Origin of the sequence: Sporolactobacillus spathodeae, from assembly GCF_016908935.1 — a bacterium.
Classification (GTDB): domain Bacteria; phylum Bacillota; class Bacilli; order Bacillales; family Sporolactobacillaceae; genus Sporolactobacillus; species Sporolactobacillus spathodeae.
Genome location: NZ_JAFBEV010000001.1, coordinates 173,015 through 230,685, shown reverse-complemented (window position 1 = coordinate 230,685; position 57,671 = coordinate 173,015). Strand labels below are relative to the sequence as shown.

At 43.6% G+C, this 57,671-nt stretch carries 51 protein-coding genes (2 of these 51 running past the window's edge); 12 read left to right on the top strand and 39 right to left on the bottom strand.

Going from position 1 to position 57,671, the window contains the following annotated elements:
- The 3 genes from pyc to JOC27_RS00995 all read right to left on the bottom strand — a co-directional run.
- Positions 1-3,431: the 5' portion of a pyruvate carboxylase gene (pyc, locus tag JOC27_RS01005; RefSeq protein ID WP_205005115.1), read on the bottom strand. Its footprint begins 13 nt before the window's first position; the window shows 3,431 of its 3,444 coding nt (coding positions 1-3,431); the start codon lies at positions 3,429-3,431; the stop codon falls past the left edge of the window.
- Complete coding sequence (locus tag JOC27_RS01000; RefSeq protein WP_205005114.1) at positions 3,412-4,575, bottom strand: FtsW/RodA/SpoVE family cell cycle protein; 1,164 nt, start codon at positions 4,573-4,575, stop codon at positions 3,412-3,414. Before JOC27_RS01000 ends, pyc begins: the two co-directional genes overlap by 20 nt.
- 185 nt (positions 4,576-4,760) lie before the next feature.
- Positions 4,761-5,030 carry an Fpa/YlaN family protein gene (locus JOC27_RS00995; RefSeq protein WP_415641005.1) on the bottom strand — a complete coding sequence of 90 codons (270 nt, stop codon included), beginning with the start codon at positions 5,028-5,030 and terminating at the stop codon, positions 4,761-4,763.
- A 369-nt stretch (positions 5,031-5,399) separates the two neighbouring features.
- On the opposite strand from JOC27_RS00995, the gene JOC27_RS00990 reads away from it, so the two are divergent.
- Positions 5,400-5,606, top strand: coding sequence for a YlaI family protein (locus tag JOC27_RS00990; RefSeq protein WP_205005112.1), 207 nt, complete (start codon positions 5,400-5,402; stop codon positions 5,604-5,606).
- A gap of 289 nt (positions 5,607-5,895) precedes the next feature.
- On the opposite strand, the gene typA is transcribed toward JOC27_RS00990, so the two are convergent.
- Positions 5,896-7,749 carry a translational GTPase TypA gene (gene typA, locus JOC27_RS00985; protein WP_205005111.1) on the bottom strand — a complete coding sequence of 618 codons (1,854 nt, stop codon included), beginning with the start codon at positions 7,747-7,749 and terminating at the stop codon, positions 5,896-5,898.
- A 210-nt stretch (positions 7,750-7,959) separates the two neighbouring features.
- Between typA and JOC27_RS00980 the strand changes: the two genes are divergently transcribed.
- Positions 7,960-8,193 (top strand): hypothetical protein, encoded by a 234-nt coding sequence (locus JOC27_RS00980; RefSeq protein ID WP_338062749.1) that lies wholly within the window; start codon positions 7,960-7,962, stop codon positions 8,191-8,193.
- 19 nt (positions 8,194-8,212) lie between these two features.
- Here JOC27_RS00980 and JOC27_RS00975 read toward each other — a convergent pair whose 3' ends face one another.
- Both JOC27_RS00975 and JOC27_RS00970 read right to left on the bottom strand, forming a co-directional pair.
- Positions 8,213-9,061, bottom strand: coding sequence for an inositol monophosphatase family protein (locus tag JOC27_RS00975; protein WP_205005110.1), 849 nt, complete (start codon positions 9,059-9,061; stop codon positions 8,213-8,215).
- Between the two features lie 130 nt (positions 9,062-9,191).
- Positions 9,192-9,380 (bottom strand): hypothetical protein, encoded by a 189-nt coding sequence (locus JOC27_RS00970; RefSeq protein ID WP_205005109.1) that lies wholly within the window; start codon positions 9,378-9,380, stop codon positions 9,192-9,194.
- Between the two features lie 228 nt (positions 9,381-9,608).
- On the opposite strand from JOC27_RS00970, the gene JOC27_RS00965 reads away from it, so the two are divergent.
- On the top strand, positions 9,609-10,259 hold the full coding sequence (locus tag JOC27_RS00965; RefSeq protein WP_205005108.1) for a DUF1054 domain-containing protein: 651 nt from the start codon (positions 9,609-9,611) through the stop codon (positions 10,257-10,259).
- A gap of 127 nt (positions 10,260-10,386) precedes the next feature.
- Here JOC27_RS00965 and lpdA read toward each other — a convergent pair whose 3' ends face one another.
- The 5 genes from lpdA to JOC27_RS00940 all read right to left on the bottom strand — a co-directional run bounded on the left by lpdA (position 10,387) and on the right by JOC27_RS00940 (position 16,694).
- On the bottom strand, positions 10,387-11,796 hold the full coding sequence (gene lpdA / locus JOC27_RS00960; RefSeq protein WP_205005107.1) for a dihydrolipoyl dehydrogenase: 1,410 nt from the start codon (positions 11,794-11,796) through the stop codon (positions 10,387-10,389).
- A gap of 2 nt (positions 11,797-11,798) precedes the next feature.
- The gene (locus JOC27_RS00955; protein WP_205005106.1) at positions 11,799-13,061 is read right to left on the bottom strand and encodes a dihydrolipoamide acetyltransferase family protein; all 1,263 of its coding nucleotides are present in this window, start codon (positions 13,059-13,061) and stop codon (positions 11,799-11,801) included.
- Positions 13,062-13,297: 236 nt separating this feature from the next.
- Positions 13,298-14,275: an alpha-ketoacid dehydrogenase subunit beta gene (locus JOC27_RS00950; RefSeq protein ID WP_205005105.1), complete on the bottom strand. Its 978-nt coding sequence runs from the start codon at positions 14,273-14,275 to the stop codon at positions 13,298-13,300.
- Entirely contained in the window at positions 14,272-15,363 is a 1,092-nt protein-coding gene (pdhA, locus tag JOC27_RS00945) for a pyruvate dehydrogenase (acetyl-transferring) E1 component subunit alpha (protein WP_205005104.1), read from the bottom strand. Before pdhA ends, JOC27_RS00950 begins: the two co-directional genes overlap by 4 nt.
- A 530-nt stretch (positions 15,364-15,893) precedes the next feature.
- Positions 15,894-16,694, bottom strand: coding sequence for a Cof-type HAD-IIB family hydrolase (locus JOC27_RS00940; RefSeq protein ID WP_338062748.1), 801 nt, complete (start codon positions 16,692-16,694; stop codon positions 15,894-15,896).
- Between the two features lie 325 nt (positions 16,695-17,019).
- On the opposite strand from JOC27_RS00940, the gene JOC27_RS00935 reads away from it, so the two are divergent.
- Together JOC27_RS00935 and rnjA are read left to right on the top strand one after the other, a co-directional pair.
- On the top strand, positions 17,020-17,229 hold the full coding sequence (locus JOC27_RS00935) for a DNA-dependent RNA polymerase subunit epsilon (protein ID WP_205005102.1): 210 nt from the start codon (positions 17,020-17,022) through the stop codon (positions 17,227-17,229).
- 4 nt (positions 17,230-17,233) lie between these two features.
- A complete protein-coding gene (rnjA, locus tag JOC27_RS00930) occupies positions 17,234-18,940 on the top strand; it encodes a ribonuclease J1 (protein WP_205005101.1) in 1,707 nt (568 codons plus the stop codon).
- 99 nt (positions 18,941-19,039) lie between these two features.
- Here rnjA and JOC27_RS00925 read toward each other — a convergent pair whose 3' ends face one another.
- From JOC27_RS00925 to dapD, 4 genes are all read right to left on the bottom strand, one after another.
- The gene (locus JOC27_RS00925) at positions 19,040-20,059 is read right to left on the bottom strand and encodes a cytochrome d ubiquinol oxidase subunit II (protein ID WP_205005100.1); all 1,020 of its coding nucleotides are present in this window, start codon (positions 20,057-20,059) and stop codon (positions 19,040-19,042) included.
- Positions 20,060-20,365: 306 nt separating this feature from the next.
- The gene (locus JOC27_RS00920) at positions 20,366-20,914 is read right to left on the bottom strand and encodes a peroxiredoxin (RefSeq protein WP_205005099.1); all 549 of its coding nucleotides are present in this window, start codon (positions 20,912-20,914) and stop codon (positions 20,366-20,368) included.
- A gap of 569 nt (positions 20,915-21,483) precedes the next feature.
- Complete coding sequence (locus JOC27_RS00915; protein ID WP_205005140.1) at positions 21,484-22,593, bottom strand: N-acetyldiaminopimelate deacetylase; 1,110 nt, start codon at positions 22,591-22,593, stop codon at positions 21,484-21,486.
- A gap of 36 nt (positions 22,594-22,629) precedes the next feature.
- Positions 22,630-23,340 (bottom strand): 2,3,4,5-tetrahydropyridine-2,6-dicarboxylate N-acetyltransferase, encoded by a 711-nt coding sequence (gene dapD / locus JOC27_RS00910; RefSeq protein WP_205005098.1) that lies wholly within the window; start codon positions 23,338-23,340, stop codon positions 22,630-22,632.
- A gap of 361 nt (positions 23,341-23,701) precedes the next feature.
- On the opposite strand from dapD, the gene JOC27_RS00905 reads away from it, so the two are divergent.
- Positions 23,702-23,890, top strand: a complete 189-nt coding sequence (locus JOC27_RS00905) for an aspartyl-phosphate phosphatase Spo0E family protein (protein ID WP_205005097.1) — start codon at positions 23,702-23,704, stop codon at positions 23,888-23,890.
- 214 nt (positions 23,891-24,104) lie between these two features.
- Here JOC27_RS00905 and JOC27_RS00900 read toward each other — a convergent pair whose 3' ends face one another.
- The 7 genes from JOC27_RS00900 to JOC27_RS00870 all read right to left on the bottom strand — a co-directional run bounded on the left by JOC27_RS00900 (position 24,105) and on the right by JOC27_RS00870 (position 29,442).
- Positions 24,105-25,112, bottom strand: coding sequence for an inorganic phosphate transporter (locus tag JOC27_RS00900; protein WP_205005096.1), 1,008 nt, complete (start codon positions 25,110-25,112; stop codon positions 24,105-24,107).
- Between the two features lie 67 nt (positions 25,113-25,179).
- Positions 25,180-25,764, bottom strand: a complete 585-nt coding sequence (locus JOC27_RS00895; RefSeq protein ID WP_239529267.1) for a DUF47 domain-containing protein — start codon at positions 25,762-25,764, stop codon at positions 25,180-25,182.
- A 292-nt stretch (positions 25,765-26,056) separates the two neighbouring features.
- Positions 26,057-26,197 (bottom strand): hypothetical protein, encoded by a 141-nt coding sequence (locus JOC27_RS00890; RefSeq protein ID WP_205005094.1) that lies wholly within the window; start codon positions 26,195-26,197, stop codon positions 26,057-26,059.
- A gap of 16 nt (positions 26,198-26,213) precedes the next feature.
- Positions 26,214-26,954, bottom strand: coding sequence for a GDSL-type esterase/lipase family protein (locus JOC27_RS00885; RefSeq protein WP_205005093.1), 741 nt, complete (start codon positions 26,952-26,954; stop codon positions 26,214-26,216).
- 287 nt (positions 26,955-27,241) lie between these two features.
- Positions 27,242-27,508, bottom strand: coding sequence for a hypothetical protein (locus JOC27_RS00880; RefSeq protein ID WP_205005092.1), 267 nt, complete (start codon positions 27,506-27,508; stop codon positions 27,242-27,244).
- 450 nt (positions 27,509-27,958) lie between these two features.
- Positions 27,959-28,021, bottom strand: coding sequence for a YjcZ family sporulation protein (locus tag JOC27_RS13625; RefSeq protein WP_205005139.1), 63 nt, complete (start codon positions 28,019-28,021; stop codon positions 27,959-27,961).
- Between the two features lie 194 nt (positions 28,022-28,215).
- Positions 28,216-29,442 carry a C40 family peptidase gene (locus tag JOC27_RS00870; protein WP_205005091.1) on the bottom strand — a complete coding sequence of 409 codons (1,227 nt, stop codon included), beginning with the start codon at positions 29,440-29,442 and terminating at the stop codon, positions 28,216-28,218.
- A gap of 323 nt (positions 29,443-29,765) precedes the next feature.
- Here JOC27_RS00870 and JOC27_RS00865 point away from each other — a divergent pair, with 323 nt between their 5' ends.
- Positions 29,766-30,269 carry a hypothetical protein gene (locus tag JOC27_RS00865; RefSeq protein WP_205005090.1) on the top strand — a complete coding sequence of 168 codons (504 nt, stop codon included), beginning with the start codon at positions 29,766-29,768 and terminating at the stop codon, positions 30,267-30,269.
- 396 nt (positions 30,270-30,665) lie between these two features.
- Complete coding sequence (locus tag JOC27_RS00860) at positions 30,666-32,660, top strand: LTA synthase family protein (RefSeq protein WP_205005089.1); 1,995 nt, start codon at positions 30,666-30,668, stop codon at positions 32,658-32,660.
- Between the two features lie 148 nt (positions 32,661-32,808).
- On the opposite strand, the gene fumC is transcribed toward JOC27_RS00860, so the two are convergent.
- The gene (gene fumC / locus JOC27_RS00855) at positions 32,809-34,197 is read right to left on the bottom strand and encodes a class II fumarate hydratase (RefSeq protein ID WP_205005138.1); all 1,389 of its coding nucleotides are present in this window, start codon (positions 34,195-34,197) and stop codon (positions 32,809-32,811) included.
- A gap of 213 nt (positions 34,198-34,410) precedes the next feature.
- Here fumC and JOC27_RS00850 point away from each other — a divergent pair, with 213 nt between their 5' ends.
- The gene (locus tag JOC27_RS00850) at positions 34,411-35,100 is read left to right on the top strand and encodes a metallophosphoesterase (RefSeq protein ID WP_205005088.1); all 690 of its coding nucleotides are present in this window, start codon (positions 34,411-34,413) and stop codon (positions 35,098-35,100) included.
- Positions 35,101-35,201: 101 nt separating this feature from the next.
- On the opposite strand, the gene JOC27_RS00845 is transcribed toward JOC27_RS00850, so the two are convergent.
- The gene (locus JOC27_RS00845; RefSeq protein ID WP_205005087.1) at positions 35,202-35,459 is read right to left on the bottom strand and encodes a YtxH domain-containing protein; all 258 of its coding nucleotides are present in this window, start codon (positions 35,457-35,459) and stop codon (positions 35,202-35,204) included.
- 225 nt (positions 35,460-35,684) lie between these two features.
- The gene (tyrS, locus tag JOC27_RS00840) at positions 35,685-36,941 is read right to left on the bottom strand and encodes a tyrosine--tRNA ligase (protein ID WP_205005086.1); all 1,257 of its coding nucleotides are present in this window, start codon (positions 36,939-36,941) and stop codon (positions 35,685-35,687) included.
- 553 nt (positions 36,942-37,494) lie between these two features.
- Between tyrS and def the strand changes: the two genes are divergently transcribed.
- Positions 37,495-38,052 carry a peptide deformylase gene (gene def / locus JOC27_RS00835; protein ID WP_205005085.1) on the top strand — a complete coding sequence of 186 codons (558 nt, stop codon included), beginning with the start codon at positions 37,495-37,497 and terminating at the stop codon, positions 38,050-38,052.
- Positions 38,053-38,135: 83 nt separating this feature from the next.
- On the opposite strand, the gene JOC27_RS00830 is transcribed toward def, so the two are convergent.
- The 11 genes from JOC27_RS00830 to JOC27_RS00780 form a co-directional block, all read right to left on the bottom strand.
- A complete protein-coding gene (locus JOC27_RS00830; protein ID WP_205005084.1) occupies positions 38,136-40,340 on the bottom strand; it encodes an ATP-dependent Clp protease ATP-binding subunit in 2,205 nt (734 codons plus the stop codon).
- A gap of 531 nt (positions 40,341-40,871) precedes the next feature.
- Positions 40,872-41,309: a universal stress protein gene (locus JOC27_RS00825; protein WP_205005137.1), complete on the bottom strand. Its 438-nt coding sequence runs from the start codon at positions 41,307-41,309 to the stop codon at positions 40,872-40,874.
- Between the two features lie 123 nt (positions 41,310-41,432).
- Positions 41,433-43,712: a CDP-glycerol glycerophosphotransferase family protein gene (locus tag JOC27_RS00820; RefSeq protein ID WP_205005083.1), complete on the bottom strand. Its 2,280-nt coding sequence runs from the start codon at positions 43,710-43,712 to the stop codon at positions 41,433-41,435.
- A gap of 107 nt (positions 43,713-43,819) precedes the next feature.
- Complete coding sequence (locus JOC27_RS00815) at positions 43,820-44,926, bottom strand: CDP-glycerol glycerophosphotransferase family protein (protein ID WP_205005082.1); 1,107 nt, start codon at positions 44,924-44,926, stop codon at positions 43,820-43,822.
- A 41-nt stretch (positions 44,927-44,967) separates the two neighbouring features.
- Entirely contained in the window at positions 44,968-45,363 is a 396-nt protein-coding gene (tagD, locus tag JOC27_RS00810) for a glycerol-3-phosphate cytidylyltransferase (protein WP_205005081.1), read from the bottom strand.
- Between the two features lie 228 nt (positions 45,364-45,591).
- Entirely contained in the window at positions 45,592-46,014 is a 423-nt protein-coding gene (locus JOC27_RS00805) for a GtrA family protein (protein WP_205005080.1), read from the bottom strand.
- A 134-nt stretch (positions 46,015-46,148) separates the two neighbouring features.
- Positions 46,149-47,021, bottom strand: coding sequence for a UTP--glucose-1-phosphate uridylyltransferase GalU (gene galU / locus JOC27_RS00800; RefSeq protein WP_205005079.1), 873 nt, complete (start codon positions 47,019-47,021; stop codon positions 46,149-46,151).
- Between the two features lie 488 nt (positions 47,022-47,509).
- Positions 47,510-47,947 (bottom strand): MarR family winged helix-turn-helix transcriptional regulator, encoded by a 438-nt coding sequence (locus tag JOC27_RS00795; RefSeq protein WP_205005078.1) that lies wholly within the window; start codon positions 47,945-47,947, stop codon positions 47,510-47,512.
- A 69-nt stretch (positions 47,948-48,016) separates the two neighbouring features.
- Positions 48,017-49,831, bottom strand: a complete 1,815-nt coding sequence (locus JOC27_RS00790) for a DHA2 family efflux MFS transporter permease subunit (protein ID WP_205005077.1) — start codon at positions 49,829-49,831, stop codon at positions 48,017-48,019.
- A 23-nt stretch (positions 49,832-49,854) separates the two neighbouring features.
- Complete coding sequence (locus JOC27_RS00785) at positions 49,855-50,511, bottom strand: HlyD family secretion protein (protein ID WP_205005076.1); 657 nt, start codon at positions 50,509-50,511, stop codon at positions 49,855-49,857.
- A gap of 260 nt (positions 50,512-50,771) precedes the next feature.
- Positions 50,772-51,416 (bottom strand): hypothetical protein, encoded by a 645-nt coding sequence (locus JOC27_RS00780; RefSeq protein WP_205005075.1) that lies wholly within the window; start codon positions 51,414-51,416, stop codon positions 50,772-50,774.
- 205 nt (positions 51,417-51,621) lie between these two features.
- Between JOC27_RS00780 and JOC27_RS00775 the strand changes: the two genes are divergently transcribed.
- Together JOC27_RS00775 and JOC27_RS00770 are read left to right on the top strand one after the other, a co-directional pair.
- On the top strand, positions 51,622-51,801 hold the full coding sequence (locus JOC27_RS00775) for a YjcZ family sporulation protein (protein WP_205005074.1): 180 nt from the start codon (positions 51,622-51,624) through the stop codon (positions 51,799-51,801).
- Positions 51,802-52,248: 447 nt separating this feature from the next.
- Entirely contained in the window at positions 52,249-53,559 is a 1,311-nt protein-coding gene (locus JOC27_RS00770; RefSeq protein WP_205005073.1) for a hemolysin family protein, read from the top strand.
- A 155-nt stretch (positions 53,560-53,714) separates the two neighbouring features.
- Here the strand turns inward: JOC27_RS00770 and cydC are convergent, their stop codons facing one another.
- From cydC to cydB, 3 genes are all read right to left on the bottom strand, one after another.
- Positions 53,715-55,460 (bottom strand): thiol reductant ABC exporter subunit CydC, encoded by a 1,746-nt coding sequence (gene cydC / locus JOC27_RS00765; RefSeq protein ID WP_205005072.1) that lies wholly within the window; start codon positions 55,458-55,460, stop codon positions 53,715-53,717.
- A complete protein-coding gene (cydD, locus tag JOC27_RS00760; RefSeq protein WP_205005136.1) occupies positions 55,460-57,187 on the bottom strand; it encodes a thiol reductant ABC exporter subunit CydD in 1,728 nt (575 codons plus the stop codon). Before cydD ends, cydC begins: the two co-directional genes overlap by 1 nt.
- A gap of 86 nt (positions 57,188-57,273) precedes the next feature.
- Positions 57,274-57,671, bottom strand: the 3' end of a protein-coding gene (cydB, locus tag JOC27_RS00755; protein WP_205005135.1) for a cytochrome d ubiquinol oxidase subunit II. The gene runs 619 nt beyond the window's last position; only the last 398 of its 1,017 coding nucleotides appear in the window; its start codon lies off the right edge, out of view; it ends in the stop codon at positions 57,274-57,276.

Sequence of the window (57,671 nt, the reverse complement as noted above, 5' to 3'; positions counted from 1 at the left end):
ATCATCAAATCTCCGGTTTCAATCACATCATTTTCACTGACATAGATCTTCTTTACGACACCGTCACTTGCAGCTTGGACAGTTGTTTCCATCTTCATAGCTTCAGTGACCATCAAATGGTCGCCTTTTTTAACTCGTTCACCTGAGGTAACGAGTATTTTAATCACTGTACCCGGCATTGATGCGCCGATATGGTGTGGATTATCTTTATCAGCCTTAGCATGCAACGTCTCCGAGGACTGGACACTCACATCCTTGATCATCACTTCGCGAGGCTGACCATTTAGTTCAAAGTACGCTGTGCGCATGCCGTCTTTACCCGCATGGCCGATCGAAATCAGTTTAACAACAAGGGTTTTACCTTCTTCAATATTGACAGCTACCTCTTCCCCAAGACGCAGACCGTAGAAGAAAGTCGGTGTGCCGAGGACACTGATATTCCCATACTGTTCGCAGAAATGCAAATAATCCGTGTAAACCTTCGGATAGAGTGCATAAGAGATGACTTCATCGTCAGCGAATTTGCGATCAAATTTTTCTTCAAGCATCGAACGAATTTCTACGAAATTAACTGGCTCCAGATGTTTGCCCGGACGATCCGTCAGTGGCTTTTTACCTTTCAGAATAATGCTCTGCAATTCTTTCGGAAAACCTTGGTAGGGCTGGCCGAGTTCTCCCATAAAGAAGTTAATGACCGAATCCGGAAAATCAAGAGATGCGCCTTTTTCGTAAATGTCGTCTTCGCTTAAATCATTTTGTACCATATAAAGCGTCATATCGCCGACAACTTTTGATGACGGGGTTACCTTAACAATATCGCCGAACATCAAATTGACACGACGGTACATACTTTTAACTTCTTCAAAACGATCACCGAGTCCGACAGCAATGGCTTGCTGACGCAGATTGCTATATTGACCACCAGGCATTTCCAGTTTATAAATTTCTGCGTTCGACGTCTTCATGCCGCTTTCAAATGGGAAATAGAATTTCCGCACTTTTTCCCAATAGTGGCTGAGCGATTCCAACCCGTCGATAGAAATATCCGGCTGCCGTTTATTCGCACCCAATGCGTAATACAACGAATTAGCACTTGGTTGTGATGTCATCCCAGCAAGCGCTTCAACTGCAACGTCAACAATATCCACGCCTGCATCGATTGCTTTTAAATAGGTGTAAATACCATTGCCACTCGTGTCATGTGTGTGCAAATGAACAGGAATAGAAACTGTGTCTTTCAATTCGGAAACAAGTTGATAGGCGGCTTCCGGTTTCAAGAGCCCGGCCATATCCTTAATACCAAGAATATGTGCACCGGCGTTTTCTAGATCCTTGGCTAACTTTTTATAATAATCAAGATTGTATTTTGTCCGCTGACCATCCAGAATATCGCCGGTATAGCACATCGTTCCTTCCGCAATCTTTCCGCTTTCAATGACCGCATCCAGGGAAACACGCATGCCCTCTAGCCAATTCAAGCTGTCAAAAACTCGAAAGACATCGACGCCTTCCTTCGCGGCTTGCTGAACAAAAGCCCGAATTAGATTATCCGGATAGTTCTTATAGCCGACTGCGTTGGAACCACGGAGCAACATCTGCAACAAAATATTCGGCATACGTTTGCGGATCCGGCGTAGTCTTGCCCATGGATCTTCGCGAAGGAAACGGTAGGCTGTATCAAATGTGGCACCGCCCCACGCTTCTTCAGAAAAAAGATTAGGAAGTAGATGTGCTGTCTGTTCAGCAATTTCAACGAGATTCTTCGTTCGCATCCGTGTTGCCAAAAGGCTTTGATGCGCATCACGGAATGTCGTATCTGTGAGCAGAACTTTGGGTTGCGCTTTAACCCAATCAGCGACGCCTTTTGCTCCCTTTTCATCAAGTAGCTGCTTCGTTCCACGTGGGAAAGGCTCGGACAATTTCAGATCAGGAACCGGTGGCGTATCAAAGATAGGCTTCTTCATCTTCTCGATGCCCGGGTAGCCGTTTATCGTAATATTGCCGATATAAGTCAGCATTTTTGTTCCACGGTCGAGGCTCTTTTCAAATGAAAAAAGTTCCGGTGTCGTATCGATAAAGGTCGTGGACACATTACCTTCAAGAAATTCCGGATGCTGCACGACATTGACAAGAAAAGGAATATTGGTTTTAATCCCGCGGATTCGGAATTCCTTAAGATTTCGCAGCATTTTTGCGGAAGCACCCTTAAAGGTCTGCGCGTATGTCGATAATTTAACGAGCAACGAATCATAGTATGGGGTAATGACAGAACCTGTATAAGCACTGCCAGCATCAAGGCGCACTCCGAAACCGCCGCCGCTTCGATAAGCAACAATTTTCCCTGTATCCGGCATAAAATTATTGCTTGGATCTTCAGTCGTCACCCGGCACTGAATTGCATAGCCATTTGTGTGAATCGCCTTCTGTTCCGGAATCAATACCGGATCCTCGTGCAGACCATAGCCTTCAGCAATCAAAATCTGCGACTGAACAATATCCACACCAGTCACCAATTCTGTAATCGTGTGCTCCACTTGGACACGAGGATTAACTTCAATAAAATAAAATTGCCCGGATGGCACAACGAGGAATTCAACCGTTCCAGCATTCAAATAATGAACGCTTTCCATCAATTTAACAGCGGCATCGCAAATCTCGTGGCGCAGTTTTTCGCCAAGTCTACGACTAGGTGCGACTTCGACAACTTTCTGATGGCGCCGCTGTACGGAGCAATCGCGCTCATAGAGATGAACAGTTTCACCGGATTGATCGGCGATAATTTGCACTTCAATATGTCGCGGATGATCTAAATATTTTTCAACATAAACATCTTCCTGGCCAAATGTCTGTTTGGCTTCTGAGCGGGCGCGCGCAAAAGCCTCATCCAGGCTTTTCTCGCTACGGACAATGCGCATCCCACGACCGCCGCCGCCAAGCACCGCCTTGATAATAATTGGATAGCCATGTGTCCTGCCAAATTCACGAACTTCATCAATCGACGAAACGGCGTCTCCTGAACCCGGAATTACAGGAATTCCAGCGGCAACAGCAGCAGCTCTTGCCGCTGATTTATCGCCGAACGTTTCCAGATGTTCGGCACGCGGACCAACAAAGGTAAGCCCCTCCTCAGCACAGCGGCGGGCAAATTCAGCGTTTTCTGAGAGAAAACCGTAACCTGGATGAATGGCGTCCACTTGATGCTCTTTGGCGATTTCAATAATTCCTTCAATATCAAGATAGGCTTCAATCGGTTTCTTGTCCCGTCCAACGAGATAGGATTCGTCCGCCTTATAACGATGATATGAATTGATATCTTCTTTTGAAAAGATGGCAACCGTTCGGATGCCCAGTTCATTACATGCGCGGCAGATTCGAATGGCTATCTCGCCTCGGTTTGCTACCAGTAGTTTCTTAATGGAATGTTTCAACATTCTCTCTATTCCCCTCCTGTTTGCTGCTCGATCGCTTCATATTAACCATTGAAGAAATATTCAAGAGTACACCAATTGAAAAAACGAGAACGATTAAAGAAGATCCCCCATAACTGATGAAGGGAAGAGTCACACCGGTGACAGGAATCAATCCAGTCGCTGCGCCGAGGTTGACGAATGTTTGAATGGCAATCATGCTCGAGATGCCAATGGCGAGTAAGCTGCCAAATGCATCTTTACAGCGGATTGCAGTGACATATCCCCTGAAAATAAGATATGCCAAGCATAAGATGATAAATAATATACCGATTAAACCAAGTTCCTCGCCAACGATCGCGATAATAAAATCAGTCTGCGGTTCCGGAAGAAAACCAGTCTTCTCAATACTATGACCGAGTCCTTTGCCAAATAGTCCTCCGGAAGCGATCGCGATATAGGAATTTATCAGTTGTCGCCCTGTTGATTGGGCGACAGCGAATGGATCATAGGCGGCCGTAAACCGTCCGGACTGAACATGACTGATTGCCATTGCAAAATAGCCAAGAACACCCGTCAAACCTCCTCCAAATAATAGTAACAGATGTTTCAACGTTAGTCCTGAACAAAGCACCATAATCCCGGAAATTGCAATCAAAATCATTGCGGTGCCAAGATCCGGCTGTTTCGCAACAAGTATAAAAATCAAGAAAATAATGGCAAGCGGCGGAAAAACTGTTTTGACCTTTTCCATGCGATTCTGTTTATGAGCAAAAGCAGAAGCAAGGTAAAAAATCAGGGAAACTTTCACCAATTCCGCCGGCTGCAAGTTGAAACCGCCAAACGACAGCCATGACTGCGCGTTATTTCGAACGCTGCCTGCGAAAAAAAGTACAGCCAGCAGGAGTATCGAACCGATTACCATCGGTTTCACAACTTTATGATACATTTTATAAGGTACAATCATACCGAAGATACCGAATGGAAGTGCCAAAGCAAACCAAAACAGCTGTTTGATAAAGAAATAATAAGTCGGATGAGGTGGCCGCATCACCATACTCGCCCATACTGAACCTGCACTGTAAACCATAATCAGGCCAGTCCCAATCAAAAGCAACGTTGTAACAAGCAAGGAATAATCGTAATAACGAAACATTTTTTTAATCATAGTTGACCGGCCCTTCAAAAAAAAACAGCACTATTCGCTTGGCAGAAACAAATTATATAGAATCCACCATTCTTCTGTTTACTTATTCAAACATATCTCCTGTTAACGCCCTGCTTTTTGCTTTTCAAAAGCGCAAAAAAGCCCAAACCGCACCCTAACAAAGACGCGTCTTGAGCGTATGATCCTTATTTTTTTATCGATGCTTCATGAAGGGCGGATACTTGCCTTTCCAAAGAGCTAAGTAGTTCCTTGCCTTCATCCGCACGAACAAGACCTAACCGGACAGCAAAGTCAATCTCGCGGGAAAGGCCGAACATTTGTGTATCCAGAACCTCTTCATATAGCGGGCACTGAGGCATCGTCAAATTTTCCATCTGCACCCCAATCAGTTTCACAATTTTCTGTGCATCGGCCTGCAGCAGTTCATAAGCTTTCTCGCCGCTACCAACCGTCATTTCAACGGACAATTTGCTCCCCCCTGTCACTTCGTGTACACCTATTTTTTATCTTACCTTGTGTCATTCTAAAAAGCAAGCCTCTACAAAACGGAAAGCTCGTGTTGAACAGCCCTGAAGGTATTCTTATTGCTATACGGAGAAGTATTCGCCGTAACAGGTGAAAATTGGTATACTGTTAATAAAAGCACTGACGATTATTCGAAAGTCCAACGCAGGTTTGACAAAAAAAGCCTGCGAGAATTTTGGTTGACCGAATCTCTCTGTCTCAATTTTAAACAACTTTAAAACCAATGGAGCTCCATCTTTCATCGATGAGCCGGATATCCGATTATGCAAGCAACGCCATTTTGAAAGGAGTTATGCCTTTTGCGTGTTCCATGTATTTTATGCGGCAAGATCTGCACGCTTGACGATCAGTCGCTGGTTTCCAAACGACTTAGAAACCGTCCGATTCACACATTTATGTGCGATGATTGCCACAAACGCATTAGTGAACGAACTCGAGCTAGGTGGGCAACAGGAAAGTTCACCCTGCATCTCCCACCTTCTGGGAAAAAGGTTAACCGCTATTGAACCGATTCTGACCAGCTTTATTTTCTGGACAAAACGAAACAAGGCCGATGCACCGTCTATTATCGACGGTACACCGGCCTTGTTTTCAACTCGTTTTACGTAGCTTATGATTATCCTTCAGTCGTTGTGAACCACGCCGGCATTCAAATTGCCGGGCTTCTGGTGACGTTGCTTATGACGGAAGAGAACTCGGCGTAAAACGCCGAGTTCTCTTCGCTCGCCCTTTATAAAAACAAATAACATACACAATAGTTAAAAGTTTTGCGAACTAAAGGGGATCAGATTCTTATTAACCGTTATATTTTGGGATCTTGCTGCCGCGACGCTCAAAACGTTCGCGATCACCCTTATTCAGGATTTTCTTACGCATACGTACACTTTTTGGTGTGATTTCGCAATATTCATCATCATTCAAATAGGACAATGAATCTTCAAGTGACATTTTACGCGCTTCCTTAAGTGTCACGGTTTGGTCTTTGTTCGAAGAACGAACGTTTGAAGCATGTTTTGCACGTGTCACATTGACCGTTAAATCATTTTCACGGTTATGTTCGCCGACAATCATCCCTTCATAAACACTAACGCCTGGTCCAACAAACATTTCACCACGATCTTCAAGTGCGGCCAATGAGTAAGCCGTTGTCTGTCCCTGATCCATCGAAATTAGCACCCCTGAGCGGCGGCCGCCGATTTCTTCACGGATAAACGGTGCAAAGTGGTCAAAGGTATGGTTCATAATGCCATAGCCGCGCGTATCAGTCATGAACTGGCGCTGATAGCCGATCAACCCACGTGACGGAATCATGAATGTCAGACGAGTTTGTCCCGGCTGTTCCTGGCGCATATCTTTCAGTTCAGCCTTCCGCTTGCCCATCGATTCAATTACCGAACCGACATATTCTTCCGGCACATCAATTTGTACCGATTCATACGGTTCGCAAAGTTTTCCATCGATTTCTTTAGTAATTACACTCGGCTTCGAAACAGAGAGTTCATAACCTTCGCGGCGCATCGTCTCAATTAAAATCGACAAATGAAGTTCGCCGCGTCCGGAAACAACCCAAGAATCATGTGAATCAGATGCTGATTCAACCTTCAAGCTTACATCGCGTTCCATTTCAGCCATCAGACGATCTTCTATTTTACGGCTCGTGACATATTCGCCTTCCTGTCCAGCAAACGGGCTTGTATTCGGAAGGAAAGTCATCTTCAGCGTTGGTTCATCAATATGCAATGGCGGTAGCGGATCGATTTGGTCAACAGTGTTAATCGTATCGCCGATGTCAATATCGGAAACACCGGTAATCGCGATAATATCACCTGCAGCAGCTTCCTGAATCTCCATCCGCTTCAACGCATGATAACCGAACAGCTTCGTGATCCGGAATTTCTCAACGCTTTGGCCGCCGTTCTTAACAAGTGCGGCTTCATCGCCAACCTTAATCTTGCCACGATAAATACGACCAATGCCGATACGGCCAACATAGTCATTATAATCGAGCATTGTAACTTGGAACTGAAGGCCTTCTTCACGATTATCTTCCGGAGCTGGAATGTTTTCAAGAATCATATCCAGAACAACGTGCATATCCTGATCCACATGTTCAGGATCCGTTCCAGCCACACCATTCACTGCCGATGTGTAAACAACTGGGAATTCCAATTGACTCTCATCTGCGCCAAGATCAATGAACAAGTCGATAACTTCATCGACCACTTCTTCCGGACGTGCCATTGGCTTGTCAATTTTATTGACAACTACAATCGGCTTCAGATGAGCAGCCAAGGCATGCTTCAGCACAAAACGTGTCTGCGGCATGCAGCCTTCATAGGCATCGACGAGCAAAAGCACACCGTCAACCATTTTCATGATTCGTTCAACTTCGCCCCCGAAATCAGCGTGTCCCGGGGTATCTACAATATTTATTGTATGATCCTTGTAGGTCAAGCTCGTATTCTTGGCAAGGATGGTAATTCCACGTTCACGTTCAATCGCGTTGGAATCCATAGCCCTTGTTTGAATATGCTGATTGTCGCGAAAAGTTCCTGACTGCATCAGCAATTTATCGACCAGCGTTGTTTTCCCATGGTCGACGTGAGCAATAATCGCAATATTTCTTAATTCTTCCCTGCGTTTTGTCATTTCTGCTTTACTCTCCTCATAATTTCCGATAACTTCCATGACCGAAATCTGCACATGCAAATTATTTTCTCATATATTAAGCATTTTTGTCAATTACTTTAAAATCTAACAAAAATCTATTTCGTTTGCGTGACTAAAAATTCGTTTATCTTTTATACGATTTGGCTTGCACTTTACCATTTCCCGTGCTCGCTTCAGGTGCCATTCGTTGTGAATTTTCGACAATACGATTATGATAAAAAAGGGGTGCATTCTGTCATGCGTATTCTTTATTGGTTATTGTCCGTGCTAGTTATCGCCGGTCTTGTCGGCGTTGCTGCCGGCATCGCTTATGGAAGTATTGTCATTACAGGTTCCAGTATTGTCGGAATTACTGTTTTTATGTGGCTCGGTTTTTTCATCAAAGCGCGGCAACAGCGAATGGAAAGCAAAGAAAATAGTTAACCCATTGAGTCGGCATTCGTCATGAGACGGAATCCGGCTCGTTCACATTTTTCCCTTCATTAATTTTGACGCGAATATGATTGGTAATTTCACCATGCAACGTCGGTCCGGCAACAAGCAATGATGTCTGCTTCGTCAAAAGGTCTATTGGCCGTCCATCTACCCGTGTAGCAATGCCGCCAACCTCATGAATTAGAATCAAACCAGCCGCGTAATCCCATGGTGATAATCGCATCGTGAAATAAGCATTGAGGAAGCCAGCAGCAACGTACGCAAGTTCAATCGATGCTGCTCCATACGATCGCGTCCCGCTGCACGTTTGAATCACATCTGTAAGTACATTCTCGTCTATCCGTTTATTCGGTTTCAGCCAAGACATACTTAAATCGAGCATTGCGTCTTTTAACACGCAATTTTTAATTGGCTTTAATTTCTCTGAATTCAGATAGGCACCTTGCCCCGCGAGACAGTGAAAGAATTCATCCGCCATCACATCATATATAAAGGCTGCCTTACCCTTCCCATTTTCATAAACAGCGATTGATATTGCAAAAAAGCGCTGTTGCTTTACAAAATTTAATGTCCCATCTATCGGATCGACGAACCACAGGATACCATTTACTGTATCCGGTTTGTCGCCAAATCCTTCTTCAGAAATGATTGATTGGCCGGGATAGTTCGTTCTGATCTTCTCAACCAAATACTGTTCAATGGACCGATCCATATTCGTCACCAAATCATTATAGGCACTTTTGCTGCTGACTTCGAGAGGGGTAGGTGCAGCAAAAGACTTTTTGATTTTCTCGCCAGCTTCCCGAACCCATATGGAAACTTTGTTCTCTAATATCGTCCAGTTAACTGTCTGCATTCCGTTCACACTCCTGATTTATTGCTTCACTCATCTTAACGCATTTTGACGAAAAAATAAAAAACACTGCATAAGCAGTGTTCCCAAACCATTCCCTTGATAAAATTTACGTCGTTGATCCGTGTGGCGCTCAGATCTCGAGCAGAATCATCTCACGTCGCAGAATTTCCAGTTTTTCTTTACAGAGATTAATAGCCCCCGGATCTTGGCGAATCATTGCTTGGTGCAAGGCGGCCAATTCTGCATCAATTTCTTTTCTCAGAATCGGAATTCTTCTTTCCGCATCTTTCCGACTAAGTGTTTGATTGATTGGCTTCATCGGACCAACACATCCCTTCCATTTTAAATGGCTATAGCGGCATTGCAAAAGGGACAGAATTTTATTCTCCATGAGAAACTGCCTGTGGTTGTTTCTTTATTTTATGCGGCGCAACCTGTCATATTGCAAGGAAAAAAACAGTTTTCCCCAAGCATCGTACCCATTTTTATTTGGATTATGATAGACTGGCTTTAATCCCTGAAGTTCGCGGAAGGAACGTGAAGCAGTATGACTCTTTATCATTTCTCAACAAATGATTTTCAAGCAATGCAAACGGATGGACTAGACATGAGAATGGAACATATCCGTGAAACGGTTCAACCAAAGTTTCTTTCGTTTGCGGAGCAGCTGACCCCGTTTCTTGCTAAAGAAACCGGTCGGCCTTTTTACGCGCATCTTGCCAAACACGCGCGACGCACGGTTAATCCTCCGGAAAGTACTTGGATCGCCTTTTCATGCGATCGACGCAGTTATAAAAAATATCCGCATTTTCAGCTTGGTATATGGGAAACGCATGTTTTTTTCTGGCTCGCTATTATTGATGACTATCCCGCCAAACCAGCGTTCGCCGATTTTCTTCTGAGTCATGAGCAGGAAATCATGCAGCAAATTCCAACAGATTTCATGTGGAGTCCTGATCACACGCAGCCGAAGACGTTCAAACAAGGAACGCTAACGCCCAATGAACGGCACCACTTGTTTCAACGGTTGCACGACATAAAGAAAGCAGAATTACTCTGTGGACTGACGCTGACGCCTAAGGCAATCCAAACGATCACCGGTGAACAACTGTTGAAAGAAATCCAGCAAGCGGCGCATCAATTGATGCCGCTATACCGGACGGCGCTTACTACGATGCATGAGAATAACTTGGTATAACCAAGTCCGCTTGACAATGGCAAAGCCTTAATTTCTCTTATACTTCGTTTGGACGAAAATCTGATACATGCTTATCGCTTAAAAAAAGGACCTGAACGGAATCTCCGCTTAGGCCCTTATTACTGTATTATTTGGCAATATGAATGGGTTTGCCGAGCGCGACTTCTGCCGCCTCCATCGCCATTTCTCCAAGTGTAGGATGCGCATGAACTGTCAAAGCGATATCTTCGATTGTCATGCCGGACTCGATTGCCAGACCAAATTCAGCAATCATATCACTCGCATTTGTGCCAACAATTTGCGCACCGAGCACGAGCCCATCTGATTCACGGGAAACAATTTTAAGGAAACCGTCCGTGGCGCCCAAAGACAACGCGCGACCATTTGCCGCAAATGGAAATTGGCCGGTCTTTACCTCGTAACCCGCTTTGACTGCCTCTTCCTCTGATAAGCCGACAGTCGCAATCTCCGGATCAGAGAAGACAACGGCTGGCATCGCCCGATAATCAACTTCAGATGCCTCACCTGCAATCGCCTCTGCAGCAACCTTTCCTTCGTAGGAAGCTTTATGAGCCAGTGCCATACCCGGTACTATATCACCAATTGCATAAATATTATCAGCAGTTGTTTTTCCTTGCTTATCAACTTTGATCAAGCCGCGTTCCGTCACCTCTACACCCGCCAGATCAAGTCCCAAGTCGCGGGTGTTCGGACGTCGCCCGACCGTGACCATTACATAATCCGCTGCAAAGGTCTTCACTTCACCTTTGATTTCCGCGGTAACAGAGACACCCTCAGCTGTCTCTGTCACACCCTTTGCCAGTGCCTGAGTATAGACCGTAACACCTTTTTCCTTTAACTTCTTCTTCACGGGTGCGATGAGACGTTTTTCAAAATTAGGTAGAATGGATGGTGAACCTTCGAGAATGACAACTTCCGTTCCGAATCCGGCATACGCAGCGCTGAGTTCGATACCAATATAGCCGCCTCCGATGACGACCATTTTTTTAGGGACTTCTTTCAGAGCTAACGCACCCGTAGAGGAGAGCACGCGATCACTCCATTTGAAGCCAGGAATTTCAATCGGACTCGAACCGGTCGCAATAATGCAATGGTTGAATTTATAACGGGACGATTCGTAGCCATGGTTCACGCGCACAACATCCGGCTCAACAAACAAGGCTTCACCTTCGACAAGCTCAATATCATGAGCTTTTAATAGCCCACGCACGCCACCTGTCAGACGCTCTACCACCTGATTTTTAAACGCTTGAACTTTGAGAAAATCAATGGTGATGTTTTCTGCTTTAATGCCAAATGCATCGCTATGCGCCATCTGTTCATATCGGTGACTTGCAGATATCAACGCTTTAGACGGAATACAGCCAACGTTCAAACATACACCGCCGACGTGTTCTTTCTCGACGACAATCACTTTCTGACCCAACTGCGAGGCGCGAATTGCCGCGACGTAGCCGCCTGGTCCTGCTCCGAGAACAATTGTGTCCACTTCCGTTGTAAATTCCCCAACAACCATTTTTACCCCTCCAAAATAAGGCGCTGTGGATCTGTTAACAGCCTTTTTATTTTGTTCATTGCCTTCTGAGCCGTTGCACCGTCAATCAGACGATGGTCGAAGCTCATTGACAGAGCAAGCATAGGTGCAGCAACAATTTCTCCATCGCGAATAATCGGTTTCTCAGCAATTCGTCCAATGCCGAGGATTGCCGATTCCGGCTGATTAATTACCGGCGTAAACCATTGTCCGCCTTCAGAACCAATATTGGAGATTGTGCATGTTCCGCCTTTCATATCGGCGGCAGTCAACCGACCTTCTTTTGCTTGACTGGCCAGGCGGCTAATTTCCGAAGCCAACTCGTATAAAGATTTGGATTCCGCATGCTGAATAACCGGAACAAATAATCCATGCGGTGTATCCGCTGCAATTCCAATATTGTAATAGTGTTTATAAATAATTTCCTCATTCGCTTCATCTAGTGACGCATTAAGAATCGGGAATGCTTTAAGCGCAGCGACAAGCGCTTTGACGACATAAGCAAGATAGGTCAGGCGTACACCTTGCTCCGCTGCCTCAGCCTTGAACGTTTTTCGATGGTCGACGAGTTTACTCACATCAGCCTCATCCATAAGTGTCACGTGCGGCGCTGTCAGCATAGAATGAGCCGTTGCACGGGCAATCGCTCGGCGAATTCCTCTGAATTTCTCCCTAGTTTCCAGCGTAGATTGGGAATTTGCTTTATCTGCCTCATTTTCCACATGATCCAGTTCAGCTTCCGCTACTGGTTGCGTCGATGACTGGGACGTTTCTTCTGGCTGATTCAAATAATTGTCGACATCCTCTTTAAGAATCCGACCATTGCGTCCGGATCCATTTAGTGTTACGATTGCCACCCCATGATCACGAGCGTATTTACGCACGGATGGCATCGCTATCACTTCGGTCGTTTTACTGCTCTTCACTGATTCCTCTGACACTGGCGACTGTGCTGGTGTTATCTGCTCTTCGTTCTCCGCAGACGCTTCTGTCTCTTCCTCATTCGATACATCTGATTCTAAAGTAATCACAACTGTACCGACTTCGACAGTCTCTCCTTCGTTCACATCAAGGCTTAGCACTTTGCCGTCAACTGGCGATGGAATTTCAACAACGGCTTTATCATTTTGCACTTCAGCCAGCGTATCGTCTTCTTTAACTTCGTCGCCTGGTTTCACAAACCATTTGACGATTTCTCCTTCATGAATACCTTCGCCGATATCCGGTAATTTAAATTGATAGGCCAATGGCGCCACTCCCTCAGTTTCCAACTTATTTCCAGATTTCCTTATTTTACGTTCTCCTTAAAGCTGCTGTTGTTTTAAGACGTTTATTGCTATGTGTTCGCTTGCCGCGAGCGCTACCTGCGAGCCTCCTCATACATGCTAGAATCTGCGAGGCCCGTCTGCACGCTGTTCCTGCAGGCGTCTCACACATTGCCTTTTGGTCAAAAAAGCAACATTCAATTGAAACATCGCCTCTATTAAAAACGAATCGTTTCCTGGACTTTTTCAATGATATCTTTGGCTTTAGGCAACCATTGCTCTTCGGCAGCGGCAAATGGAAAGACGGTGTCCGGTGCGTAGACTCTGCCGACAGGCGCATCCAAGTGAAGAAGCACGCGATCATTGATTTCAGCGATAACTTGAGCACCGATACCCGCCTGTTTTTGCGCTTCCTGAACGACAACAGCACGTCCGGTTTTCTGAATGGACTGAATAATGGTTGCTGTATCAAGCGGATTAATCGTACGCAAGTCAATGATTTCAGCATCTATTTTTTCTTTCGCTAGGCTTTCAGCAGCTTTCATTGCTTCGCGAACCATCGCGCCGTACGTAATAATCGTAATGTCCGATCCGCTCCGGGTGACTCGTGCTTTCCCTATTTCCACAGTATAGGATTCTTCCGGAACCTCTTCGCGAAATGAACGGTAGAGTTTCATGTGTTCCAAGAAAATTACCGGATCATTATCACGGATGGCAGCAATCAAAAGTCCTTTGGCATCATACGGATTAGACGGAATAATCACTTTCAATCCCGGGCATTGATAAAACAAGCCTTCGAGATTATCTGAATGCAGTTCCGGTGTTTTGACACCGCCGCCAAACGGCGATCGGATGGTTACCGGTGCATGATAAGCGCCGCCGGATCGATAGCGAAGCCGCGCCATTTGGCTGACAATGCTGTCCATCGCTTCGAAAACAAAACCGAAAAATTGGATTTCCATGACTGGTCTGAATTGCTGCATGGCGAGGCCAAGAGCCAGCCCGCCAATGCCTGACTCCGCAAGCGGTGTATCGAAAACGCGGTCCTCACCGAAAGCGTCATAAAGACCCTCGGTTGCTCGGAAAACACCGCCGTTCTTCGCAACATCTTCACCAAAAAGAAGCACATTCGGATCATCGTGCATCTCTAACCGAAGCGCCTGGTTTATAGCCTGAATCATCGTCATCTGTGTCATTTCTTCTCCCCCTCTTTTCCCTTATAGATGGCTAATTGTTCTTCAATAGCGGGGGTTGGTTTTTCATACATAATCGACAGCAAATCACTGACTTTTTGTTTCGGCATCTGATCAGCTTTTTTCAGTGCATTTGCCACATCGCTCTTCGCTTCCGCTTCTACCATCTCGTGATCTTCTGAGGTCCAGAGACCTTGGCTTTCCAGATACTTTCTAAAGCGGACAAGCGGATCTTTTTTCTCCCATTCATTGGTCAGCTCTTTTGTCCGATACCGTGTCGGATCGTCGCCAGCCATTGTATGCGGACCGTATCGATAGGTCAATGTTTCGACAAACGTTGCACCTTCGCCGGCAACGGCACGCATGCGCGCGTCACTTACAGCCGCATAAACAGCAAGCGGATCCATACCGTCAACCTGAATGCCACGAATCCCCGCTGCTGTTGCCTTTTGTGCGAGTGTTTTCGCGGCTGTCTGTTTTTCTACAGGTACAGAAATAGCAAAGCGATTATTTTGACTGATAAAAATCGTCGGTGTCTTAAAAACACCCGCAAAATTAAGCGCCTCATAAAAATCGCCTTGAGACGTCGCGCCATCGCCAAAGTAAGTCAGAGCGACATTTTTCTTTCCACGTTTCTTCAAACCGAGGCCAATTCCTGTTGCCTGCGTGCATTGTGCGGCAATGATAATCTGCGGCATAAGTACATGGACGCCATCAGGAATCTGTCCGCCCAAGAAATGACCGCGCGAATAGAGAAAAGCCTGATAAAGCGGCAGTCCATGCCAAACCATTTGTGGAATATCCCGGTATGACGGAAGCAGCCAGTCCTCTTTATCCAAAGCAAACTCACTCGCTAGCATCGATGCTTCCTGACCGGCAACTGGCGCATAGAAGCCAAGCCGTCCTTGGCGGTTTAGTGACAGTGCTCTTTGATCCCATATTCTTGTATACACCATGCGACGCATCAGTTCCCGCAGTTGTTCGCTGCTGAGTTCCGGCATCGCCTCTTTATTGATAATTTCGCCTTGCTCATTGAGAATCTGCAAGGTTTGGAAGGAATGATCAGAAACTTCCAAATTTTTTGCAGTCATCTTGTTCACCTCTTCCTCCAGAATACTCATAAAAACCGCTTAGATACAAGCGCTTTCAACGCTTGAAAAACGCAATTTATTTGCGTCCCTGCCACTCAAGCGTTATCAAAGGATTTTTTTTCACATGTTTCGCGTGATTTATCTCATTGATCCTAATCTCAGTTTATAATATCGGCTTCGTATTAGTCAAACAAGAGGATTCGTTTAGGTAATCGCTTACATTTGAGAGTATTAAATGCGGCTATGTCCGTGAGAATGCTATGGGCAAATCTTTTTTACAATACTTGCACTCCGGTCACTCGCTTGCCGCGGGGACCACTTGGACGTCTTTCCACAGGTGTAGCGCCCCCCCACTCTATTTTTCTACGCAAAAACCACACACTTTTATCAAAAAGATGCCTGAAAGTCAATTTCTTGACCTTCAGACATCCTCAATGGGATATATATTTCAATGTTCATGAACGATTCATTCGTCTGTAATAGCTCACGCAAACCTCAGGTGGGCTCAGCCGATTTACGAAAAATAGTGATTATATCAGTCCAATTTTCTTCAATCCATAGTAAATTCCATCTTGATCAACAGGTCGAGTCACTTCATCAGCAGCTTTTTTCGCTGCAGCAACAGCGTTACCCATGGCTACGCCCGTTCCAACAAAACGCAACATCTCCACATCATTGTATCCATCGCCGAAAGCTGCTGTTTCTTCTCGAGACAATTGAAGAATCTGCAACATTTGGCTGATGCCGAAGGCTTTTGAGCCATTTTTCGGAATCACATCTACAGCGTATGGATGCCAGCGAACATAGTCAAAAGAATCAAGCGGTGCTTCATTCAAATAAGCGTGATCGTCCTGCTCCCCATAAAAAAGCAGACTCTGATAGACGTCCTCTTTACAATAAAAATCCGGTTCTATTTCAGGGAGGGGATACGGCAGCTTTAGACTGTTGATACCTTCTTTGACTTTGGCATTAATTTCTCCATCACTTCGCATCGTACGTTCGTTGAGAAAAACAAGACGTTGATCGCGCGCGCGCGCTTCTTGTTCCAAACGTTCCAACACATCTTTTGGCAAATGCTTTTTATAAATGGGTTCCTTCTTATAGACAACATAAGAACCATTGAAGCTGACATATGAATCAATACCGAGCTTCTCGCGCAATTCTTGGAACATAAACGGCGAACGCCCTGTTGCAATTGCAGTGGCGATCCCTTTTTCTTTCAAGGCTTGAAGCGCCTCAACTGTCGATTCCGGGACTTTTTTGTTTGGATCATAAAGCGTATTATCGATATCAAAAAAAACTATTTTTACCTGCGGCACAGATTTTTCCACCCTTTCATCTCCCCATCGTTCCTGATGCAAATTGGGCATCCTACTTATAAGCCAAGCCATGCAGAGAAATATTTTTTAGACATTGTTCCAAAAAAATAATTTCAGCGATTTCATTATAACAGGAAATTCCAGTAAGAAAAGTGATCAAACATTGACATGTCCGTTGTTATACAGTTCTGGTGACTGAGACCATTATATAACAGATTATCTATGGTTCTAGAGTTACTCGATAGAACGAATGAAAAGTCAAATCACCAAAACAATGAAATATGTGCCAATTTCATATATAATGGATTTTAGAATCAATTTTGAGGGGAGTATTCAAATGATTTACAAAGTGCTTTATCAACAATCAAGAAAAGAAATGCCCGTGCGGGAAAATACGGAAACCCTTTACCTTGAAGCAACTGACGTTCGCGACGTCAGAAAAAAACTTGCAGACAAACCTTACAATGTGGAATTCATACAGCCGCTAAGTGGAAAATTCCTCGACTATGAGAAGCAGTCTGCGAAATTCAAACTGGAGAAGTTATAATTTTATGAAATTTGTCAAGAACCATCAGACAGCTGTTTTCTCGCTTGGCGGTCTGGGCGAGATCGGGAAAAATACGTATGCGATTCAATTTCAGGATGAAATCATTGTCATTGATGCCGGCATCAAATTTCCTGAAGATGAGTTGCTCGGTATTGATTATGTTATCCCAGATTACAGCTACCTGGTGAAGAATGCGGATAAAGTGAAGGGCTTATTCATTACCCATGGTCATGAAGATCATATCGGCGGCGTCCCTTACCTGCTCCGTGCGTTAAATGTGCCGATTTATGCCGGGAAACTTGCGGCAGGGCTGATTCGCAATAAACTGGACGAACATAATCTGCTTCGGCGGACCGTGATTCATGAAATTACCGAAGATGATGTCATCAAGTTCCAAAAAACATCGGTCAGTTTTTTCAGGACCACACACAGCATTCCAGATTCCTATGGGATCGTTGTCAAAACGCCTCAAGGTAATATTGTCGAGACCGGTGACTTTAAATTTGATTTTACGCCTGTTGGCGGTCAAATTGCCAATCTGACGCGAATGGCGGAAATCGGAAAAGAAGGCGTGCTCTGCTTGATGTCAGACAGTACAAACGCCGAAGTGCCCGGTTTTACGATGACTGAACGCGAAGTTGGCGAAAATATTAAAGATATTTTTCGAAAAGTGGACGGACGCATCATTTTTGCAACGTTTGCATCCAATATCCACAGACTTCAGCAAGTTGTTGATGCTGCTGTCGAAACCGGTCGTAAAATTGCCGTTTTTGGTCGTAGTATGGAAGCTTCGTTGACAATCGGTGAAGAGCTTGGCTATGTTCAAGCACCTAAAGATACCTTCATCGACCACCAGCAAATTAACCACCTGCCTGATAATCAGGTGACGATACTCTGTACAGGTAGCCAGGGCGAACCGATGGCCGCCTTATCACGTATTGCAAACGGTACACATCGCCAGATTCAGGTGCAGCCTGGCGATACTGTGATTTTCTCATCCTCCCCGATTCCTGGGAACAAGGTAAGTATCAACAGGACAATTAATTTGCTGTATCGTGCCGGTGCAGAAGTCATACACGGTAAACTCAGCAATGTGCATACGTCCGGACATGGGGGACAAGAAGAAGAGAAATTGATGCTACGGCTGCTCAAGCCGAAATTCTTTATGCCAATTCACGGCGAATACCGGATGTTGAAAAAACACGTTGAGACAGCGCAAGCTTGCGGCATTCCATTTGAGCGTTCGTTTATCATGAACATCGGTGACGTCTTGGCACTCGACCAAAATCACGCAGCTGTGACCGGTAGAATTCCTTCAGGTTCCGTGTATATTGATGGAAGTGGAATCGGCGATATCGGGAATATCGTTCTGCGTGATCGGCGGATTCTTTCCGAAGAGGGACTTGTGATTGTCGTGGTCAGTGTGGATATTGAAGCCCATAAAATACTTGCCGGACCAGACATTATCTCGCGCGGCTTTGTCTATATGCGCGAGTCAGGTGATTTGATTAGTGAGGCTCAGGAACTGCTGACCCAACACCTCCAGGGAATGATTCAGCGTGAAAATTTGCAGTGGTCGGAAATCAAAAGTGGTTTGACCGAAATCTTGGCGCCGTATCTCTATGACAAAACGCGCCGCAAGCCAATGATTTTGCCGATTATTATGCAAGTAGATGAAAAAAGCAGCAAGACCGTTGATAATAGCAATTAAATCGGTCCAACAAATAGAGGCAGCGGATAAATATTATCCGCTGCCTCTATATTTTTGTGTTATTCTTTTCTAATTTCGTCTTGCTCATTCCATCAATCTTTAGTTGAGCGATTGTTTAAACTGCATTTTCTTACGAATGATTCTGTCCTTCAATAGAATAACAAAAATTGGCACGCTGAGCGACAGAATAAAAATCAACGTCAAATACCAACCGGTATGAAGCTTGGCTGATGTTCCAACTGGCATTTTAATATCTGGAAAGATGATGTAAGGCGCGTGGCTTTGCGTATAGCCCATCAGTGCAAAATAATATTGCATCATTACCACGAAAAAAGAGAGACGATAAGCATGCTTGATAAAGACCAGAGTCACCGCAAGCAACAGACAAAGAAGCGACAGTAAAAACATCCAAGAATGATCCAATGTCTTCATAAAATGATCAGGGTTTTGGTTTTCCAGCCCAAGGAAAGTTAATCCGCTTGCAAGAACTGTCGGCATGCTCCAGAAAAGTGCAAAATTTCTCATCCCGGAACTGAGTTCATCTTTGCCATTTGAATGAGAAAACGAGACAAAATACATGGCGCTTATGTATAAAATGCTGACGACCGCGATAATCATTACTGTCCAAAAATAAAAATCAGTCAGCAATTGTTTCCCTAAAGCAAACCAATTTCCTCGACCGGCATTAAAACCGCCTTCACTAATCACCATTGCGATACTGAGGGCTGGTAAAATCAACATCCCAGCAATTCCATTCACAGCGACACATAGCTGATTCAGTGGTGACTTCCTTTGTGTTAGTTCAGCCATCGCAAAAAATGTCCCTTTAATCAAAATCAAAATAATCGCTAAAACGCCTGGAACGGCCAGCGTCGATTGATACATGAGTGCAATGTCTGGTGATAATCCGCAAATAACTGCAAACAACAAAATAAAACCAATGTTAATCAGTTCTGACAACGGGGAAAGGTAGTCGTGTATCGGCGTAAATAGTGAATCCTTTTTCAAAAAAACTTGTCCGTAAAAGAGATAGAAACCTGCTCCGAAATCAATCGAAGCCAGCATCATATAAGTATAAACGAGAATCCAGAGAAGCATGAAAATCAAAGAATCGTTCATCTTGTGCTCCCTTCAAAGCAATCAACCCAAATGCTGTCAGTTCGACGAATCGCAAAAAAATACCTTTTTTTATTATATAACAAAAAACCGTCGCCACACACGATTCAGCCAACTAATTCTAACGATCAGCGGTTTCCAGCGGGCTATGCAACAAAGCAAATGAATCATTTATCGATTTATAAATCCGCTGACAGCTGTTTCTTTTTCAAGAAGTTAGCTAAACTTATACATTCTTAAGCGTCAAAAAAGACGAGGCTCTAAGCAGAGCTCCGTCTTTTTCTCAAACGCGCTTATCAACCGATCTAATCAGACGTGCAGCGTTTCATCACCAGGATGCCAGTTTGCCGGGCACAAGCCGCCGGATTGCAATGCCTGAAGGACACGTAATGTTTCATCAACGTCACGGCCAATATTATTGTCATTCACAACAGAGTAACGCAGATCGCCTTCTGGACTGATAATAAACAGACCGCGAAGTGCCACGCCTTCTTCAGGAATCAGCACGCCGTATTTTTCAGCAACTTCATGTGTGTGGTCTGCCGCAAGACGGAAATTAATCTTGCCAATGCCGCCTTCTTTGCGGGAGGTCTTCATCCATGCCTGATGCGTATAAATCGTATCACAGGAACAGCCAATGATATCTGCATTCAAGTCTGTGAATTCGTTGTAGCGATCACTGAACGCAGTAATTTCAGTTGGGCATACAAAAGTGAAATCCATTGGATAGAAAAAGAAAACGGTCCACTTACCTGCTTTAATATTTTCTTCCAAATTTGCTTTTCCAAAGGATCCGTCAGCATGGACACAATCCAAATCAAACAATGGTGCTTTAGCACTTACAAGACGTTCTACCATTTATAATACCCTCCTATGGATGCTTTTAAGCGTTATCTTTCTTTCAACAGTCATTATTATAAGTAATAATCACTTGCTAGTCAATATTATATGATAATAATTATTATTTTTTTGATGCTATTTATTGAATAATCACTGTTTCAATAACACCCTTCAAATAAATAATTATCAATTAATAGGTTGGAAATCCAATAAACAAAGAAAAATGGATAAGTTCCTCACAAATTTTACTATAGCATTATTGACACAAATAAGCGAAAAAGATGCTTCTGAATGAAAAAAATCCTACACATTAAGCATAAAAATAGTTGCGTCACCAAGTCTTTTTTTGCAAAAATTGTGCTCCGGCTGCTTGCTTGCCGCGGGCGCCGCGCGTCTCCTCGAATAGGCTAGAATCTGCGGGGGCTCACTTGGCTCGCTTTTCCCGTAAGGCGCCAGCGCACCTCGCTGCATTTTTGTACGAAAAACTTTATACGCTTAAAAAAAGGAAACCCGTATGAGGGTTCCCTTTTTTGACTTGTGTTATCAACTTAACGATTGCTTCTAATTATGCTTTCAAGTGATTATTTTTATTGCCCATTGATTAAATAATCACTAATCACTTTTACCCCTTGTTCAAGGGCCGTTTCATCTGGCATGAAGTCTGCCGAATGAAGGCCACTTGTTTTGCCAACGCCGAGCCAGAACATGAAACCTGGCAATTCTTTCAGAAAATAGCCAAAGTCTTCCCCCGTCATCGATTCACCGCAGATCACATGCGGATATTTTCTCGATAAAAGGAAATTGAGGAATGGTTTGACATCTTCAGCACGATTAAAGACCTGATAATAGTTGGCACCATAATCAATACGGCTTGTACAATGATAGGCGATCTCAACCGCTTTTACCTGGCGTTCGATATCATCTTTAATCAATGCCATCGTTTCCTGATCAAGCGTGCGAATTGTCCCCTCAACGCGCGCATGTTCAGCAATAATATTCTGTTTCGTTCCAGCAGTCATTTTGCCGATGGTCACTACCGCTGAATGAAGCGGGTTCACCCGTCGCGCAACGATTGTCTGGAGACTGACGATAAAATGACTCGCTGCCACGATCATATCGTGTGTCAGGTGCGGCGATGCGGCATGGCCGCCTTTACCGTGGAAATCGATAAACAATTCAGAGGTATTCGCAAAAAGGATACCTTCCCGCGTTGCAATGGTGCCTGCTGGAAAATCAGGAGAAACATGCAGCGCGAGGATGAAATCAGGTTTCCATTTCTTGAACTCGCGGCTTGCGAGCATCGGCAAGGCGCCGCCAGGGCCTTCCTCTGCCGGCTGGAAGATAAACAGCATATCATCCTTGATTGGCTGTCTCGCAACTTTTTCAAGAACACCGAGCGCAATAGTCATATGAAAGTCATGGCCACAAGCATGCATCTTACCTTCGTGGCGCGAGGCGAATGAATAACCGGTCTTTTCAGGAACCGGCAATCCATCAATATCCGTCCGATAACCGATAAGCCGCGAAGGATTGCGTCCGGCAACATGAACGAACAAACCGGTCTTCCATATTTTAATCTGAAGACGCTCTTGCGGCAGTTTGCGAATTTGTTCCAATAAGAAAGCCTGTGTTTCTTTTTCTTCGAATCCAATTTCGGGTATTTGATGTAGCGCCCGCCTAATCGCTTTATAATCCATCATCCATAGCCCCTTCAGCCATTGTTCCGATTCATCTTAGAGTTGACGCAATTCCTGCATAATTTCTGTCTTCGCACGCGTTTGATCATCAATCGTCTTGATCACACGCGCCGGTGCGCCGACAACCACGGTATTGGCTGGCACATCCTTGGTCACAATTGCCCCGGCAGCGACTACAGCACCTTCGCCAACACGCACACCTTCCAGAACAACTGCGTTGGCTCCAATCAGCACATTATCTTCAACGATGACCGGCTGGGCAGATGGTGGTTCGACGACACCCGCGAGAACTGTGCCAGCACCAATATGGCAGTTTTTTCCAACCGTTGCGCGGCCGCCGAGCACAGCGTTCATATCGATCATTGTTCCTTCCCCGATAACGGCACCGATATTGATCACTGCGCCCATCATAATCACCGCATTTTTCCCAATTTCCACCATTTCACGGATCAGTGCCCCTGGTTCAATCCGCGCTTCAATGCCTTTCAAATCAAGGAGCGGTACCGCGGAGTTGCGGCAGTCATTCTCAACCACATAATCTGCAATTTTCTCCTTATTTTCTTCGAGGATTAGCTTTATCTCATTCCAGTCGCCGAAAAGCGTACCGGATGTTCCACTGAGAAACGTTTGGATAGTTGACCCGAAGTTGATTGCCTCAAGATCGCCTTTTATGTATACCTTCACAGGCGTTTTCTTTTTACTGTGCTGCAAAAATGAAATAATTTCATTCGCATTCATTTGTTCCATTCTTATTCCTCCATATCCTGTTGTAGTTGACGTTGCCAACTCTCTATTATCATATTTTAACATTAAAACGGAATTTATAAAGGATAACTCTAGGGCATCGTCAAAGTTACTTGTCATCTCCCCCAGTCATTTTTTCTGGATAAAAATGCAGGTTTAAATAACAGCTTAATCAGCAACAAACTTACGTAATAAAAATAGTCTATCAATAAATTATATAGGATCAGCTTACAATGATCGATCTCGGACATTGGAAGAACGAATCGAATACCTATTTTTTACATAGACAAAAAAAACAAGGGTGCTATAATATAGAGCGACAGAATATTATAATTAGTTATTTTGAGGGAGGCTTTTGGTTTTAATGAACAACGGAGTAGCTTTGGATCAACTGTTTACTACCCCCGATTATGACTCTCAAATCGAAGCAAAACGATTCGAATTGTTTCGGATCGCAAAAAGGTTTGGCATGTATTCTGATGAAACACTCCTCTGCAGTCAAGAACTTGATTTATTGATAGCATGTGAACAGGAGAATTGCTTTCCGTTTTAATCTTCACTTGTATCTCCTATTTTGGAATTCCCCATTGTATAATCCCATTAATGTAAACGCTTACCTTCTCATCTCTTTTTGATCAATTTCATTACTTAAATTCTTATGTATAGAAGCGCATAAAAAAAACCAGTTATGAACCCGAGCCGCATGGGCAGCTTATCAGTTCAAAACCAGTTTACAAACGAATCATCTTTCTATCCACTATAATTACTTACAGCATCAAATTCAAAAGTTTAAAGATAACAAAAGCACTTGCGGCTGTCAACGGCAATGTAATGATCCAAGTAATCACAATATTAATGGCAACCCCCCAGTTAACGCCACGCACACGCTCAGCAGAACCGACACCCAAAATTGATGAGGTAATAACATGCGTTGTGCTGACTGGGAAATGAACGAGCGTAAACCCAAAGATAATACATGCCGATGAAATATCCGCTGCCGCTCCGTTGATTGGTTCGATTTTCATTATTTTACTTCCGACCGTGTGAATAATCCGCCAGCCACCGATTGAGGTCCCTAATGCCATCGCTAAGCCCGCAGCAACCCGTACCCAGATTGGAATTTCCACCTTATCCAAATATTTCGAAGCCACCAGCGCCATTGTTATAATACCCATTGTTTTCTGAGCGTCATTCGTCCCATGAGCAAAGGATTGAAGGGCTGCTGTAAATACCTGAAGTACGCGAAAGCGTCTGTTCGTATTTACCAATGAAAAATTATGAAAGAAATATGTAAATGACTTCATAATAATAAAGCCCAATGTAATGGCTGCGATTGGCGAGAAAATCAGTGCTTCAAATATGCTAAGAAATCCCTGGTAATTCAAAGCGCCGAACCCCATTGCAGATATGCCTGCGCCGGCAAGCGAACCGATAATTGCATGCGAGGAACTGCTGGGAATGCCAAGTAACCAGGTCAGTAAGTTCCAAATTATGGCAGTGATAAGCGCAGCAAGGACAATAATCAAGCCCTTGGTTTCATCATGTATGGTAAATGGATCGATGATCCCCTTGCTAATCGTCTGCGCCACACCTGTAAATGTGATCGCGCCAAGAAAATTCATCGTACCGGCCAAGATAATCGCTACGCGCGGTCGCATCGCACGTGTCGAAACAGAAGTCGCAATCGTGTTCGCTGTATCGTGAAAACCATTGATAAAATCAAAGGTGAAAGCGAAGAACACGATCATCAGCGTTAAGACTAAAAGACTGTCCATAAACAAATAATCCTTTCCTGATTAATTCCTGAAACGCATGCGTACAAAGCCAGGGTTACTGATTGTTTCAGGCGTTCCGCATGATAATCGTTTCTAGTGAATCGGCTACATCCTCACAGCTATCGGCGATCGCTTCTAACATTTCATACAGTTCTTTATACTTAATAATTTTAACAGCATCCTTTTCAGTTTTAAAAAGATTCGTAATGCATTTCACGAGCAAGTCATCGCATTGCGTTTCATAATCATTAATCTTTATCACGTTGCTGCGAATGCTAGACATTTTCTTTTTGCTAATTAATGTTGTCGCCAGTTTGATTTCCTTCGAGGACTCATAGAGGTAGTCGACAAACTGTGTCATATACTCATCAACATGCGTCAGGCCGTAAATTTCAAGGCGCATCGACCATTCTTCGAATCCGTCAAGAACGCCGTCCATCTTCATCGCAAGTTCAAGAATATCTTCGCGCTGCAGTGGCGTCACAAAGGTTTTATTGAGTGCGATAATCAACTCATGGACATAGGAATCTCCTTTTCGTTCATATTGCTTCATCTTTGTAGAAAATTCGTGTAAATCCGCTTCGGTAGCAATTTTGCTCTCCACAAAAAAACGAGCTGCCTCTTCAAGATTTAGCGAAATCATTGACAGCATATTTAAAAACTTGTCATTTTTTGACAGCAAGTGCACAAAATCACCCTCCTATTGGTTTGGACCTGGTTGAACCGTTTTTCAGGCACTGACCGGATCATTAATCTCATTGTTCGCGGAAACAAAAGTGAATAATGTCGAAAAAAAGCACCCAAATTTCATTTTAACAGAGCACCGGCCATTTACAATCCATTTTCAATATCTTAACAAAAGATTTACAATACACTCATTAATCAAAGCAAACAACTTCGCTCTTTATTCAGTATCCCAGAATGTACACATGAAAGGCAAGAAATTACATGAATCCTTTAATTACATCCCATGAGAGCGTTTCACATCTTTGATAGACAATAATATAGCGTATCAAGCAAAATAATAGCGACACGCCGCCATGATTATACACAGCACTTGTCGCTTCAATTTCTTTTTCCGTCATGAGCATTTATCTAAGTTTAGTCCACGTATTTTTTTATCTTATTTTTCCATAACTGATAACCTTTGCCATTCAAATGAGTGCCATCAAACGTGTACTTTATCTTCAAATGTTGTGTCGAATCCGAAAAAAACGGGTATAAATTTATAAACACAATCCTTTTTTCCCGGCAGATTTTCTGAAGATTAGCATTAAGTGCTTCGATCTGCGCCGGTGTTGTTGCATATTTATTTAATGCGTTATTGATCGGAAGCGTACTTTGAACATAGATTTTTGTTGCAGGCAATTCGTGTCGAATAGTATCGATAATATGTACATCATTACGTGTCACTTGCTGAGCGGTCCGTCCAAGAGAAAAGTCATTGATGCCAGCCATCAAGAATAATTTAGTCGGCTTCAGATACACGATATCATTAATACGTTTCAGTATTCCTGCTGTTGTATCACCGCTAATACCACGATTTAGAATATTATCATTGCTGAACAATTCGTTCCAGTTGCAATTTTGTGTGATGCTGTCCCCGAGAAAAACAATTTTATGCTGCGCGTCCGGCTTCTCCAAGCTACGAAAAATACTGCTTCTTGTTTTATAGACCTTATCATCGACTGTTAGTACTTGGTTGGGATTACCTAGCGTGCGCAGCCGAAGCGTTTCCTGGTTTTTTGCATAAAACTGCCAAGCACAGAGGAGAATTAATACGATAATAACACTCATAAAAATACGATTCATGATCATGAATTGATGCAATTTATGCGGCATAGCTTAAGGAGCTCCTTCATCTTTTCTTCTCCCATTTTATGCCACAATTATACGAGGCTCAACTCCTTTATAAAGACAATAGAAAGAGACCTTCCCGTTCTGTATGAATAACGTTCGGGAACGCCTATTCCTTTCCACTTCGTTCGGTAGGCTTGATCACATCCGGTTGCCATTTTTATCGTTCTCAAACGAATGAGCGCAGCATACGTTAAAATCGGCAATGATCCGGATGCACCTTATGTGACTAATCAAAATCATGTAAAAGGTTCGTAGTGCGCTTCTTCCGTTCAAGCGGACAGTACCTCTGACAAATGCTTGGATATATAATCTTTCGTTTCGTTGATTCCGCTACCCTCAATAACAATCAGGCATTCTTCATCATGGCTGAATAAGACAAACGATAGAAGTTCAGATAAGCGATGGACTTTATGAGCTTCATTCTTGCCATAAACATAAATATTTTGTTCCCACTGTTTGCAATAGCTGTAGAAATCAATGAATTTATTGAGTCTGAGCTTGGCAGGGCTGAATTTGAACGAAATAACGTTTCGCATCGCTGGACTCCCCTTTCGCGTGATTGTTGGTATCTTTATTGTCACACATTTCGGGCAATTGATGAACGGGTTTTTTTTGTCGAGGAAACACTAGTTTTATCAAAATACTTCATTCTCTCTCAGTTTCAGCTTTTTCATATTATCCATCTTTCTTAGATAAGAAATTTTTGTCTGAGCCAAGTCCCTTTTTCCGTAATAAGAAAAACTTGGCATAGCCAAGTCCTTTTTCAACAATTCGCTTCGGTTGCTCGCTTGCCGCGGGCGCCGCGCGTCTCCTGAGACAAGCTTGAATCTGCGGGGCGCCAGAGCACCTGCGCTACATTTTTGTGCAAAAATCTTTATACTTTCTTTTTCTCTTAATTTACACCTTAAAAAAAATCCCGCGACATGCGGGACTCTGAGAGAGGTGAAGGAATTACTGGTTGAGGGATCCCTTAAAAACATCGTTTCTTAAAAATAGAAGATTCCGACTATCACCAGCAAGATAAACATCACGACGATTAAAATGAACATACGCCGCCCATCCCTTCTACTTTTCTACATTATATGTAGAAAAATCAAGAAAGCCTGGACGGATACAATAGATAAGAGAATTTATCATACGAAAATGCAGTAGCACCAATAAACATTTGCTGTAATAAAAAAATAAGGGCTACGATCCGTGAATGGATCGGCAGTCCCTTGTATTATTTGTAGCCATTTTTTGCTCAGTTAAGAACTCGGCGAACAACACCGCTGAAGTGCGAACGCCAGTATGGATTACTCATGCTGACAACGGCAACCCCGGTACTGCTTTGTGAACCGATGAATCGACCGCCGCCAAGGTAAATCCCCACATGCCCGTTTGTCTTGTATGTATCAAAGAATACTAAATCACCAGGTTTTGCTTGATTGATGCTGACCGCCGAACCTTGGCTAACCAGAGCACCTGTGGTTCGTCCGACACCAATACCATTTGCAGCAAAAGCAGCATGAACAAATCCTGAGCAATCAAACTGATGGCCAGCTGGATTTGACGCACCAAAAACATAAGTGGAGTTCCCAATAAAACGATTGCCATAGTTTAAAATGCCAGAAATACCGCCACTCGCAACCGATGCAGATATTGCAGGGGATTGTGTCTGCGTGCTGCCGCTAGCTGCGCTACTATTATCACTCGCACTATTATCACTGCTGCTATTTCCGCTGTTATCAGCTGATGAGAAAGAAGTTGCCTTAATATTAGAGGAAACTTGGGAGAGACTCAAATTTGCTTCTGCATTGTTTAATGCCGTTAATCTCGCCGATACACTGGTTTGTTTCAAGGAGAGTGCCTTTGAAGCGATTTTTTTCTGTACTTGCAATGCTTCGACATCAGCTAGCGCTTTTTTCAATTTCTCTAGTCGAGCGACATTTGCTGCCTGCTTCGCTTCAACCGATTTTTGTTTGATTGCGACTGCTTCTTTATCATTTTTCTGATCAGTCAATATTTTGTGATCCTGAGAAGTTATCATATGCAGTGCTTTGAAACGAGTAACAAAATCATTAAAATCTTTTGCGCCGAACAATACATCCAGATAATCAGTTGTTCCATTTTTATAAATAGAAACAAGACGTTGATCAAGTACTTTCTTGCGTGCATCAACGCGCTTTTGAATCACACTGATTTCGCTCTTCAACGCTTCAATTTTGTCGTTTGTTTGATTGATTTCTGATTGTCCCGCACTGATCTCACTCGTCAGTGCCAGCTGTTTTTTGTTGAACGCTTTTAGATCATTCTGAATCTTTTTTTGCTGTGCACTCAGTTGCGCCTTTAGTGATTGCGCTGAGGCCTCTTGACTTTTAATTTTGTGTAATGAATTATGTGCATATGTAACCGAAGGTATTGCGGAAGTATATGTCAGTCCAACTGTCAAAGCGAGTGTCATTGTTACTTTCTTCTTATCCATGTTCATAATCAGCGATTATCCTCCCCAAAAAGATGACCGTTCATTCTATCTTAAATTTCTATTTAATTCGTGTCTGATCATTCTTTTCCGTCATTCATCGACTTTTTCATTATAGCACCCCAAATTTTCCACAGATATTAAGCTTATATTTCCTATTGAAACATAAATGTAACATTGGGTGATCATTACCGTTATTTAAAAATTCTCTCCTGTAATATTTTTGTAATCTTACGGATTTTTCACGAGATTTGTCGAGGGCTTGACGTTATTGGACAAATCAAGCAATTCATATGCTTCATTTAGATGGACTTTTAAGGGGGGATAATCCTTTGCTGCTTTTACTTAGTTCCCTTATAGCAATGATTGTGCTATTCAGTCAACTACGCGAAAAACCTCTAACAGGTAGACTTTATAGACAGCCGATTGCCTTATTTCTCTTTGTTTGCATCGCTCTCTCATTCAGGCCCCTTATAACAGCTGCCGATTGGTGCGTGCTCGGCGGCGCGCTGCTTACCTCCTTTGGTCTTGGCCTTCTACAGGGGCGATATACACCGCTCGTCCATCATGATGGTGCCTGGTATCTCTCCGGATCCATTTTAGCAGTACTCATCTGGCTAACATCGATTCCTGTTCGTTATGCCTTAAATGCAATTGCCAATCTATTCCTATCATTGAATCCGACCTTAACTGGTTCTTCAGCTTTTATCGTTTATTTTACTTTTATCGGCGGTTTATTGGCTGGACGCTATAGTATGCTTTTCTTCAGATATCCCTCATTGTTAAAAACAGTCGGCGGCAATGAAAGAAAACTTAAGCGTATGCAGACGCGTTAAGCCGAGCCTTATGTTTCATTTCTTTCTCGTGTCAAGCTAATCTACTCTTTTTATTAATTTTGGATAAGCTATTGAGAAAAACTTGGCGAGACCAGTTCCTTTTTCAACAATTACGCTTCGGTTACTCGCTTGCCGCGGGCTGGACGGGAGCCTCGTCGGACAGACAGTAATCTGCAGGGTCTCCTTTGTCATGCTCTTCCCGCAAGACGCCAGCGCGCCTGCGCTGCATTTTTGTGTAAAAAAGTGTAAATTCAAGCGCTTAAAAAAACTTATCTTTTTTTTTACAAATTTAATCAGTTTATCATCTTATTTTCATATGATATCATTTAGGTATTCTGCGCATAGACAGGCAGTTTTCTTTTTTTACTGATTTCTATACGTTTAGGAGGTTTTAAATTGAAGCCTTTCTTGAAAAATGTCCAATTTTTTCTCAATAGAAAATACACCTTGTTTTTTTTGACTATTTTTCTCTTCTGGATAAAAACTTATCTTGCTTATTTGACACAATTCAATTTAGGTATTCAAGACAATATGCAGCGCTTTCTCCTCTTTTTTAATCCATTGAGTTCAGCGCTGCTTTTCTTCGGTATTGCTGTTATTTTTAAAGGGCGCCTGCAGCATGTGCTTTTGATCGTTATTGATTTTGTACTCTCTTTCTGGCTTTACGCGAATATCGTTTATTACCGTTTTTTCAGCGATTTCATTACCTTCTCAACCATTTTGGGATCGGAGGGCAATGCTGGCGATCTCGGCGGCAGTATATTAGCACTGATGCACTTTTCTGATCTTCTTTTCTTTACTGATACGATCATTCTTCTGACGCTCGTGCTTTTCAAACAAATCAAACCCGTCCGTGAACGCTGGAACTCACGAACGATTTTGACTGTGTTTGTGTCCGCTATTATGATCTTCATTGTTAACCTAAGTCTTGCGGAGACTGACCGTCCAGAACTACTCAGTCGGATGTTTGACCGTACTTATATTGTTAAGTATCTTGGCGCATACAATTTTGCTATCTATGACACCATCCAAAATGCGCGTTCCAACGCGCAGCGTGCTATGGCAGACAGCAGCGATATCGATGATATTGTCAATTACACAAAATCAAACGATGCACCGGCAAATCCGAAATATGCCGGAATCGGTAAAGGCATGAATGTCATGTATGTGTCGCTTGAGTCTCTGCAGAACTTCATCATTAATTATAAGATGCCTGATGGAACAGTTGTCACACCTTTTCTGAACGCACTGGCCAAAGGCGATGACAATACCATTTATTTCAATAACTTTTTTCATCAAACAGGTTCTGGCAAAACATCGGATGCGGAATTCATGATGGAAAATTCCTTGTTTCCTCTATCGCAAGGTCCAGTTTTTCAGATGAAAGGGACAAACACCTATGAAGCCGCACCTGCCATTATGAATCATCTTGGCTATGAAACGGCAGCGTTTCACGGAAACGTAAAAACATTTTGGAATCGCGATCAGATGTATAAATCGCTAGGTTATGAGCGATTTTTTGATGCCAAATATTATGATATGAATGCGCAAAACACGAAAAATTATGGTATGAAGGACAAACCTTTTCTAAAAGAGTCGATCCCATATATTAAGGGATTAAAACAGCCTTTTTACAGCAAGTTCATCCTTCTCTCGAACCATTTTCCGTTTGGAATGGACCAAGAGGACACGACATTCAAGCCTGGCAATTTTGGCGATAGTGTCGTCAATAATTATTTTCAATCGGCTAACTATATGGATCAAGCGGTTGAGCAATTTTTTACCGATTTAAAAAAGGCAGGCCTATTTGATCACACGATTATCATCATGTATGGTGACCATTACGGTCTCTCAGAAAACCATGATGCAGCAATGGCCAAGGTCATTGGCAAAACAATCACGCCGTTTGAGAATGCACAGTTGCAACGTGTTCCGTTATTTATTCATATTCCAAAAGTTAAGGGTTATATGAATCAGACGTACGGCGGCGACGTCGATGTCCGACCAACATTGATGAACCTGCTTGGGATTAATACAAAAGATTATATTCAATTCGGTACGGACCTGCTTTCCAAACGTCATCAGCAAATCGTACCCTTCCGCGATGGAGATGTAATCACGAATAAATACACGATCCTCGGTGGCACGGTTTATTCAAATGTAACGGGAGCGAAGCTAGATGCTTCGCTTGGTAAACCCTATGAAACGATTGCTAAGAAAAAGCTGGCGTATTCAGATAAAATTATAGAAGGTGACCTACTACGCTTCTATAAGCCGAAAGGATTTGTACCACCAGCGATTGCAAAAATTAATTATAACAGCGATCAGAAAATCGTTCCGGATTGGAATTATGGCGTCGGTAATGTAAAACATATAAAGAACAGTAAGTGAACTACTCGGCACTTAAGTACTTTATAAAAATGGATCAAAAAAAGCGGTCTGCTCCCAAAGCGGACCGCTTTTTTTGATTTGAACACAGCTCTCCCTTATCCCATTCTATTTAATTTGTTTTAACGGCGCAGGACCCGTAAGAATTCAATCAAACACGCGCGTGCGTCATCTCCTCCGGTTTGACGTATGTGTCAAACTGTTCCGCTGTCAAAAGCTTTAGAGCAATTGCAGCTTCTTTAAGACTCAGACCCTCCTTATAAGCTTTCTTAGAAATTTTCGCCGCGTTCTCATAGCCGATATACGGATTCAGTGCAGTGACAAGCATTAATGACCGATGCAGATTCTCGTCGATTTTCTCTTTATTCGCCTCAAGACCTACTGCACAATTTTCATTAAAGGATTGGATCACATCCGTCAGCAGTTTCGTCGACTGAAGAAAATTATAGCCAATGACTGGTTTAAAAACATTGAGTTCAAAGTTTCCTTGGCTGGCGGCAATACCGATTGTTGTGTCGTTCCCCATCACTTGAACGGCTACCATTGTTACAGCCTCGGCTTGTGTCGGATTGACCTTGCCAGGCATAATCGAACTTCCAGGCTCGTTCTCTGGAATTTTTAATTCGCCGATGCCGCAGCGGGGTCCGCTTGCTAGCCAACGGACGTCATTGGCAATTTTCATCATATCAGCCGCTAAGGCTTTCAGAGCGCCGTGTACCGCGACAATTTGATCGTGACTCGTCAAAGCATGAAATTTATTTGCTGCCGAATTAAACTTTTTCCCAGTCAATTCACTGATTTTTTCTGCGGTCAGGGGACCAAATTGTGCTTGAGCGTTTAGACCTGTCCCGACAGCTGTTCCACCAATCGCCAAATCACTGAGATACTGACTAGAGGTAATAAGTAACTTTGCTGAGTGGTCAAGCATCGATGCCCATCCACTAATCTCCTGACCCAAAGTAAGCGGTGTGGCATCCTGCAAATGCGTACGGCCAATCTTAACAATCTCTTTATTCTCAGCTGCTTTCTTTTCCAAAACTGTCTGCAGATCGCGAACAGCTGGAAGTACTTGGTTCTCAATCGCAAGCAAAGCAGCGATGTGCAGTGCCGTCGGATAGGTATCATTCGAACTTTGCGACCGATTGACGTCATCATTCGGATGTACACGGGCCGCACACCCTTTTGCTTCTAGCAGCTGATTGGCACGATGAGCGATGACCTCGTTCACATTCATATTCGATTGTGTCCCACTCCCCGTCTGCCAAACCATCAGCGGAAATTCATCATCCCATTTTCCAGCTACTATTTCATCAGCCGCCTCTGCTATTGCTGCCGCTTTATCTTGCGCCAGATTTCCAAGCTCAAGATTCGCAAGTGCTGCGCTCTTTTTTAAAACCGCAAAAGCTTTGATAATTTCTTGAGGCATCCGTTCCCAGCCGATGTGAAAGTTATGCCGACTGCGCTCGGTTTGCGCTGCCCATAGATGTTCAGCAGGAACAAGCACCTCGCCCATCGTATCATGTTCTGTTCTGTATTCCATCATGTTCATCCCTTTCCAGTCTGCTCAATTGAGCATCAGCTCGACCAATGAATTCGTTTTCAAGTTCATTATAGCGTTTTTGATTCTATCAGTCATCGTTTCGCATCCGAAGGTTCATCAGGATTGCCCAAAGGCGACTCTCAAAGACTATTGCATAATCTATCCAAATTTGTCTATGATAGTAGCAGAAAGTGGGGGGGAAATGTGCAGCCAGTGAAGCGTTTGCTCGTAATTAGCGATGTGCATGGACAGATTGACTCATTTCACGCATTACTCGAAAAGATAGATTTTGAGCCTGATCAGGATCTGCTTTTTCTGCTCGGCGATTATGTCGACCGCGGTAGCGATCCGAAAGCCTGTGTGAAAGAAGTGCGTCTTTTAGAACGTCAGGGTGCCATCATTCTGAAAGGCAATCATGAAGAGATGATGGAGAAAGCGCTGACCGAGCAGACACCAGAAAGTATCGCACATTGGGCAGCCAATGGCGGCGACGAAACGTTACGCAGCTACGGCGTGGCTATCAAAGAACTTTACCGAAAAGCAGCAGCCGGTGAATCATTCACGATCTCTGAGGAACTAAAAAGCGATCTTGAGTGGATTAGCCAGCTGAATCTCTATGCGCAAACCGATCATTATCTATTTGTTCATGCGGGGATCAACCCAGAACGCAGCCTTGAAGAACAAGAGGAACAGGACCTGCTTTGGATTCGCGAACCGTTTTTTAGCGGCTATACAGGGGAGCGCACGGTTATTTTCGGCCATACGCCGACCTTGAATCTACACAAGACTTTCGATGTTTATTTCGGGTCGAATAATATCATCGGCATTGACGGCGGAGCAGTTTTTGGCGGTCAGCTCAATTGTCTTGAGTTACCATCTAAAGCCACTTGGTCCGTTCGCTGATCTTTGTCTGCAAAAATTAATGCATGATAAAAAAAGCTTGCGTAAGGAATAATCCTTAGATCGCAAGCTTTTTGCATTGGCAATTTTGTGCCACACAGTCATTAATTAAAAGGTTCTTCTTCTTCCTTATTCATCAAATTGATTGCTTTTTCTTTGGCGTCTCTAGCAGTGCTCTTGACTTTATCAACGCCTGTATTGAGCATCGATTTCACATCGAGATTTTGTCGCAGTTCCTCACCGCTTCTTGGCGCAAACATTAAAGCAGTCATGGCACCAACCATGCCGCCAAGAACCGCACCAATGAACAAATCCTTACCGCTCATCCCGCTGCAACACGAATGACATTGTTTATTCTGCATGCTTTGATCCTCCTAATTCTGATTGTCGTTTAAGGGTAAACTCAATTTTGGTTCTGCTGATACCGCATGTCCTTGCCGCTTAAGCAGAAAGAAATTCGTTTAATTTATCATCAAAACAAAAATAACTATCCTCAGTATAGCAACTTCGGTCGACTCGGTCTAATGATTATTGAGCAAGACTATTCTCATCACAAAAGACTACATTGACTCTTTTCAGCTTACCCATTATTTAAACTTAATTAACGTATACTTCTTTTTCCCACGGCGAATAATCGTGAACCGTCCGTCAATACGATCATTTGCAGTCAAAGCGTCATTCAAATCAGTTCGCCGGACGCCGTTGATATAAATTGCACCTTGCGAAATGTCTTCACGCGCTTGGCGGCGAGATGGAGCAATTGAAGCATTGACGAGTACATCGATCAGTTGGATACTTTCCTCCGCGGGACACGCATATTGTGGAAATGCTTTGAATCCCTGCTCAATTTCTTCCCCGGTCAATTTTGAAACATCGCCGCTAAACAAAGCAGATGTAATATCCTCCGCTTGTTCCAGCGCGCGCGCGCCATGCACAAGGCGTGTCATTTCACGAGCCAAAGTTTTCTGTGCCTGACGCGCCTCTGGATGTGTACGAACTTCTTCAGCCAGTGCTTCGATTGCATCTTTCGTAAGGAACGTAAACCACTTCAAATAATTGACCACATCATCGTCCGAAGCATTGATCCAGAACTGGTACCATTCATAAGGCGTTGTTTTCTTTGGATCAAGCCAAATCGCGCCGCCCATCGATTTACCGAACTTTGTCCCGTCACTTTTTGTAATCAACGGGAAGGTCATGCCGAAAGCAGGATCATCGTGACCCTTGCGACGAATGAGTTCCAGGCCAGCGGTAATATTGCCCCATTGGTCACTGCCGCCGACTTCCAAGCGACAGTTTTCCCGTTCATAGAGATTCAAATAATCGAATGACTGCAGCAGCATATAGGAGAACTCCGTGAACGAGATGCCGGCTTCCATTCGCTTCTGCACCGACTCTTTTGACAGCATATAGTTTAAAGGAAAATGTTTGCCAACGTCCCGCAAAAATTCAATTGCCGACAAACTGCCGAGCCAATCATTATTATTGACATAGGTTGCCTCCCCGTCACTAAAGTGAAGAAACCGGTCCAATTGTTCTTTCAGGCGTTCAGAAAAACGCGCCACCGTCTCGCGTGTATTCAGCTGCCTTTCGGAAGAACGACCACTTGGATCACCAATCATACCTGTTCCGCCACCGACAACGGCGATCGGGTGGTGGCCCGCCTTTTGCAAACGCATCATGATCACAATGACGAGCAGATTCCCCGCATGCAGACTATCTGCTGTCGGATCAAACCCGCAATAAAATGCCATTGGCTTCTTCATTGCTTCGCGCAAGCCTTCCTCATCTGTAACCTGATTAAAAAGGCCTCGATATTTCAAGTCATCAATAATATCTGCCATTTCTTTACATCCCCTCTTCTTTGTTCAATGCATTGGATAGAACAGTCCGGTCAAGTAGAACGAACAGCTAATATTCGGTCACCCCTGCACCGTTCACCGCAGCTATTCATCGTCATTAAACGTGAAAAAAATAAAAAAGCGCTCCAAAAAAAGGAGCGCTTCTCGCACGGTACCATCCTAATGGCCTTTTTTCAAAATGAGGCCGCTTAATTGGGATAACGGCTATGGGCCGTCCCGCCCTACTTGTAATTGTTCAGGGGGAAGCTGATAGGGGGTAATTCACTTACCGGTTCGTTCCTGCTCGCACCTACCGCAGGCTCTCTGAAATCGAAAATCACGGTCCGCTACTTCATCCTGTCATCGCTGATGTTTCTTATTTTTTTAAAGTACTGTTATTCTGCCATTAATCGTTAGCTTTGTCAATTGGTTCAGAAAAACCCCATCTTCAACATTTGAAAATAACAAAAAAAACGCTTCAGTAAACACACTGCTGATTTAATGATACACTAAGGGTAGATAAGAAGTCAGATTTCAGATTTAAGGAGTGTCACGAATGATTACGATGGATGATATTATTCGCGAAGGCAATCCAATCCTACGGCAGATTGCCAAGGATGTTGTCCTTCCTGCAAGTGATGAAGAAAAAGAACAATTAAAAGCGATGCTGGAATTTCTTAAAAATAGCCAGGATGAGGAAATAGCAAAAAAGTATCATTTACGGGCTGGCATCGGATTGGCTGCACCTCAAATCGCTATCAGTAAACGAATGATTGCGTTGTTTCTTGATGACGACAATGGCAAACATTTTGAATACATGCTCTTTAATCCGAAAATTGTCAGTCACTCCATTGAAAATACTTATCTTGAAGGCGGAGAAGGCTGTCTGTCCGTGGATCGCGAAGTACCAGGCTTTGTGCCGCGGCATGCTCGTGTCAAGGTCAAAGCTTTTGATATTGATGGAAAACCCGTGACCTTGCGTCTTAAAGGATACCCGGCAATTGCGATTCAGCATGAAATCGATCATTTAAATGGTATCCTGTTCTATGACCATATCAATAAAGACGATCCATTCAAGATTCCAGATCATGTTGTGCAAGAAGAAGAATTATAAGACAAACTTTTTCTCGTAAAAAAACAAACAGGCTTATCTCAAATGAGCCTGTTTGTTTTTTTTAATTCGCTATTCCTAACAGATTATTCGCCCGCTGTTACGCTGATCTCACCATCTGCCATGTCCACGTGGACAGTGTGCAAATGCTCCTGTTCAAGCAGCAAATCCGAAATCTTATCTTCCACTTTTTCTTCAAGCACCCGGCGTAAAGGTCGCGCACCGAATTCCGGATTAAACCCGAGCTCCGCGAGTTTCCGCTTGGCTGCATCGCTAACCGTCAATTCAATGCCTTTTTCACTAGCGATTTTTTGTATGTCTCCGAGCATCAGGTCAACAATCGCAACCAGATTTTCTTTCGTCAATGAATTGAATTTAACAATAGCGTCGAATCGGTTCAGAAATTCAGGTTGGAAGTAGTTTTCCAATTGTTTGATCATATCATCCTGACTGCTGCGATTGCCAAATCCGACTGCTGCTGCTTTCGTGCTGACACCTGCGTTGCTCGTCATGATAATCACCGTATCCTTGAAACTGACTGTGCGGCCCTGACTGTCGGTTAGCCGACCGTCATCCAGAATCTGTAGGAACAAATGCATCACATCCGGATGTGCCTTCTCCACTTCATCCATCAAAATGATACTATACGGTTTGCGGCGAACTTTTTCTGTCAACTGTCCGGCTTCATCATGACCCACATAACCCGGAGGTGCACCAATTAATTTGGAAACCGAATGCTTTTCCATAAATTCGCTCATGTCCAGTCGAATCATCGACTCGCGATCACCAAACATCTCATAAGCCAACGTTTTGGCCAACTCAGTTTTACCAACACCAGTCGGCCCAACAAACAGGAATGAACCAATCGGCCGTGTGCTCTTGCGGAAACCGGTGCGGTTGCGACGAATAGCCCGGGCAACCTTTTCCACTGCCTCTTCCTGGCCAATCACTCGTTCGTTCAGGTTGCCGGCTAGATTGCGCATCTTATTCTGTTCATCATTTTGTAATTTGCGCACTGGAATACCTGTTCGTGTCTCGACAATTTGCTGAATCAGTTCCGGTGTGACTACGGCTTCTTTATCGCCACTGACTGGTGGTTCGGCACCATTTGCTTTAATTTTCTCCAATTGTTCCAACTGTTTCTGATACGCATGTTCCTGATCACGAAGCCGGGCCGCCTGTTCGAATTGTTCATTCTTCGTTGCTTCTCCCTTGGCCGCTGAAATCTCTTCGATCTTACGCTTTACACTATCCGTATCAACCGGTGTAAGATTGAGGTTCATTTTCGAACCCGCTTCATCCATCAAATCAATGGCTTTGTCCGGTAGAAAACGATCCTGGATATAGCGTGATGAAAGCGCAACGCAAGCTTTGATTGCCTCATCCGTATAGCGGATGTGATGATATTTTTCGTATTTTGACTGAATGCCTTGCAGGATTTTAACAGCTTGTTCCTGCGTCGGTTCATTGACAATAATCGGTTGGAACCGGCGTTCAAGCGCCGCATCCTTCTCGATTTTACGATATTCTTTTAGCGTTGTCGCGCCCATAATCTGCAATTCACCGCGGGCCAAAGCCGGTTTAAGAATATTGCCGGCATCCATTGAACCGCCTTCCGCTGATCCGGCTCCGACGAGCAAATGTACTTCATCAATAAAGACAATTACATTTTTGCGTTTTTCAAGTTCCGCCATCATCTGTTTCATTCTTTGTTCGAACTGTCCACGAATTCCTGTGCCGGCAACGAGCGCGGAAACGTCAATAAGAAAGATCTCTTTGTTCGCCAGTTTCGCTGGAACTTTCCCCTCGACGATTTTCAAAGCGAGTCCTTCAGCAATTGCCGTTTTACCGACACCTGGTTCACCGATTAAAACTGGATTATTCTTATTGCGACGGTTCAACGTCTCAATCACAAGCTGAACCTCGCGTTCACGGCCGATGACCGGATCGATTTTTCCGTGGCGTGCGTCATCTGTCAAATTCCGGCCTAATTTCTCAAGAAAGCCATTGCCTCTTCTGCCTCCGCCGCTTGTCTGTGTCCGTCCAGAAAAGTCCATGCCATTTTCCTGAGCCTTGTTTTCTTGAGCAGCAAATGACGGTTGAATGAAGCTACGGAATAATTCCTCAAAAGGAGACGAGCCGCTATCTTGGAAAAACGGCGAGCTATTTATGTTATTTTTCATACGCGCATAGCAGTCTTCACATAAATGCATATGTTTCTGTTTACCGTTGACAAGTACATTCATTTCTATTACAGCAGGATTAACCTTGCATTCGTCACAAAGTACCATTGGAAATCCTCCTTTTTTCCACCATTACTTATTTGACCTTTATTGACCTTACATTGATTATTATAGTCTGACCTTCTTTGACTTTCAAGCTTTTTGATCAAATTTTTCTAATTACGTTTGACGATTCACGTATCCTCTTATAACGCTTATTAAAACTTAGCTTAGCCAAGTTCTTATTTGCAAAAATTACGTTGCGGCTGCTCGCTTGCCGCGGGCGATCCGTGAGCCTCCTCGAACAAGCTAATATCTTCGGGGGCTCACTTGGCTCACATTATGCAGGCGTCTCGCGCCTTCGCTCCATTTTTTTGCGCAAAGTCTTATTTATTATTCACTTATTAGAAAAAATTTTCTTAGGCAAGTCCTTAGTTACAAAAATTACGTTGCGGCTGCTCGATGGCACGCGGTTCCCGCAAAGAGCTAAAGCGCCCTTGCTTCATATTCTAAACAAAATCCTGTGTTTTTTAACTACAAAAAGCAAAAAGCGCACCCTCTGTTATCCAGAGCGTGCGCTTCAAAATTATTCTGATTTTTTTATTTTACAATCAATACCGGGCAATTCGCTAAATGAAGCACTTTATTGCTGACACTGCCAAGCATCATCTGACCAAAAGCACCCATGCCGCGATTACCCATAACAATCAAGTCTGTTTTAGTGTCATTTGCATAATCACAAATTTGTTGGGCAACGATACCATATAAATGCCGTTTAACAAATTTCACATTCGTTTTTGCAGACCTCTTTGCGACAAGATCATCGAGCATCTGATTGCCTTCCCGCTCTTCAACTTCTTTGGCATCCTCATTAAGCGAAGGACCGACCATTGAATAATAAGGGAAATAAACAGGTGACGGACTTACATAAAGCAAAGTGACTTCGGCGTCCTTTTTTCCTTCAGCAACATTTAGTGCTTGATCCAACGCGCGGTTCGCCGGTTCCGATCCGTCAACAGGTACGACTATTTTCAACATGCTCACCACCAGTCCTCTCGAAAATGAAGCATTTTCTTCCTTACACTTATTATAATACCACTTTTCGAGTAATTGTAAGCACTTTATTTTCCTAAAAAAAGGAATTTATTTGTGAACAAATTTTCATTTAGGCGGATTAATAAAGACACGGGACACCACTTTTTTCGAAGAGGTCCCATTCTCAAGCGAGCAGAATTTCTCAGCGAATGCATCGAAATGGTCAGAGATAGCAAAACCTGACTGCTCAATCTCTTTAACGGCCTTAATCACTTCACCCGTCGTTTTAACAAGCGGACCAGGCGCTTTCTTTTCAAAATCAAAATAGAAGCCGCGCAGATTGTCGCGATAATCTTCAATATCGTAGGTAAAGAAGATCATCGGTCGGCGTAAATTTGCATAGTCAAAGAATACGGATGAATAATCTGTAATTAGAATATCCGAAATCAAATACAACTCACGGATATCTTCATGATGCGAGAAATCATAAGCAAAGCCCTGATAATCGGAGAGATCAAGATTATTCGCAATCAAGTAATGCATGCGCATAATGATGACGTATTGATCACCGAGTTCGTGCCGCATATAATCTAAATCCATATCGAGTTTAAACTTATAACGACCCCTACCGTAAAATTGATTATCCCGCCAAGTCGGCGCGTAAAGAATAACTTTCTTATCAAGCGGCAGTCCGTACTGCCGCTTGATTTCTTTTATCGCTTCATCGTTATTCGCTTGATATAAAAAGTCATTACGTGGATAACCGGTCTCTAGCATCTCCTGATGGAAACCAAAAGCACGGGCAAAAATTTCCGAAGAATAAGCATTCGGCGAAATAAGGTAATCCCAGCGAGCGGATTCAGCCAGAAAATTACTTTTGTATTTCTCAGCATTAGTGCCGGGCATATGGACTTCTTCCATATCCATCGCCAACCGTTTCAACGGCGTGCCATGCCACGTCTGCAAATAAATCGTATGCGCCGGTTTTGCCATCCAGAGCGGCAAGCGTACATTGGTTACCCAATAATTGGCACGAGTCATCAGATACAACCACTTTAACGAGAAGCGTTTGACGTAAGGGACACCATGCGCTTCGAAAATTTCGGTATACTTCGGACTGGCACTCCAAAGAAGCTGATAATCCGGACAATTATCACGCATATACTCATAAATAGCCCGTGGATTGCAACTATACTGGCGACCAAAAAAGCTTTCAAACAGCACAAGATTTTTTTTGACTGGAAGATGGGCCATGATTTGGAAACTTTGATGATAAAGATGAGCAAATGTTTGACTCTTTTTGATCCGCCGTCCAAGTCGTACAAATTTCCCTTTAAACGCGTTGACAATTGTATAGGGGGCCATTCGAAGGACAACACTATTGTTTCGATTGCGCTTGACACTCAAGCTCCGTTTGACCTTGTTAATTTTGATCACATGGCGACCGGTAATAATTTTTTTTCTTGAAAGAACGCGGACCGGTTCCTCGGAAAAGAGCAAACCGTTTTTCGGATGGACAAATTCAAGCCGGAAATAGTAATTTTCCGCGCTTTCAAGTTTCGCCCCATATTCAGCAGCGAGCGGTTTCAAATCGATTTCAACAGAAAAACCAGACCAATCATAATTGCGACCGATTGAAGCGGCTTCCTCCGTTAAGTCCTTTCGCTCAACGTTTTCGGCCCGCCATTCACTAATCACATTTTCCTCTCTATCAAGCAAGAGTAACTTCTTCTGACAGTCTTTATTTTCAAGGCTGTCGATAACCGGAAAGAGAATGAACCCATCGAGCTTTAACATGTAATGTTTGCTGATAACCGCAGAATCTAGCCGTGCCATGACATGAATGGTTTCGACTCGGATAGAGAAAAAGTCTTTCTTCGTGTAAAACGGGACCATCATCAGATTCTGCGGCGCATCATATTCTGCAAACAAATCAAGCTTCTGTATCTCGCTCATAGCCTCGCGCTTCAAACGAATTTTCAAGTCTGAAGGGGTGGCGAACTCCGGATCATTTAATGATTGATCCGGTGCTAGTCCTTCTGCCAATGTCTTTCTGATTTCCACATTTTCTGTAAGAAACGCGTCAATAAAGGGCTTATCTGCAGGAAAGCGTAGATAACAATCCCAATATTCACGGGCGAATAGAATTTCTTTTTGTTCCGCTAAAGAAATTGAAGATTCCGCTTGCCAATTGCCTGCCTCAGTCCTATGAATAGCAGTCAGAGGAAATCGATACGCCTCCTCGCCATATCGATAGCTGAAGACGAGTTCGGTCCTCTGTATATAGCTCAGCTCAATTTGCGCCGCAAATGTCAAATGAAAAGTCCAGCTATCTTGCGTCGCGTCAAACTTGAGCAATCGCGCATGTATCGACTTTCTTAAATATTTTTCCAATTTTTCCTTCATTTCTACGCCCTCCAGAGCTTTTTAATGACTTTTACCGTTTTACAAGCAGTCCGAAGCGGAGACTGCTCGTATCCCAGTAAAAAGGATTGATTTCGGGAGTGGTCGCCTCATTCGAGCAAGCTCACGATATACTGGGCAACTTGGCGGCTTGATTGGCCTGTTGAATACTTATTCCAGATCTGTGAAAAACGCGCTGCTTCTCTCCCTCTCCGCGCGGCCTGGTGAATACATGCGACGAGCTGCTCCTCGTTTTCGGCAATAGGGCCCGGCACTGTTTCGAGATAGTCTTCAGTCAATCCACGTGTCTCCCTATAGTTTTCCATATCATAAGGGAAGAAAATCATTGGCCGATCAAGTAAAGCAAATTCAAAAGGAATTGAAGAATAATCGGTAATCAACATATCGACCCCAAGAAGCAACGTGTTAATCGGCTGATCGGAACAATCGATAATGAATCCAGAATGACTGGGTAAACACGCCTTTTGCGAAACAAGCGGATGAAATTTCAGAAGAAATACAAAATTATTGCCCAGCTTTTCTTCCAATACGTTCGGGTTAAAAGGGAGGGCATTCAAATTTGTTTGATTGTCACGGAAGGTTGGCGCATAAAGAATAATAATTTTATTACCATATTGCCTATGAAATTCCTGACGAATTTTTTCTATTTTCTTCTGATCAAAAAAGAGATCCGTCCGCGGGATTCCTGTATGTATAAAATGATCGGTTCCAAGACCAAAAGATTGGTGAAAAATCTGCTCCATGGCGTCGGAACCGACAATAATTTTATCAAAATGGCTGTACACCTGTTTAAAACGCTCTCTCGCCCGCTTCGTACGGTGGGCAATCGAATGATCGCAGAGACCGAACGTTTTGAATGCGCCAACCGCGTGCCAAAGCTGAATACAAGTAACATTTCTCCGAAAATGACTGACCGATAAAAAAGCAAAATAGTTGTCCACAATAATCACTTTGCCCGTCGCCAAGTGATAGGCCGCATGCAAGAGATGACGCAGCCGAAAAGTTTCGATTGGGAAAGTCGAACAGCCTGTTTTTCTGAAATCCTCGATCACTTTACCACGGCAGAGAAAAATGATTTCTGCCGCTACGTGTTGCTTTCTCAGCGCGTGAAACACATAAAGTGGGTTGTCTGTGAAAGAGGCAACAAAAACTATTTTATTTTTTAATGGCAGCAAGCGGCAAATCGAAAACACCATTTGGAAAACACGCAAATAGCACGCAATAAGAACTTCTTTAATCATTTTTTAACGGAAAACAAATCATGCTTGATTTTCGTTGTGGAAATGCCAACGGTTCGCGGTAAATAGATGACTTCGCAATAATCTTTCAGAAAATCAAATTTACCTTCCCAGTCGTCACCCATGACGAAAATATCAATGTCGTTCTCCTGTACGTCTTTTATTTTCTGATCCCAATCGTTTTCCGGAATGACCTTATCTACATAACGGATGGCTTCAAGAATTAACTTTCTGTTCTCATAGCTATGATAGGCTTCCTTATGCTTTAGGGCATTGAATTCATCAGTTGAAAGCCCGACGATTAGATAATCACCTAATTCTTTGGCGCGACGTAAAATATTGATATGTCCGTAGTGGAGAAGATCAAAAGTTCCATACGTCAATACTTTTTTCATTTTTAACTTCACTCCTCAATTTCATGCATCTGTACCCATGCAGGATCAGGGTGCATGCTCTATGTTTGTCCAAAGGTACTGCATCAATAATAAAATCTGACTAATTCACTCTTTCTATACGCCCCTCGGATAAACCGTTAATTGAAAATCCGTAAATGAACACTTCAGTAATTATAAGCCTGGAAGCTTGCAAATACAATGACTTCTATTCATTTTCGAACAAGCGCATCAGCTTTTGAAGACCCAATACTTGCTTAATAGAAAGTTAACGACTAGTCCAACAAACGTGCTAATCAGTTTATCGATGATAAGCGGCAGCGACAAAAGTGAATGCATGATAATGAGCGTCAGCAGCAATACGGCTACATTAAGCACAATGAATTTCACCAAACGTGTTTTAGATTTTCCTGAAGCGGAAAAAGTGATTTTCGAATTGAATAGGTAACTATTGAGCATGCCTGCGCTATACGAAATCACCTGAGCAAAGGCAAAGTAAATAGAAAACACTTGCGTGAGCAGTAAAAAGGTAAAAAAATCGACAGCTGTATTCATCACGCCGACCAGTCCAAAGATAATCACCTGGCGGAGCAGACGTATTTTTTGCCATGCGGCGCTTGGAATATGAGCTGATCGTTCTTGTTTTTCACTCATTTTCTTCTATCCTTTCTCTTTTAGCTTAAGCCTGTCCACAATTTCAGACCGCTGTTTGAAACAGCAGCCTGTATTTTTAAAAACTGACTTCATCGACCTCAATCATCTTTTAATGATTATGATTCCGCCTTTTGTTACTGCAATTTCTGATGCAGTTGATCAAGATAACGGACCAATTCGTCCCGCCATTCCGCGCGGGAAAGCGCCATTTCAATATTTGATTCGATAAATCCAAGTGGCTCACCAACATCATAGCGCTTGCCGCTGAACAAATAACCATACACTTTTTCTTTCGTTAGCAAATTGGAAATCGCATCGGTCAATTGGATTTCCCCGCCCTTTCCCATTTGCTGGGCACCAAGAAAATCAAATACAGCAGGCGTCAGAATATAGCGACCAATTATGGCTAACGTTGAAGGCGCCTCACCGATGCCTGGCTTTTCAACCAAACCCTTTAAGGAATAAAGATTGTCCTGCTTCGTCTCTGGATCAATAATCCCGTATCTGTTCGTTTTATCAATCGGTACATTTTTAACAGCGACGATGCTTGACTGAACTTGATCAAATTTCATCATCATTTGCCTGAGACAAGGGGTGTCATTCTCAATGATATCATCACCGAGCAATACCGCAAAAGGTTCATTGCCAACGAATTGGCGAGCAGACCAAATGGCATGTCCCAAACCCTTTGGCTCCTTCTGACGAATAAAAAAAATAGCAACGGACGAGGGTTGACGGACTTGCTCAAGCAGATGATACTTTCTTTGTTTCAATAAATGCGATTCAAGTTCGAATGCATGATCAAAATGATCTTCAATCGCTCGTTTGCCTTTACCAGTGACAATGATAATGTCCTCAATGCCTGAGGCGACTGCTTCTTCAACAATATATTGAATCGTTGGCTTGTCGACAATCGGCAGCATTTCTTTCGGCATCGCTTTTGTCGCTGGGAGAAAGCGCGTACCGAGACCGGCTGCTGGAATAATAGCTTTCCTTACACGTTTCATAAAATCCTCCTGATTAATCATTGCTCATTGTTATCCGCTGAAAAAGCACGCAATTTATCAGGCGATCAGAACAAGCCACCCACATAGAAAAAGTTGGTCTGAAAGAACATATAATTTGTTGTGAGTATAGCGCATTTCGCAGCGGTGGAAACAAATAATGAAAATCTTTTTATAGCATATTCATCTGACAATGATCCGTTACAGGCTCTTATAATCAGTACTTTTCAAGAAACAAAATACCTGAGAAAAACCTTGGCTTTGCCAAGCCCTTTTTCAACAATTGCGCTTCGGTTGCGCGTTTGCCGCGGACGTCGCGCGTTTCCTCAGCCAAGCGAGAATCTGCAGGGTCTCACTTGGCTCGCTTTTCCCGCAAGGCGTCATCACACATTGCCTTTTGGTCAGTAAAACAACAATAAATTTAGATATAGCTAAAAAAAAATGCCTCACGGTCGAATCAATCGACTATTGAGACATCTTAATCGGAGTGATTATTCATCGGACAACTTGGCGACAAGTTGAAGCATCTGCATCAATTCATCGTCGTTTAGTTTTCCAAACACCTGTTGTAAAACCTGCCTTCTGACAACGCTAAGCGCTTCGTACGTTTTGACGCCCTTATCTGTTACGGTCAATTCTACAATCCGTCGATCCGTCGTTGAGCGCCGACGCTGAACATAACCAGACCGAATCAATTTATCGACAACAATCGTCGCATAGCTAGGCGTGACTTCAAATTGTTTCGCCAGACCCGAAGCGGTTTCTTGCTGTTTCTTGAACAGGCAAGACAGGAAGACATACTCATGCGCGGTGATGTTCGATGTGTGGTTTTCATTGATGCTTTTCTTGAATCTTCGAATCATAATTGCCAAGGCATGCTCAATCTGTTCAATCGTTGCCTCTCTTTTTTTTTCGTCGATGAGTCCCATCTCCTTTGACGTTCGTCAAGCGCTGGACTAGCCTCCGTAGAAACGATTAGAAGGAACGACCGGCTCAGCTCAATGAATCGTTTGTTTTTTCTTAGATGGTGTTGAACGCTTAATAAAAAATGAAAGAATCAAGGCGACAATTGTCAGGCCAGTGGCCACAACAAACGCATCATTTATCCCTTGAATTGTAGCGAGCTGCCCCATTTTCCCATTTAGAAGTTGGCGCATCAAGCCTTGTCCTGCGCTGATTGAGAGATGCTGTGAATTGGCCAGTGCGAAACTGGCCATACCGACTTGGTGGTCAAGCGGCGTGTTACTTAGCGTCACATGGTTCGCAAATTCACTCATATGATAGGTAGTCCGATTCGTCATCACCGTAACCAGAAAAGCTGTGCCAAGCGAGCCAGCCACTTGGCGCATCGTATTCGACATAGCCGTCCCATGACTATTGAGCGTACGTGGCAAATTATTCAGCCCCTCTGTCATTATCGGCATCATCAACAATGACATACCAAACATACGGGCTGTGTAAAGAAACATGATGTGACCAAAAGACGTCGCATCCGTCAGTAATGCAAATTGCCACGTTGTCAGAACTGTGATTAAAAGGCCGATAATCGCAAGTGGACGCGAACCGATTCGATCAAATAAGATTCCGGTGATTGGCGACATCACACCCATCAACAATGCACCCGGAAGAAGCAGCAATCCGGATTGCAACGGTGTAAAGCTGCGGATATTCTGCAAGTAAATAGGCAGAAGAATCATCGCTGCAAACATTGCCATTGTGATAAATATATTAATAATTGTCGTAAGTGTAAATATTTTGTAGCGAAACACCTTTAAATCCAGTATCGGATTCTCGATAACTAGTTCCCGCCACACAAACAGTATTAATGAAATAATGCCGATGATAAGCGTAAGTTTAACGGATAGGCTGTCCCAGCCTTTATTGCCAGCTTCGCTGAAGGCATAGAGCAACCCGCCAAAGCCAGTCGTCGAAAGAATCAAGCCAAGAACATCCAACTTCGGAAAAGTACGTTTGCCAACATTAGCCAGATAGCGGTAAGCAAGTGCAATATCAATCAATCCGAGTGGAAAAACAACCCAGAACAAGAGACGCCAAGTAAAGTGTTCGACAATATAGCCAGAAAGCGTCGGACCAATCGCTGGCGCGAAAATCATCGCCAAACCCATCATACCCATTGCCCCACCGCGTTTTTCAGGTGGGAAAACAGTTAGAAAAACATTGGTCATCAACGGCATAATAATGCCGGCACCTGACGCTTGAACAACGCGACCAATCATTAAAAACGTAAATCCAGGCGCAATTGCACAAATCAATGTCCCTGCCGTAAACAAACCCATTGCTGACAGGAATAGACGACGCGTGGTGAACGTCTCCATTAAAAAGGCTGTTACAGGAATCAGCACACCATTGACGAGCATATACCCGGTTGTAATCCACTGAGCAGTACTCGTTGAAATATTAAAAGCCGTCATCATTTTCGGCAAAGCCACATTCATCAATGTCTGATTAAGCAAAGCTATAAATGCACCGAGCAATAGCACAAGCATCACAGATAGCAAATTGATTTTTGGACTCGTGACATTTGCGCCAGTTGGTGCCATTGCCGCCTTTTCAGGGCTAGTCCTTCTATTGGGTTCGATCGTTGTTTCCGATAATTTCTGCATCCGTTGTGAACGAATTGTTGTTTCTTCAGGTGTTTCTCTTCGGCTGATCGTTTTAAATGCCCGTTTGGCCCGTGCCTGTGAATCAGTCAATCCGGCTTTTCGGCGCCATCTTCTGTGCAGCAATAGCCAATTAAACAAAACCAGCGCGACAAGCGCGCAACCGCCATAAATGGAAAGGAACGGTGTCATCAAATCCCTCCTTCCGTCTTATTTTAAATATGAATTTTAACGGTAGCGTTCATGCCCGGAAGCAGTTTTTCGCCTTTGAAACCGTCAAGTTCAATCTTAACCGGCACAACTTGAGTTACTTTTGTATAATTACCATTGCTGTTTGAATTGGCAATCAAGGAAAATGTTCCCGCAGTTGCCGTTCCAATTTGTGTCACTTTTCCGGTGAATTTCGTCCCTTTGAACGCATCGATAGAAACATCAACTTTTTGTCCGACTTTCACCTGATCAATACTGGTTTCATCGACATTAGCGGTGATATAAAGCGCCTTTAAATCAAAAGCTTCTGCAAGTTGTGTGCCCGCTGCAATAAATGTGTTTTTCACGGCACTGTTTTCGGCGATTGTTGCTTTCTCTGGCATCTTGACCTCAGTCTGAACCGGTTTGCCAACTGCGCCCATTCCTGAAATTTTCCCAATCACCTGGTTCTGATCAAATGTTTTCCCCGTATTGCCGGACCATGAAATCAATTTGCCTGAGGTCGGCGCTACAATCGAAATTGCTTGACCGCTGACTGCAGCGTTATCCGTTCGAACATAATTTGCTGCCTGATCGTAGTAATAGTAGCCAACCGCGCCGCCGCAAATAAGAACGATAATGACGATAATGTTAATAATAAGAAGACGAGTAAAATTACTCATTCCTAGTTTCCCCTTCCATTCTGTAAAATAGATAACCTTGTTAATAGTTAACTTTATTAACTTTTTTTGTGCAAAGAGTAATATAGCATTTTTTTTAATCAATCACAATAAAAAAGTAAAAAAAAATTGGATGATCCGAGTCCTCTTTCGTAGCAAAAGCGCGCTTCGGTTGCTCGCTGCATTTTTGTGCAAAAATCTTTATACTTTCTAAAAAAAAAAAAAACAGCGGTCTATTTGATCGCTGCTTGGTCTATAGAATATTACCGATTTAGTTCTGCTTCATGAAGCGTCTCTGCCGCGTACGCCGACCAGCTCTCCAAGTGCGTAAAAACTGATTCTGATTTCAATTCAGAAAGAGTCAGCCACTGGCCTTCCAACTTATCTTTTTCTTTTACCGTGACCGTCGCCTGCTGTGGTAGCTGAATCAAAACGAGAATACCGATATGCACACGACCAACTTCTGTTTTATCGTCGTTGATATAACCGACCGTGCGCGTACTCAGCTTTTCTCCAGATTGTTCAATCAATAATTCTTCTGAAATCTCACGCTTCAGGTTGTTCTCCAGAATCTGCTGAAAATCAGAAGCTTCATCGACCGCATTCATATGGCCGCCAACACCGATCGAGAGTTTCCCATGCAGGCGTGATTCTGCGCCGCCGCCAAGTCGTTTATAGGAAAAAAAATGATTTCCTCTCTGGATTATTGCATACGTAATTGGTTGTTTATACGCTGGATTCTCCTCAGCGTCTCCGCGCCGCATCACTTGCCAGGAACTAGCAAGATTTTGTTCAATTATCTGAACCTTCTCGACAGCTTGAAGTGTTCCTTGAAAAGTAAGCTTTTGATCAGCACCAAAAAGCGCCGCCCTTTTGACCACAATGATCGGTTCATCCATTTTACCCATCGTTCATTACCCCAATCTGATCGTTCTGTTTTCAACAGTGACGGATTACTTCAGTATTGTCAAGAGCTCACGAAAGGATATCTTATCACAAAACGAGGAAGAAAATTGGGCATTCGCACATCTATACAGAACTAGGCGATTTATCATCGCCAATTGCCCGTGCCCATCATAGAATATCATATCTCGTGATAAAGGAGTGACTTGAATGGGCAATATGGGTTTCGGCGGATATCCGTCCAATATGGCTTACGGTGGTGTAGGTGACGGCTGTGGATGCGGCTTCCCTTCGTATCCTGTCGGCGGTATTTCCTGCGGCAGCGGTTTTGCGTTAATCGTTGTACTGTTCATCCTGTTAATCATCGTTGGCGCTGCCTTCGTTTGCTAAACTGTCTTTGAACACGAAGAGAGGATGCTTCAAAAGTCGATTTTTCGGCCTTTGGGCATCCTTTTCTATGGAGTCAATGATTCGTCGCTCTGTTTCCTGACGTCAATTACGGATAGCACGGGAAACACTTCAGAAAGGACAAGCCGTCGTTTGAATCTCTATTGGTTTCTTTCTAAAGAAGTTCACTAGAGTCCATCAATACTGCTTAACCGACCCAAACTTTTCGACAGACTCACGATACAAAACGCCCATTGATTCATGCAATGAATCGACGCGAACTGGGCATCATCAATATAACAGGGTATTCTGCATCTTCTTTGGAAACTTCTTCGCATTTTGGAGGCTTTTTGTTCATGAAGTCGTGCGTCTATTGTATAATTTAATTAGATTCACAAATCTAATTCGGAGGTGACACCTGCTGCTTTTTCAAAAAAGCGCAGGAATCATTTGCAGGAATCTCTTGGTGTTTTAACAATTATCCTTTTAATTATTTTTACCGCCTTCTTTGTAGCGGAAGAATTTGCGATCGTAAAGATCCGTTCCACACGTTTGGATGAACTCATTAAACAAGGAAACCGTCGAGCCGGCGCAACAAAAAAAATTGTCACCGATTTGAACGCGTACCTTTCCACCACTCAGCTCGGAATTTCGGTAACCGCGCTACTGCTCGGATGGATCGGCGAACCGACAGTCTCTCATCTGTTGCACCCGTTATTAGACAGTATCGGCTTGCAAGGAGCGCTTGCGGCAACCGTTGCGACTGTTGTTTCCTTTTTAATTGTCACGATTTTAAGCGTTGTGCTCGGTGAATTGGCACCAAAAGGCATTGCGATTCAAAAGGCTGAGCAGATTTCCCTTGCCTTAGCTTATCCGTTAATCTGGACACATCGTTTGTTCTTCCCTTTTATCTGGCTGCTAAACACATTATCTAATCTCGTGATGCGTCTTGTCGGAATACAACCGGATGCTGAGCACGATCAGGCTTTAACGGAAGGCGAATTGCGGCTGACCTTATCCGACAGCTTCAAGAGCGGTGAAATCACCCAGGGTGAATTGCGCTATATGAACCGAATTTTTGATTTTGATGATCGCACGGCGAGAGAAGTGATGGTCCCGCGAACGGAAATGGTTTGTATCTATGAAGAAGATCCGTTGGATGAGACACTCCAGGTGATTCGCAATGAGAAATTCACGCGTTTTCCTGTCGCTAAAGAAGACAAAGACCATGTGATTGGCATTATTAATATTAAGGATATTTTCACGGATATTCTGGATAAGAATTTGCATACGCTGAACGATTACATTCGGCCTATCCTATCGGTGATTGAAACAACACCCGTTCGTGTTTTACTCGAAAAAATGCAAAAAGAAAGTATTCATATGGCTGTTCTCACCGATGAATATGGCGGTACAAGTGGACTGGTTACCGTTGAAGACATTCTTGAAGAAATCGTCGGCGAGATTCGCGATGAATTTGATGAGGCAGAAGAACCGTTAATTAAAACAATTGACAAAAATCAAGCACTTGTTAGCGGAAAACTGTTGATTGCACGAATCAATCAAATCTTTCAAATCGATATCGAAGAAGAGGGTATTGATACCATCGGCGGGTGGATGTTGGCGGAAGATCCGAATATTCGTGAAGGTTCCATTCTCCAATATGATCATGTCACATTTGAAGTGATACGGATGGATGCCCATCATATTCTCAATATCAAAGTCAAAAAAATAGTTGCCGCTCAAGAATCCGCGAAGTGAAAAGCAAAACGGATATTTGAAAACCAGCATAAAAAAACACGGCGTCGTGAACTAGACTCCGTGTTTTTTTGCGCTTAATAATTTATAAGTTTAGAGGCTACGCAATCGTCAAGAAAGCTTAGCACAACCAAATTTTCCTAATTAATATTTCAAAGTTAAAGTTGTCGGCGCAGGTGCTCCGGCACATCCAGCTGATAAAGCCTTCTGTAACGCGGATAACGGTCAAGAAGCTGTTGGTGGGTGCCGTGCATTTCAAATCTTCCATCTTCCATAAATATGATTTGATTCATTTTTTCAGTACCTGTCAGGTGGTGCGTTATCCAAAGCAACGTTTTTCCTTCAAGTGTTTCAAAAATTGTCTGCAAAAGCTCTTTTTCGGTTATCGGATCAAGACCCACAGTCGGTTCATCAAGAATAACAATTGGGTTATCCTGCAACAGGATACGGGCCAGTGCCAGGCGTTCCTGTTCCCCGCCAGAAAAAATTGAACCAGCTTCATGCATCTGCGTTTGATACCCGTTCGGAAGACGCTCAATTTTCTCATGAAGTCGCACCCACTTGGTCGCTTGAACGATCGCTTCAAAGCTTGCCTGTTCGTTCCCAAGTTTGATATTATTCAGCACTGACGTATCGAACAAATGCGGGTTCTGATTCAAGACAGAAATTCTGCGACTCATCCGATGACCAAAATGCTCACACGGTATCCCGTTCAGCGTTATTGTACCATGCTGCGGCTTAAGCGCCCCATAAATCAAATGCGTTAATGTCGATTTTCCAGCGCCGCTCCTCCCGATCAGTGCCACACGCTCGCCCTGGTGAATGCTTAACGAAATATTTTCAACAGCCCAATCTTCATTTTCGCTATAGCGATAAAATAGGTTATCGGCACAAATAGTTACTGATCGTTCGTCTAGTTTCGGTTGGATGCTACTTTCATTTATCGAATATTTGGGTTCCTTCCCCGCAATTGTATTGAGCCGTTGGAATGCTTCATTGTATTGTGGGAGACGTTCAACAGCCTCAGAAACGGGAATCAATGTCTCGCTAATTGAGAAAATAACAAGTACAAACGCCGCAATCAAGGTGCGGCTGATGTGTCCGTCTGCAGCCATTCCACCTGTCCAATAAAGGATGATCAAAACAGCGCCACCGATCAGTAATTGACTGAGTAAATCGCGCAGCCGACGGAAATCTTCAAGCCGACGATTTTCCTGTGTCGCTTGTTTCTCCAACTGATCATGGGCAGCGAGAAAGGCTTGCTGTCTACCCGAAAGTATCCAGTCCCCAATGCCTAATACCGCATCTGTCATTTTCTCATAGAGTTGATGCCTATGCTTCAGTAAACTTTTGCGTTTATGCCGGGACCAGAGCAACGAAAACAGCGGAAAAAAAACAAGCAGTAGCAATAAATAAAGACCGATCAACAACGCAAAAATACCATCCAGACTACCGACGACTGCGATCCAGAATCCATAGACGATCACAGCTGTGGCACCTGGAAGTGCTGTTCGTAAATAAATATCTTGCAAGTGTTCCATGTCGTCTGAGAGGATCGCGAGTACATCGCCTGCCTGATAATACGATCGATGGAAAAGTGCCACTGGTTCCAGTTTATTATAGAGTCTTGTGCGCATCTCAGATAAAATGCGCAATATGGTATCATGGCTCGTGAGTCGCGCTGTGTACTGAAAAACTGCTCGGAAAATACCAAATGTACGGACACCAACAATCGGCACATAGATCATCAGAATATTTTCCGGACGCAAGGCCGCCTTTGAAATTAAATACCCGGATGTAAAGAGCAGACCTGCCGCGCAAAGTGCGCCAAGCAAACTGACAAAAACAGATAAGCTCAGTCGTCGCCAATGTTTCATCATATAGGGGACAATCCACGTTCTCATCAGAGGCCCTCCAATTGTGTGCGAACAAGCGTCGCATAAAAACCATTTTTTCGTACTAATTCTGTCGGCGTCCCGTATTCGGTAATTTTACCGTTCGCCATCACAATCATCTCGTCCATCTGATCCATCCAATGGAGCCGATGCGTTGCCAAGAAAACTAATTTTCCTTTAAATAATTGGATCATCGTTTCTTTCAATTCATATTCCGTTTCAATATCCAAATGTGCCGTTGGTTCATCAAGCAGGAGAATGGGGCGATTGCACAAATAAGCTCGTGCCAAAGCGATTCGCTGCTCTTGACCGCCACTCAACTGTCGTCCGCCGGCGCCAATCCTTTCCTCAAGCCCATGATTCATTTTACTGACGAGTGCATGGAGGCCTGCTTTTTCTATAGCCTGCATCACTTCTTCATCCGTCGACTCCGGCGAATAGAAGGTGATATTATCCTTGAGCGAACCACTGAACAGATACGGATGTTGTGGAATATAGGTAATCTGCTTGCGCCAGTCCTCATGATTCAGTACTGTTTGCTGATTATTCACTCGTATGATGCCGCTTTCCGCTGAAATAAAACCACCGATTAGATCAATCAACGTCGATTTTCCAGCGCCGCTCGCACCAACAATCCCGATTTTTGTGAACCCGCGCGCTTCCACCTGAATCGAAGACAGCGCACTCCTTGTTCCGGAAGGATAGACATAAGTACAATTGCAGATTTCCAATGACGAATCTTGATTCCAACGCTGTTCTGGAAAAGCCTTTTGATGCGCCAGACGCTCGTCATCCGTTTCCTGATCTGAATAAGCAAGAAGTTTATGTGCCGCCTCTTTCCCATCAAGCGTCGCGTGATAATCCTGTCCCAGTTCACGAACCGGAAGAAAAAATTCAGGAGCGAGAATCAATACGGTTAATGCCGGGAATAGGGTGATCTGTCCATTGATTAACCGCAGCCCAAGCGCCACAGCCACAAAAGCAATCGACAACATACTGAAAAAATCGAGAGCAAATGAAGACATAAATGCTAAACTCAGCGTCCGCATGGTCATTTTTCGATATTTATCGCTGACACGGCGAATCGATTCGGCATGATGGCGACTCAGTCCAAGATAACGAAGGGTTGAAAGACCACGCAGCGAATCAATAAAATGATTCGACAACACGCGGTATGAAGTCCATCGATCGTTCATCTTTTTTTGCGCCGCGAGTCCAAGCAGGACCATAAACACAATTAATACTGGCATGGCAACGGCCAAGATGACCGCCGACAAGCGATCAAGCGTAAAAACATAGCATAATATCATCACTGGCAAAACAACATTTGACACCATTTTTGGTGGAAATAATTGCAAATACTGGCGAGCCTGCCCGACCCCCTCCATAACGAGTGTCACGAGGTTACCGGTTCCTTCATTAGCCGCAAATTTAGGGCCAAGCTTAAAAAGCTTGGCCAGAAAATGACTGCTTAAATCTGAACTGGTCCGCTCAGCGAACCGCTCAGAAATTGTTTGGATAAGAAAGACACAGAAGTACCTTCCTGCGAATGCACTGAAGAAAAGGAGCATTTGCCTGACTTCATCCTGTACAGACTTTCCATCAAATAGATGAGTAACCACTTCCGCGAGGAAAATAGCCTGGACAATCAGGCACAGACCTTGCAATAAAGTCAGGCAGGCAATGAGCGTAAATACGCGCTTGGCACCCCGATAAGATAAAATTTTGCGATCCATAGAACTAGCTTGGCTAAAAAACGCAAATTTTTCTTGCGTGCCAAGCATTCACATCCCTTCTTCAATCACATGCAAAAGCACCAATCTCAGTAACCTGTTGTGTCGTTACTTGTGACTCTCTTTCTGAAAGCATAGTAGCTCCAAATCGTGTACGCCAGTACAAACGGCAGGAGACAAATGGTGACGATCGTCATAACCGTTAATGAATAATTACCAGATGACGCATTAGTCACAGTTAAATCATAGGCTGGTTTGATGCTGCTGACCATAACCCTTGGAAAAAGACCGATGAAGAGTGAAGATACCGTGAGAAGAATAACGCCCGCATTCATCCCAATTGCCCATCCGTCTCTCTCTTTACTAAGAAAATAAAGCGAGAGGAAGAGCACCACGACATCAAGTAAATAAACGGGCACAAGAATTGTTCCGCGGCGAGCAAATATATCCGTTGCGAAATAAGAAGCAACGATGAATACAAGAGCAA

Excerpts from the sequence above, each read along its gene's own strand:
- JOC27_RS00825 (WP_205005137.1), bottom strand. The coding sequence starts at position 41,309 with ATGTTGAAAATAGTCGTACCTGTTGACGGATCGGAACCGGCGAACCGC.
- cydD (WP_205005136.1), bottom strand. The coding sequence starts at position 57,187 with ATGGATCGCAAAATTTTATCTTATCGGGGTGCCAAGCGCGTATTTACG.
- JOC27_RS00920 (WP_205005099.1), bottom strand. The coding sequence starts at position 20,914 with ATGGTAGAACGTCTTGTAAGTGCTAAAGCACCATTGTTTGATTTGGAT.
- tyrS (WP_205005086.1), bottom strand. The coding sequence starts at position 36,941 with ATGGCAGATATTATTGATGACTTGAAATATCGAGGCCTTTTTAATCAG.
- JOC27_RS00790 (WP_205005077.1), bottom strand. The coding sequence starts at position 49,831 with ATGACACCGTTCCTTTCCATTTATGGCGGTTGCGCGCTTGTCGCGCTG.
- cydC (WP_205005072.1), bottom strand. The coding sequence starts at position 55,460 with ATGAGAACGTGGATTGTCCCCTATATGATGAAACATTGGCGACGACTG.
- JOC27_RS00975 (WP_205005110.1), bottom strand. The coding sequence starts at position 9,061 with ATGCAGACAGTTAACTGGACGATATTAGAGAACAAAGTTTCCATATGG.
- pdhA (WP_205005104.1), bottom strand. The coding sequence starts at position 15,363 with ATGACTGCAAAAAATTTGGAAGTTTCTGATCATTCCTTCCAAACCTTG.
- JOC27_RS00935 (WP_205005102.1), top strand. The coding sequence starts at position 17,020 with ATGATTTACAAAGTGCTTTATCAACAATCAAGAAAAGAAATGCCCGTG.
- JOC27_RS00880 (WP_205005092.1), bottom strand. The coding sequence starts at position 27,508 with ATGCGAAACGTTATTTCGTTCAAATTCAGCCCTGCCAAGCTCAGACTC.
- JOC27_RS00815 (WP_205005082.1), bottom strand. The coding sequence starts at position 44,926 with ATGGTGTTTTCGATTTGCCGCTTGCTGCCATTAAAAAATAAAATAGTT.
- JOC27_RS00895 (WP_239529267.1), bottom strand. The coding sequence starts at position 25,764 with ATGCTGTCAATGATTTCGCTAAATCTTGAAGAGGCAGCTCGTTTTTTT.
- JOC27_RS01000 (WP_205005114.1), bottom strand. The coding sequence starts at position 4,575 with ATGATTAAAAAAATGTTTCGTTATTACGATTATTCCTTGCTTGTTACA.
- JOC27_RS00900 (WP_205005096.1), bottom strand. The coding sequence starts at position 25,112 with ATGGACAGTCTTTTAGTCTTAACGCTGATGATCGTGTTCTTCGCTTTC.
- JOC27_RS00965 (WP_205005108.1), top strand. The coding sequence starts at position 9,609 with ATGACTCTTTATCATTTCTCAACAAATGATTTTCAAGCAATGCAAACG.
- JOC27_RS00805 (WP_205005080.1), bottom strand. The coding sequence starts at position 46,014 with ATGAGTGAAAAACAAGAACGATCAGCTCATATTCCAAGCGCCGCATGG.
- JOC27_RS00775 (WP_205005074.1), top strand. The coding sequence starts at position 51,622 with ATGGGCAATATGGGTTTCGGCGGATATCCGTCCAATATGGCTTACGGT.
- JOC27_RS00905 (WP_205005097.1), top strand. The coding sequence starts at position 23,702 with ATGAACAACGGAGTAGCTTTGGATCAACTGTTTACTACCCCCGATTAT.
- typA (WP_205005111.1), bottom strand. The coding sequence starts at position 7,749 with ATGACAAAACGCAGGGAAGAATTAAGAAATATTGCGATTATTGCTCAC.
- tagD (WP_205005081.1), bottom strand. The coding sequence starts at position 45,363 with ATGAAAAAAGTATTGACGTATGGAACTTTTGATCTTCTCCACTACGGA.
- rnjA (WP_205005101.1), top strand. The coding sequence starts at position 17,234 with ATGAAATTTGTCAAGAACCATCAGACAGCTGTTTTCTCGCTTGGCGGT.
- JOC27_RS00785 (WP_205005076.1), bottom strand. The coding sequence starts at position 50,511 with ATGAGTAATTTTACTCGTCTTCTTATTATTAACATTATCGTCATTATC.
- JOC27_RS00890 (WP_205005094.1), bottom strand. The coding sequence starts at position 26,197 with ATGACGGAAAAAGAAATTGAAGCGACAAGTGCTGTGTATAATCATGGC.
- JOC27_RS00925 (WP_205005100.1), bottom strand. The coding sequence starts at position 20,059 with ATGAACGATTCTTTGATTTTCATGCTTCTCTGGATTCTCGTTTATACT.
- dapD (WP_205005098.1), bottom strand. The coding sequence starts at position 23,340 with ATGGAACAAATGAATGCGAATGAAATTATTTCATTTTTGCAGCACAGT.
- def (WP_205005085.1), top strand. The coding sequence starts at position 37,495 with ATGATTACGATGGATGATATTATTCGCGAAGGCAATCCAATCCTACGG.
- JOC27_RS00970 (WP_205005109.1), bottom strand. The coding sequence starts at position 9,380 with ATGAAGCCAATCAATCAAACACTTAGTCGGAAAGATGCGGAAAGAAGA.
- galU (WP_205005079.1), bottom strand. The coding sequence starts at position 47,021 with ATGAAACGTGTAAGGAAAGCTATTATTCCAGCAGCCGGTCTCGGTACG.
- JOC27_RS00820 (WP_205005083.1), bottom strand. The coding sequence starts at position 43,712 with ATGAAGGAAAAATTGGAAAAATATTTAAGAAAGTCGATACATGCGCGA.
- JOC27_RS00780 (WP_205005075.1), bottom strand. The coding sequence starts at position 51,416 with ATGGGTAAAATGGATGAACCGATCATTGTGGTCAAAAGGGCGGCGCTT.
- JOC27_RS00995 (WP_415641005.1), bottom strand. The coding sequence starts at position 5,030 with ATGACGGTTGGTAGCGGCGAGAAAGCTTATGAACTGCTGCAGGCCGAT.
- JOC27_RS00795 (WP_205005078.1), bottom strand. The coding sequence starts at position 47,947 with ATGGGACTCATCGACGAAAAAAAAAGAGAGGCAACGATTGAACAGATT.
- JOC27_RS00885 (WP_205005093.1), bottom strand. The coding sequence starts at position 26,954 with ATGCCGCATAAATTGCATCAATTCATGATCATGAATCGTATTTTTATG.
- JOC27_RS00950 (WP_205005105.1), bottom strand. The coding sequence starts at position 14,275 with ATGACACAGATGACGATGATTCAGGCTATAAACCAGGCGCTTCGGTTA.
- fumC (WP_205005138.1), bottom strand. The coding sequence starts at position 34,197 with ATGGAATACAGAACAGAACATGATACGATGGGCGAGGTGCTTGTTCCT.
- JOC27_RS00915 (WP_205005140.1), bottom strand. The coding sequence starts at position 22,593 with ATGGATTATAAAGCGATTAGGCGGGCGCTACATCAAATACCCGAAATT.
- JOC27_RS00870 (WP_205005091.1), bottom strand. The coding sequence starts at position 29,442 with ATGAACATGGATAAGAAGAAAGTAACAATGACACTCGCTTTGACAGTT.
- JOC27_RS00845 (WP_205005087.1), bottom strand. The coding sequence starts at position 35,459 with ATGCAGAATAAACAATGTCATTCGTGTTGCAGCGGGATGAGCGGTAAG.
- JOC27_RS00830 (WP_205005084.1), bottom strand. The coding sequence starts at position 40,340 with ATGGTACTTTGTGACGAATGCAAGGTTAATCCTGCTGTAATAGAAATG.
- lpdA (WP_205005107.1), bottom strand. The coding sequence starts at position 11,796 with ATGGTTGTTGGGGAATTTACAACGGAAGTGGACACAATTGTTCTCGGA.